Origin of the sequence: Frankia sp. AgB32 (assembly GCF_023243045.1) — a bacterium.
GTDB lineage: Bacteria > Actinomycetota > Actinomycetes > Frankiales > Frankiaceae > Frankia.
Genome location: NZ_JALKFX010000035.1, coordinates 1 through 57494 on the forward strand (window position 1 = coordinate 1; position 57494 = coordinate 57494).

The following is a 57494-nucleotide window of genomic DNA, read 5'->3' on the forward strand; positions in this document are numbered from 1 at the left end:
ATCGCCTTCGACGGCCGGCTCACCACCGGCCGCAAGTAGATCCACTAACCCAGTTACACCGTTATCTTGACAGTCCCGGAGGTAGTGGAGGCAAGGGCTGCGGTAATGGCAGTGCGGAGTTGGGTGCGGAGCCAGCGGTGGGGGGCGTCGGCATCGTTGCGGGGGTGCCAGGCGACCGAGATGGGCAGGGTCGGCAGGTTCAGCGGGTAGTCGAGGACGACCAGGCCGGCGGCGGTGAGGTCGGCGCGGCCGAGGCGGCGCGGGGCGATGCCGACGAGGTCGCTGCGGGCCACCAGGGACAGGGCGACAGTGTGGGAGGGGACGGCGGCGGCGACCGTGCGACGCAGGCCGTGGGACTCCAGCGCTTGGTCCAAAGGCCCGCGGAACAGGCCGCGGCGGGAGGCGGTGACGTGACGGGCTGCGGCGAGACGGTCCGGTGTCACGGGACCCTCCGTGAGGGGGTGGCCGGCGCGGACGACGAGGACGGCGTCGTCCTCGCCGAGGTGCTCGGCGCGGATCTCCGGAGCGGTGGAGTCGATCTGGCCGATCTCCACGTCGGCTGTGCCGTCGCGTAGGGGGTCGGCGGACGGGGTCGGCTCGGGCAGGAACCGGATTCGGACCGCGGGGGCTTCGATGGCGAGGCGGCCGAGGAGGTCACCGCCGATGGAGGCGATGAGCATGTCGCTGCTGAGGATCGTGAACGTCCGGTCGAGGCTGGCGGGGTCGGGCATCCCCACGGGGGCGAACACGCCGTGGGCGCGGCGGACCAGGTCGTAGACCTCCGCCTGGATCGCCAGGGCTCGCGGGGTCGGGACCATCTTGTGGCCGCTGCGGACGAGGATCTGGTCGCCGGTGGCGCGGCGGATGCGGCCCAGGGCGCGGCTCATCGCCGGTTCGGTGAGGTGCAGGCGACGGGCGGCGGCACTCACGCTGCGTTCGGTGAGCAGCGCATCGAGGGCGACGAGCAGGTTCAGGTCGATGCCCGACACTGGCCTCGAGTCCTTGCCGGCATCGGCTTCCACAACATGCATGGCGCTCATTCTCGCTGTGCATGACTTTCATTTGAAGACAGATCGCAGGCTTCCTAGGCTTCCATCAGCGACCTGAGGCGAAAGCACCGCGCGCGGGCCGCTCGCCCGACGATCACCGATGCCTAGCCCAGGTGGACCCCATGACTCCCGACCCCGCCGCTGTACCTGCCGAACGTCTCAGGCCGACCCGGCGCAGGCTGCGCGCCCTGCCGAACGGCGCCGAGGCCCGCGCCGTGTTCGAGTGCGACGCGCCCGAGGACGAGCTGCCGACCCCCGCTGGCCATGCCATGACCTGGACGCATCGCCGCGGCGCGTCGGCCGCTTCGTCACCGTTGCTACCGAAAACGGTCGCGGCGCTCGACCTGCCCGCCGGGCCGGGCATCGCCTATGTCGCCGGCGAGGCCCGGACCGTCCAGGCCGTCCGCGACCACCTGGTGCGGGACCGCGGCTGGCCCCGACGCCAGGTCATCACCCAGCCGTTCTGGACGCCTGGCCGCCGCGGCATGGACTGAACGCCGAGCGTCCGGCGTCCACCGCCCCCTTCACCGCACATCCCGCGGCCGCTTTTCCCTCGGCCGTGCTACCTCCGACCGCCCGACCGCCCACCGGGCGTCCTCGGGCATGCCACGAAAGGTGATTTATACCTTATGTCTACTACGCTGCGCGACGATGCCACCCGCGCCGTCCTCGACCGCCTGTTCTCCGCCGCCGAGCGGGACAACGGTGCCTTCACCGAACTGGGGTCCCAGCTCGGCTCCCGGGACGTCAGCACGATCCCCACCAAGGAGCTCGTCGACCTCACCACCGAGATCTACATGCCCGTCGCCCGGGAGGTCGGCGACCTTCTCTACCTGCTCACACGGGCCCGCCGGCCCTCGTTGGTGGTCGAGTTCGGCACGTCGTTCGGGATCTCCGCCATCCATCTCGCTGCCGCGGTCCGCGACAACGGCGGTGGGCAGGTCATCACCACCGAACTCGCCGCGAACAAGGCGAAGGCCGCCGCGGAGAACCTGACCGAGGCCGGTCTCGCCGACCTCGTCGACGTCCGCCTCGGCGATGCCTTCGAGACGCTGCAGGACCTGCCCGGACCGATCGACCTGCTGCTCCTGGACGGCTGGAACCAGCTCTACCTGCCGCTCCTGCGCGCCCTCGAACCGCGGCTGCGGCCGGGTGCGCTGGTCGTGGCTGACGACGTCATCACCTTCGCCGACCAGACCCGCGACTACCTCGACCATGTCCACGACCCGGCGAACGGCTACGTCAGCGTCCACGTCCCGCTCGACGACGGCCTGGACGTCGCCGTGCGGGCGTGAGGGAAGATCGCCCGGCCGAGTGGTCGGGTGCGGACTGGCAGGTGGGCTGGCCGTCGGTAGCCTGCGGGCATGGCTACCGAGACCGCGACGTCCGATCCCGTGCTGGACCTCGCCGAATGGGATCTTGACCAGCTCCTCGACGGCGAGGGCGAGTCGCACATCGACGCGCAGCTCGCGGAAGCCGGGACGCAGGCCGCGGCTTTCGCCGAGCAGTACGCCGGGAAGGTCGTCGATCTCGACGGTCCCGGGCTGGTCGCGGCGGTGGCGGAGCTGGCGGCGATCTACGAGCTGGTCGGGAAGGTCGGCGGCTACGCGTCGCTGCGGTTCTCCACCGACACCGCGGACCCGGCGCGAGGTGCGCTGCTACAGAGGGTGCGGGAACACAGCACCGCGATCCAGACAAAGCTGTTGTTCTTCGGCCTGGAATGGGCGGCGCTCGACGACGACACCGCAGAACGCCTGCTCGCCGCCGACGGTCTGGACCAGGCGCGTCATTACCTGCGGATGGAACGCCGCTATCGGTCGCATCTTCTCAGCGAGCCCGAGGAGAAACTGCTGACCGAGAAGTCCGTGACCGGACGGTCGGCGTGGAGCCGGTTGTTCTCCGAGCAGGTCTCGGCGATCCAGGTCGACGGCCAGGCGCTCGACGTCGCGCTGAGCCGCCTCGCCGCCAGCGACCGGAACGTGCGCCAGCGCACCGCCGAGGCGGTCACCGAGGCGCTCGCGCCGGGCCTGCGCACCCGGGCGTACATCTTCAACACGCTGATCCACGACAAGGCCGTGAACGACCGGCTCCGTGGCTATCCGACCTGGCTGTCCAGCCGTAATCTGGCCAACGAGGTCTCCGACGAGTCGGTGCAGGCGCTCATCGCCGCGGTGCGCGGCCGGTACGACATCCCACAGCGCTGGTACCGGCTGAAGGCGCAGATCCTCGGCCTGCCGAAGCTTGCCGACCACGATCGGATGGCGGCCGTCACGACCGCCGACGAGCACTACGGCTGGGAGCAGTCCCGGGATCTCGTGCTGAGCTCCTTCGGCGCCTTCTCACCCGAGATGGAACAGGCCGCCCGCCGCTTCTTCGACGACCAGCGGATCGACGCTCCGGTGCGGCCCGGAAAGCGCGGCGGGGCGTTCGCGAGTTCGGTCGTGCCGTCGGTGCATCCGTACGTGATGCTGAACTTCACGTCCCGACGCCGCGATGTGCTGACGCTCGCGCACGAGCTGGGCCATGGCATTCACTTCGTTCTCGCCGCGAAACAGGGAATCCTCCAGCAGAACACGCCGCTTACCGTCGCCGAGACGGCGTCCGTGTTCGGCGAGACGATTGTCTTCAACCGGCTGCTGGCCGAGACGACCGACCCCGAGTCACGGCTCGCGCTGCTGGCGGAGTCGATCGAGGGCGCGATCGCGACCGTGTTCCGTCAGACCGCGATGAACCAGTTCGAGGAGACGGTGCACGTTGCCCGCCGCACCGAAGGCGAGCTGTCGGTCGAGCACTTCAACGAGGCGTGGGCGGCCAGCCAGCGGGAACTGCTCGGTGACTCCGTCGAGCTGACCGACGGCTACCGCACCTGGTGGAGCTACGTCCCCCACTTCATCGGCACCCCCGGCTACGTCTACGCCTACGCCTACGGCCAGCTCCTGGCGCTGTCGGTGTACCAGCGCTACCTCGACGAGGGTCCGTCGTTCGTGCCGTCCTACCTGGAGATGCTCGGCGCCGGCGGCTCCCGTCTCCCCGAGGACCTTGGCAGGATCGTGGGCATCGACCTCACCGACCCCGGTTTCTGGGCTGCCGGCCTCGACCTCGTCGAGAACCAACTCCGCGCGGCCGAGGCGGCCGCGCGCGAGGCCGGGCGGATCGACTAGCCAGGGCGCGATCGCCGCCCGGCGCCTGGTCCGGTCGATCGACGGCCGGTCGGCGGATCAGGACACGGCGACGCCCCGTTTCTCCCGCCTCGAGGGGCGGAGAAACGGGGCGTACGTGCCTCGGCCGCGGTGTGCGGCCGACGTCGGAAGATCAGAAGTCGGACGATCCGTCTCCCTCGCCGCCCGTCACTCCCACGGTTTCCGCGGGAAGCCCATCCGGGAATCCGGCATCGCCCGAGGCGACAGCCTCGCCGTCTCGCTGGCCGCGAGCCAGCCAGCCGTCCCGCCAGCCGCGTTCGTAGCCCGGCTGTTCCGGAGCGAAGGAGGACGGGGTGGACTTCGAATACGCGCTCGTCGCGGCCTCTACGTCCGATCCGGTCGCCGTCGCAGCCGTTTCGTCGGGCACCTCGGATCCCGTGGCGAGTCCCGTGGCGGCTGGGAAATCCGTGGCGGCACAGGCTGGCAGGAGCGTTGCGGTAGACGTCGTCGGGGCGAGAGTGCCGCCGGCGCCGTTGATGGTGGTACCGCTGTTGTTGACGGTGTTACCGGTTCCGCCGACCGTGGTACCGCCGGCAGTATTTCCACCAAATCCGGCTGTGGTGCCGCCGGCGGTGTTTGCGGTGCCGCCGACGATCCCGGTACCGCCGATGGTCGGACCGCCAATGCCGATCGTGACACTACCGATGATCACGTCGTCGAAACGGCGGTCCTTGTCGCCGAACCAGTTGTCGTCCTTGTCGTCGTTTTGGAACCACTCGTCCAGGCTGTCGGACTCATCAGTCCGCGACGCGAGCGGCCGACCGGGGCTCTGCAGGGTGCACGGCGAGACGAACGACGGCCGCCAGGTCGTGGCCGCAGGATCGTACCGGTAACTCAGCTCATAACAGGTCGTCGGGCCACTGGGGGCCGCCGCGACTGGATCCTCTGGGTACTGAATTCCAAGATTTACCGGAACAGTTCCACCGGGCCGGTAGCAGACCGGCACGGTGGCGGAAACAAGGCTCTTCTGACCAGCATTCTGCGTCACGGCACCCGTGTCCGTACCAGGTGTCGCAGCCGACGCCGGCGACGACAGAAGGACCGCTGCGACGGAAAGTCCACCCGTGAGCAAAAGTCCGGTCGAACATCTCCTGATATCCATATGACTCCTTGTGCGCGGAAGCTCGTCAGACCAACTCCGCGGAATCGTAGCCAGCGGCGACGCCCACAAGGCCGTTCCGCCGCGCCGCGTGTCCATCTCCGGCGACGGATGACAGAGTTCCGGAAAAACGGATAGGAAATTCCATGGCCAACCACAGCCGAACGACAAAGGAGTCAGATTTGTGCGGTAACACCAAGCCGGAGATGGCCGACGCTGCGCACGACGACGGCCCTCGTCCCGGTATGGCACATGACGTTCCATGTGGCCACGCCCGGGCAGAGGGCCGTCTCTTTCGAACTTGCTGGATACTACCTCGCTGGATTAACCGACAGACGTGCCACCGGCAGAGTTCCCGCCGCCACCGCCTCCGACCGTCGTACCACCGGCAGTGTTCCCGCCACCACCACCGACCGTCGTACCACCAGCAGTGTTCCCACCACCAGGCCCACCACCAACAGTCGTACCACCAGCGGTATTACCGCCACCAGGCCCACCACCAACAGTCGTACCACCGGCAGTGTTACCGCCACCACCACCGACCGTCGTACCACCAGCAGTGTTCCCACCACCAGGCCCACCACCAACAGTCGTACCACCGGCAGTGTTACCGCCACCAGGCCCACCACCAACAGTCGTACCACCAGCGGTATTACCACCACCAGGCCCACCACCAACAGTCGTACCACCAGCAGTGTTACCGCCACCACCACCGACCGTCGTACCACCAGCAGTGTTACCCCGACCACCACCGACCGTCGTACCACCAGCAGTGTTACCCCGACCACCGCCGACCGTCGTACCACCAGCAGTGTTACCTATGAAGAAGGGAGTGCCAATTCGGCGGATGGTGGTCCGTCGAGTAGTGGAACGACTGATCGCGGTACCGCCAGCGGTGTTTGTACGAAATCCACCGACCGTCGTACCGCCGGCAGTATTACCACGCCCACCGCCAACAGTCGTTCCTCCAGCAGTATTCCCACGGCCACCACCGACCGTCGTACCACCGGCAGTATTACCACCGCCACCGCCGACCGTGGTTCCTCCAGCGGTGTTCCCGCCACCGCCACCGCCGCCGACCGTCGTACCACCGGCAGTATTACCACCGCCACCGCCGACCGTGGTTCCTCCAGCGGTGTTCCCGCCACCGCCACCGCCGCCGACCGTCGTACCACCAGCGGTATTACCACCGCCACCGCCGACCGTGGTTCCTCCAGCGGTGTTCCCGCCACCGCCACCGCCACCCCCCGACCGTCGTACCACCAGCGGTATTACCACCACCAGGACCACCGCCACCACCGACCGTCGTACCACCAGCGGTATTACCACCACCAGGACCACCGCCGCCGCCGACCGTCGTACCACCTGCGGTGTTTCCACCAAAGGGGCTGCCGCCGACCGTGGTGCCGCCGGCGCTGTTGCCGTCCGCGGCTAGTGCCGGCGGCGCGACAGCGATGGCAATACTTGCCGGGATAGCAGCCAGCGCTACACAGGCCCGCTTGTTCAGAGTCATGACGCGCCTCTTCTCGCTATCGCGTTGCTGCGGACTTCTCCATACGCACTCCGCAAGGCAACACATGGCAGAGGGCCGGACGGCCCTCGGCTTGTCATCCCCGGACCGATGAGGAGATGCGAGGGATACAGGAGTCGATCCACCAGGAATAGCCGGCCGCGCATCCCCGGGTTCCCCTGGGGTCGGATCTAACCCCCCAGAATCCCCAGGTATTGAGCGCTTTTTCGCCAGCTATGTCCGCGGAATGACCCCTAGGTCGCCCGGGGATTGCCGCGAAAGGTCGTCCGGTTTCCTGATAAATCGGTCACGGGGAGGCCGACGCTGATCGTGGAAAACAGGGATCACGCCGACGATGGCAGGCCGTTGCGCGCGCCATTCCGTGGGCGCGTGGTCAGGCGTCATCACGGGACCTGCCCGATCAGACGGCTCAGACCTGCTGGCAGCGCACGCGCGCTGCCGGTGGGCGGCCAGTCAGCTTGCTGACGCGGCCGTGAGATCTGCGGGCATCACAGTCGCCAGTTCACGGCGCGACCGCAGTCCGAGCTTCGCGTAGACGTTGCCCAGGTGGTATTCGATGGTCTTGACACTGAGCACCAGCTCGCGGGCGACTCCGGCATTGGACTGCCCGGCGGCGACGAGCCTCGCGACCCGGATCTCCTGCGGAGTGAGCGCGTCCAACCCGCTGTCGTGACGCCGCGGGGAGAGCCGGCCGCAGCTCGCCAGCTGCGTGTCACAGCGGGTGACATAGGGCTCGGCGGCGAGCACCGCGAACCGGTTTCGGGCAGTCTCCAGCAGATCGGCAGCGGCGGGGGTCGGTCCGCCCCGCGTCAGGAAGACCCCACCGGCGTACTCGATCAGGGCGCGCTCGAACGGCAACGGAAGCTCGGCCGCCAGCCGCAGGCCCGCGCGATATGTCATACGGGCCTGCTTGACGCGGCCGGACGCGACCTCGACCGCTGCTCGGGCGCGTAGCAGGGTCACATGGTCCGAGCGTCGAGCGCAGCGCCGAACGGCCCGCTCGAACGGGCGGAGGATCGCCGCTGCCTCCCCCGGGCGCCCCACCTGCGCGAGCGCCTCCGCGTAGAGCGGGCGCCAGCGCATCCACCTCGGCTCTGCCGGCTCTGTCCGGTCGGCGGGGCGATACCGCTCCAGGGCAGCCACGGATGCCTCGGCGTCCCCGCTGGCGTGCGCGCTCCAGACGAGCGCCCGCATGATCGCAGTCTCGGCATGCGGAACGGCGGAACTGGGGAGCCGCATGGCGTCTTCGATGTGCGCCTGGGCCGCCGGTTGGCCCCTGGCCGCCAGCGGGATGGCCGCGGCAGCGTGACAAGCCGGCAGCAGCCAGTTCTGACCGGCCGCGGCCAGCGACACTGCGGCATCGGCATGCGCGATGGCGTCGTCCCAGCACCCGAGCAGATACTCGGCGTCGGCGAGCTGGGCGAGGGCGAACAGGCCGGACGGAACGGTCCATTCCTGACCGTCGCTGACCGCCATCGCCTGGAGAAACGCCTCTCGGGCGGCCCGCACGTCGTCGTTGGCGAGTCGGACGATTCCCCGACCGACCAGCCCGTCTGGCGGGAACCCGCCAGGTTCGACACCAGCACCAGTAGCACCAGCACCGATCGCCGCCGCCGGGTCGCCATCGGGTACGGGGACCTCGGCGGCAAGCCGGACTGCCTCGTTCCGCTCGCCGACGTCGGACAGGGAGGTGATCAGGATGTCCCGAAGATGGGTGGGATCACCGGGTGGCGGCGAGCCCAGCGACAGTGCGCGACGTCCCCACCGAGCCGCGGCCGCCACGTCGGCCGACAGGTAGTGACACAGGGCCAGCTGCTCGCCGATCGCCCGGGCCAGCATCGGGCGGACCTCGGGATCCACTCCGCGCCAGGCCTGCCCGAGGTGCGCGGTTGCCTCTGGCAGAGACCCCTGCAGCATGGCCAGGCGGCCCCGGAGGTAGCCACCCCGGGTCTCGTCCAGCACGTCGGACAGGTCCGTCAGCAGGCTGCTCGCCTGCACGAGGTCTCCGCCCCAGAGCAAAAAGTCGAGCGCGTCGGTGAATCGTTGCTCACGGGCGACTCGGTAGGGACTGAGCCGGGCAGCCGCGAGGAGGTGGTCCGCGGCCGGGCGCCAACGTCCGCTTCTGGCGAAGCGCCGGGCGGCGGACTCGACCTCCATCGCCAGGCCCTCGTCCGGGACGACCGCCGCGAGCACCCGGTGCCACAGCCGACCCCTGACGTTCTCGATCTGCTGGGCGGCCCGCAGGTGCAGCTCGGACCGTTGCGCCGGCCCGATGTGGTGGTAGACCGCCGAGCGCAGGAGCGGATGGGTGAAGGCAACCAGCCGGTCGACGGCGGTGGTCTTCTCGGTGAGCAGCGTGACCGCGACCGCGCCCTCCAACGCGAGCGCCGGATCGTCCACCTCGGCAATGCCGGCGGCGTCCGCCAGTCGGCAGGTCAGGCCGAGCACCGCGGCCGCGTCGACGAGTCGTCGTACCTCGTCGGCGCAGGCGGCCAGCCGCGCCATGACCTCCTGGCCGAACGCTGCCGGTACCGGCAGCGGATCGGTGTCACGATCGAGAGCCTGCGGTGGCAGTTCCTCGAGCAGCGCCCGAGCCTGCAGGACGTTTCCGCCGGTGAGCTCGTGCAACCGCACCGCCGCCCAGGACGAGATGGGCGCGGCCGACATCTGACCGGCAAGGTCGCGCAGTTCGTTCGGGTCGAGCCCGGCGACGCGCAGCGTGCTGGCGAGCTCGGTGACCAGATGGCGGAGCCCGTCGGACAGTTCGGACGGCGCCCCCGACATCGCCAGGATGCACAGCACCGGGGCGCTGCGCAGCCGGCGGAGCGCGAAGGACAGTGCCTGCTGCGACGCCGCGTCGATCCACTGGGCGTCGTCGACGAGCAGGACCACCGCGTCACGCTCGCCAGCCAGCAGCCGCCGGACCAACCGCAGGACGGACGCCCCCACCGCGGTGGGGGACTCGCCGCAACCGCCGGCTGCCGTGCCGCCGGTCGGCACGGCCGGTTCGCCGGCCGAGGCCATGAACTGGGAGACGACGCCGAACGGAACGTCCTCCTCGACCCGGTCCGCGCTGGCCGTGAGGATGTGCGCGTCCGACAGTCCGTCGAGGAAGACGCGCAACAACGTCGTCTTGCCCACACCTGGCTCGCCGTGGACGACGACGATGCGCAGGCGCCCGGCCCGTGCCTGAGTCACCCGCTCCGCGAGGAACCGCAGATGCGAGGACCTGCCCACCAGTTCCATGTCCATGCCGGCGCCCTCCCACCGCACGCCTTCACGTCCATGTCCCCCGATCTGGCCGACAACCGGGAAGCCGTCGGAAGGGGTGTACCCCGTGGGCACCTGATCCCTCGGCTCTCGCCGGACGGGCTCAGGCGTGGGGCACCGTGCCACAGGCGGACATCGAGGCGCCGCGGTAGCCGGTGAGGAAGGAGTCGCGGCGCTGCTGGGCGGAGCCGTGGGTCCAGGTCTCGGGGTTGACCTCGCCGGCGCGGGCCTGGATGCGGTCGTCGCCGACGGCCTGGGCGGCGCCGAGAGCCTCGTCGAGTTCGGCCTCGCCGATGGTGACGTTGCCACCGGTGTTCGCCAGGGTGCTCCAGACGCCGGCGTAGCAGTCGGCCTGGAGTTCGAGCTGGACGCTCAGCTCGTTCTCGCGGGACGGGTCGGCCTGCTGGGCCTGGCGCAGGCGGGTCTCGGTGCCGGTGAGTGTCTGCAGGTGGTGGCCGACCTCGTGGGCGACGATGTACGCCTGCGCGTAGCGGCCCTGGGCGCCATAGTCGCGCTGGAGCTGGTCGAGGAAGCCAAGGTCGATGTAGACCTTGCGGTCCGGCGGGCAGTAGAACGGGCCGACCTGCGCGGACGCGGCACCGCAACCCGTGCGCACGGCCTGGGAGAAGTAGACCAGTCGGGGCTTGGTGTACGTCTTGCCGCTGCGGCCGAACTGGGCCGTCCAGACCTCGTTGACCTCGTTGAACGCCTTGAGGACGAAGCAGTCGTCGTACTTGTCGATGGCGCCGGCGGTGTTGCAGCGCTGGGCCACGTCGCTGGACGCTCCACTCCCGGGCTGCGACAGCGCCGGCCCGGCGGAGTCGGACCCGCCGCCCAGCACGGTCACGAGCAGGTAGATGACCAGGCCGAGGATGCCCGCGCCACCGCCGCCGACCGCGACCCCCCGGCCGAGACCGCCGCCGCCCCCGCCGCTGCCGCGTTGGTCGTCCAGTTCGGACGCGTCCACCGACTGGTCGTCGAAACGCATGTCCCGCCCTTCACCGAGTCCCGGATCCATCCGTTCTGCCGGGTATCGGAAGGGAGTATGTCCCGGACGATCAGCCGCCGAACATCTGCCCGCCCACGGGACGACCTGGCGGGTCGACAGGGCCTGGTCGTAGGGGAGCCGGTTCCACGACCTGATCATGACCCTGAGCAGCGAAGTGCCTGTGCTGCACCCAGAATCCCCGGCGAGACTGGCAGTCTGTGTACCACGTGCATGGACTGCGACAAGATCCCACTGACGCCGATCATGGCTGTGGCGCAGGCGTTTAGGGCATCAGCTGCCGAGCTAGACGGGCCTGGTCGTAGTAGAGCCGATTCTCGGTGACCAGGCCGTCCTGCACCCGGTAGACCTCGACGACACGCAGGGTGACGCGCCGCCCGGTCGGGGGATGCTCGGTGCCCTCGGGGTCCCGCAGGACGCCGGTGTGGGTCGCGGTCAGGGTGTACTCCTCGACGACGAGCTCGCCCTGTTCGGCGAGGAGGTGCGTGTCCACGTCCACGTCGTCGAACGCGGCGAGGATCGCGGCGCTGTAGCCCGCGCCGGCCTCCCGTCCCTCCAGACGCACGCCGCCCGGCGCCTCGACGACGAGGTCCTCGTGGAGCAACGCCAGGACGGCGGCCTCGTCGTCCGCGTCGAACGCGTCCAGCACCCGCTGGACCGTCTCCAGTGCCTCCCCCATCCGGGCCTCCCCATCCATCGCCGGCAACCGTCGAGCGGAGATCGTCCCATCGCGGCACCCTGCGCCGCAGGCGAATGACGGGCCCGTCAGGCGCCGGTGGTGGAGCCGGGCCGGACGATCATCAGGACGGTGACGGCGACCCAGAGCAGGTTGAAGACGCCGACGCTCATCGCCAGCCGCCGGCTGCGGGCCAGCGCGACCGACACGGCGCCGGCGGGCAGCGTGCCGGCGGGCAGCGTGCCGGCCGGCCTCCCCTCGGCTGCCGGGTCCGCGGTGGGCGCCCCGGCCGCGGTGATCTCGTCGATGAGGTCGCGCTGCGTCGGCAGAACGGCGAGGGCGAGCACCAGAGCGGCCAGGCCGGTCAGGGCGATCGCCGCGATCAGCCAGCCCTGGCCGAGAACGCCGAGGCTCTGCGCGGTGAAGAAGCCGAACACGACCGCGACCAGACCGAGTGCCGAGTAGACGCCGCAGATCCGGTACAGCACCCGGGCGATCCCGGCGGCCTGCCCGTCGCCGGGCGCGGCCAGGGCCGCGCGGGCGGCCGGCGGGAACATGCTGGCCGCGACCGCGACCGGGCCGATCGACACGATCGCGGCGAGAACGTGCACGCTGAGCAGAAGCTTGGTCACCGGCTCGCCTCTCGCGGCGACGGGCCGGACGGCGGGGGGAACGGCGGGCGGTTCACGCGGGGCACCTCGACAGCACTGGGACCGCCCGTACGCGCGGGCGGGCGAGGGCGCCGGCGCGGCCGAGGCGGCGGACGGACGGTTCATCCCCGACGCTACGGGCCAACCGTCGGACCAATGCCCACCAGTCGCCCTCGATGTGGTCCCGTGGCGTATATCACCCGTCCCAGGACAGTTCCGGCGTCGCGCCAGCCCTTCGGCGTCGACACCGATGGGCGATTCGGGTCGACGCGCCGCCCGACGCGGCGCCAGGAGGGGACCGCGTCGGCGAGTCGTCCATCGATCTGATGGAAGATGCTCTCAGCGGGTGACCTGCCCGGTGCCGTACGTCTCGTACGTCTCGTACGTCTGCGGAAGGATGTCGGTATGTCATCGCGGGGCACTGTTCGACTCGATGTCCGACTGCTGTTGCGCATCGACAACCGGGTGCTGCTCGCCCGACCGCCGGACGACGTCTGGCACGTGCTGCCCGGCGGGCCGGTCGAGGGCGGCGAGACCACCGATGACGCGCTGGAGCGGCAGGTGGGGCGCCTCGCGGGCCCGCGGGTCGTGTCCCGGCAGTTCGTCGGGGCGGTCGAGCACGACGGCAGCGTCAGCGGTACCTCGCCCCGGGAGGCCGAGGACCATGTCCTGAGCGTGCTGTTCGCCGGGGTGTGGCCGACGGACATCCCGACGCCGTCCCGGTGGGGGGATCACGCTCTCGTCCCGGTGCACGTCGACGTCCTGCTGGCCACCCGGTTGCGGCCGTTGTCCATGGCCGAGGTGGTCCGGCGCTGGCTGGCCGAGGGCTGGCCGCTGTGGCGGGGGCTCGAACCGCTCGGCAGCAACCGGCGGCTGCCGTCGCTCGCCTCGCTGCGGGCTCAGCTGTTCGCGCGGCGGGAGGAACTGCGGACGCTGGAGTTCCGCGACGCGGCGATCGCGATGTGCGCACTCGTCACGGTCGCGGACGGGCGGATCGACCCGACGGAGCGCGACGGCCTGCGGACGTTCGCGGCGACTGATCCGGTGCTGTCCCAGTTCGGTGAGGACGACACGGTGCGGTTGTTCGAGGAGCATCTGACCCGGCTGAGCGCCGACCTGGAGGCCGGTCGACACAAGGCGCTCGCGGAGATCGCGAAGGTGCGCGGCAGGGCGGCGCAGGCGGCGGCGGTCGTGCGGATGGGCCAGGTCATCGGCCTGGTCGACGGTGAGTTCGTGGCCAGCGAACGGGCCGTCGTCCGCGATGTCGCGCTCACCCTCGGACTGGACCCGGCCGAGTTCGCCCTCTGAGCCGCGCCGGCGGCCGTCAGCCGGCGTCGTCCGGGGCGTCGTCCACCACCTGGACGACGCCGACCGAGCGCCAGTTGACCTCCAGGACCTTGCCGCCGGCGAGGGTGACCCGGTCGAGGCCGACGTTGCCGGTCCGGCCGCTCATCACGTCGGCGGCGCGGCGCCGCAGCGCGGCCGCGTCCGTCCCGGCGGGCAGGTCGTACGTCTGGTCGTCGAGTACCAGCCGTGCCATCCAGCCTCCCGATGCGGGCGCCCGCGCAGGTCGGCGCGCAGCGTCCGAGCACCGCCACCCCCAGGGGACGGTAGTACGATCAGCACACTGAGTGCTCGACCAGCGCGAGCGGCGCGGGCTCGGGAGCAGATCAGTCCTCCTGGTTGATCCCGAACCAGGTCATGACCTTGGCGCCGAACTTCATGTCACCGTCGATCTTGATCTTCCTGGTGAGGAAGAGCTTGGCGCCGCTGACCTGGCCGGTGAGCACCCGGACAAAGCGGACCCGGTCGGTGCTGATCGTCAGCGCCCGGTCGGCGGGGACGTCGGCGGCGTCGGCCGGCGCATTGGTCCCGAGGGTGCACGCTCCCTCGATGATCCGCAGATCGTAGGTGCGCGTGGAACCACCCGGGCCGCCACCGAGGGCGAAACGGACCAGGGCATTCTCACCGCCAGCCTGCTCAGGCCGGAACGTGTCGCGCATCTGCCGGAAGATCTCGTCGAGGACGCCTTCTCCGGCTGGCCCGGTAAGCAGGTCAGAAATCTCACGCTCCGACATGTCGGCCAAGATGCTGACAAGCTTCGCGGGGTCGGCCGTGGGGTCGACGGCAAGGTCGGACATGTGTCCACTCCATTCGTTCGACAGGCTGCTCAGATATACGGGCGGTTCGTCCGTCGCCCTCGCGGTCAGCCCGCCGACGGTGGTGAACCCAGGACAGCACGCTAGCGAATGGGATGTGGCGTTCGTCGCCCGGTAGGCCCTCGATCGACCGCGTGGCGCGCGATCGCTATCGTGAGCCGGTGGCCGATCCCACATCGTGGTACGTCGAGGTCGACGGGCAGCCCGCCGCCCTCGGGGCCCCGCTGCCGGCGGCCCTGCTCCCCCACGGCCACTTCACCGTCATGCAGGTCCGTGCCGGCCGCGTCCGCGGCCTCGACCTGCATCTGCGCCGCCTCGAGGACGCCCATCGCGAGCTGTACGACGCGGCGTTACCCGGCGATCTGGTCCGGGCCCGGATCCGGCAGGCGCTGGCCGCCGCGCGCCAGGACGCCACCGTCCGGGTCGTCGCCGCGCAGGACCTCGACGCCGGGCCGCAACCGGCGCGGCTCATCGTCGCGGTCGGCCCGCCCAGCGAGCCGCCGAGCACCGCCCAGCGACTCATGTCGGTGCTCTACACCAGGCCGTTTGCGCATATCAAGCACCTGGGGACCTTCGGGCAGGCGCAGTATCGGCGCCTCGCTCGCCGCTGCGGCTTCGACGAGGCGCTGCTGACCGGCCCCGACGGAACCATCGCCGAGGGTGCCACGACCAACGTCGGTTTCCGGGCCGGGAACACGACGGTCTGGCCGGCCGCGCCGGCGTTGCACGGCGTGACGATGGCTCTGCTGGAACGATCGACGAGCCACACGCGGGCGCCGGTACGACTTGCCGATCTGGCCAGGTTCGACGCGGCCGTGGTGACGAACTCGCGCGGCATCGCACCCGTCGCCGCCATCGACGGGCACCAGTTCGCCGGTTCGGCGTCGTTCGCGGCGGATCTTCACCGCCACTACGAAGCCGTCCCGTTCGACGTCATCTGACGGCCGCCCGCCCGAGCACGACGCGCTCCCCCGGCCGCCGGGCCGGCCGCGCTGGCCTGGCCGGTGTCGGCACCGCCTCGACCACCGGGCGGCGCACGGTCCACTTTTCTAGCAGAGCTTAATTGTGTATAGATATTTTCCCTCGACGACTATTGCGTCGACAACAGCCATTTCCTAGAGATACGCAGGATGCCACGAAAAGTGAGCGTGGATCGGGTCGAACCCATTTCCTCATGACGGAATACTGGGTACCGTCGTAAGCCCGCAGGGAATTCTCGCCAGGTCCGAGGTGTAGGACCACCCGCTTTCCGCGCCGCTCGCGAAGGAACACGTCCGATGCCGCTTTCCTCAGCCCGGCTCCTCATCGCGCTCCTCATGCACGAACAACACCGTGTCGAGCCTGCCTGGGTGCCTGTGCGGTACCCGATCCCGCCGGCCGGCGAGCGGCATCTCGTCCGGGCGGCCGTCGCCCTCGCCGCCGGGCGGCCCAAGGGCGCGCTGCGCGAGTTGCGCCACAGCGAACACGACCGTGCCGACGCCGACCAGGCCGCCGCGCACGAAGCGCTGTTCCTGGCGGCACTCGCGCTCGACCTGAACTGGGCCCCGGACGATGCGGGCCTCGCCCGCCCCTGGCCCGGCGGCTCCACCGGAGCGGGAGAGACCCCACTGACCGCCTGGACGGCGCGCGCGGTGCATCGACAACGAGCGGATCTCCTCGAACCCACCACGGCGGTCATCTGCGTCCTGGCAGCCGAGGTCATCCCCTGCGTGCGGATGGCCCGGGCGCGGTTGCTCGACGATCCGCCGCCCCACGGTCGGATGGCTCGGCTGGCCCCGCGTGAGCTGCCCGCAGGCCGCGCGGCCGGGCCCCCTCGTCCCGCGCTGCCGGTCCCGGCCGCCGGCCCGGACGCCGCCGCCCGCACGTCACCCGCCGCGATGGCCGTCTGGACCGCTGTCGGACCCGCCGCCGAAGCCAAGGACCGCCGGCCCGATCACGGCGTGGCCCACCGCGCCGACCGTCCGCCGCGCACGGCGGCCCGGCACGCGCGGGTCGCGTCACCCCGCGCGGTCGCCGAAACCCCGGCTGCGGCCCTCGTCGCCGACCCGAGCCGGCCGTGGGCGGCGACCATGCCGATCCTGTTCGGCTGGACCGGTGCCGCCGGCCTCGTCCGGCATGCCGGCGGCGGGCATGGTTCACTGCGTGCGGGCCTGCGTGCTCGTCCGCGCGGCGGTCTCCTGCCGATCGACCAGCACGCCCCGGTGCAGCCACCGGCACCGGCCGCGCCGACGGCGTCGGTGCGGCCCGCCGTGCCGGAACCATCCACCACACCCGTCGAGCCCGCGACGCCGGGCAGACCAGCCGAGACTGTCGAGCCAGCGGAACCTGCGGAGGAGACGGCTACAGGCGGCCGCATGCCGTCGGTGCTGGTGCCGGCCGTTGCTGCCGGGGCAGGCGCCGCTGCGGCCAGCGCGTCGACGACCGGCGCGGCGTTCGTCTCCGGGTCAGGCAACGTCGTGGTCGTCGCCAGTCAGCCTGATGTCGGCTCCGCGGTGGCGATCGTGGACGGGACGGCGGACCCGAGCATCCCGCGAGCCGAGGACCGCCTGCTACACAGCCCGGAGGCGACCGGCGACGCGCTCGCGGTGGCGGACGCGTTCGTCGCCAGGCTCGCGGAACTTCCCGTCCGACAGGCCAGCGCCTATGCCCAGATCCTCCGGGCGGACCTGCTGTTCCGCGCGGGCCAGGAGGCCGGGGCCGGGCGAGCTCTGGACACGGTGGAATCAGCGGGAGACGCCGACGACGCCACGCTGGCACACGCCGCGCTGGTGCGGGGTGACTGGGCCGGTTTCCCGGACGGCGGGGCGCTGACACTGGGGCGCCGCTGGGACGGCATGCTGATTCCCGCCCTCCGGCCAGCCTATCGAGACCGAGCCGAAGAGCTGTGGCGACGATCGCTGGCCGCCTACAGCCGCATCAGGTCCGACGCCGGGCGGGCTGCCGGGCTCATCCGCCTCGCCGAGGCTCCCACGGCGACCGACCGCCCGATGCTGCGGCGCGCCCGGGTCGACGAGGCGGCGCGGCGCGCGCTGGCCGCCGGCAACGACGCGCTCGCCTGGACCGCGCGCCTACACAGCCTGATCGAGCGGGCGCGCACCGGCGAGGCGTCGGCGACCGAGGTGAGCACCCTGATGGCCGCCCTCACGGAATGGAGCCGCTTCGATGGCAGCACCAGCTACGGCCGAGGGCTGCGGCACCTGCTGGCGCACGCGTCCGGTAGCGCACAGCACCTCGGTAGCGCACAGCACCTCGGTAGCGCACAGCACCTCGGTAGCGCACAGCACCTCGGCGCACGCTGACCGGTCGATGGGCCCTCAGGCCGGGCGCAGCACCGGACCGTCAGGATTCGCGGCCGGGAAACGGCGGCGCCTCACCGGAGCCGGGAGCGGACTCGCGCTCACCGTCCACGGGCGGGTACGCCGAATGCCCAGGCAGGGACACCCAGGCACTGCCGGAGAACTTGGTGCCGACCGTCAGCGTGAGCTCGCGGAAGTGGCTGGGTTCCAGATCGCGGAGATGTTCGGCGACAGTGGCCCGGTAGAACTCCGGGGACAGTGCCAGCACGAGATCCGCATTCGGGTAGCGCTCCAGGAGTTCGCGCACCGGCTCCGCATCGATGAGGCGGGCGGCGACCACCACGGCGTCCCCCGCCGCGCCGTCCCCGTCAGGGATCACGTCGCCCTGGTGCAGCGACATTCGCAGCCGCAGCCGCGCGTTCTGGCGAGCCGCGTTGAACTCCCGCTGGGCGATCCGCAGCTCGCGGACGAAATCGCTGGCGAGCCGGGCCTTCTCCACCGTCCCGTCGACGGCGACCAGACAGCCGTCGCCGTGGTCCTGGCGCAGCAGAACCAGGTCATCGACCAGTCCGACGCTCTGCATCGCATGATCCACGATGCCCCGCAGACCGTTGCGCCAGTCGATCTGAGCAAGCATGCCGTTCTTGCTGTAGCCACGGGCGTCGAGGCAGAACAGGCTCGCATGGCGCGGCTGGCCAGCCGGTGCCCATCCGCCCACCCGGACAGAGCGGGCGGCGACGCGCGAATCCAGCTCCGTTCGCTGCGCCGGACCGGCCGCGGTGAACACCGCATTGGCGGGATATCGCTTCGCCGCGGCGGCAAGGATCCGAACCCGGCCCTCGAGGAGCAGACCCTCGTTGAGTTCGGCGGAAACCTCGGACCAGAACTCGTCGGGCGAGCCGGTGAACACCGGCGCCCGGCCCCGGGACAGCCCGGCCTGCTCCAACAACTGGATGGCGCTGGTCCGCGTGCAGAAGGTGCGCGACAGCGCCTCGATCTCCCGCTCGCTCAGCCTCTGCGTCACGAGTTCCCCCGAACCGGTGTGCGGTCTCCGACCGAACCCGGCCTTGGCCGTGACACAGCCGGGACGGTGACCGGGGATCATTCTAAACCCGGGGTGGGAGGGCCGGCCCGGGACTTCCCGAGAGCCGGTCGAGGAGTGCTCGCCCGCGCGAGCGGGACCGCCGCGGCGACATTGCGCCGCCGCGGCTGTCGAGTCAGCTCAGATCAGGCCGAGCGCGCGGACGGCTTCCCGCTCCTCGGCAAGCTCACGCACCGAGGCATCGATCTTCTCGTGGGAGAACGCGTCGAGCTCAAGGCCCTGGACGATCTCGAACCGGCCGCCGGCGGCGGTGACCGGGAACGAGGAGATGAGACCCTCGGGCACGCCGTAGGAACCGTCGGACGGCAGCGCCGCGGAGGTCCAGTCCCCCTCGGGGGTGCCGTTCACCCAGGTGTAGACGTGGTCGATGGCCGCGGAGGCCGCCGAGGCCGCCGAGGACGCACCCCGCACCTCGATGATCTCGGCGCCGCGCTTGGCGACCCGCGGGATGAACTCCTCGGCGAGCCACTTCTGGTCGCCGACGGCCTCGGCACCGCTGCGGCCACCCACCTGGGCGTGGAAGATGTCGGGGTACTGGCTGGCCGAGTGGTTACCCCAGATCGTGATCTTCTTGATCTCGGTGTTGGGGACGCCGAGCTTCTTCGCAAGCTGCGCGATCGCCCGGTTGTGGTCGAGGCGGGTCATCGCGGTGAACCGCTCCGCCGGCACGTCGGGCGCGTGCGTCTGGGCGATGAGGGCGTTCGTGTTCGCGGGGTTGCCGACGACGAGGACCTTGATGTCCTCGGCGGCGCCGCTGTTGATCGCCTCGCCCTGCGGCTTGAAGATTCCGCCGTTGGCCGAGAGCAGGTCGCCGCGCTCCATACCCTTCGACCGGGGCCGGGCGCCGACGAGCAGAGCGACGTTCGTGCCCTCGAAGGCGCGCTTGGCGTCGTCGAACACGTCCACCCCAGCGAGCAGCGGGAAGGCGCTGTCCTCAAGTTCGAGCGCGGTGCCCTCGGCCGCCCGGACTGCCTGCGGGATCTCCAGCAGCCGCAGCTTGACCGGCGTGTCCGCGCCCAGCAACTGGCCCGACGCGATACGGAACAGCAGCGCGTAGCCAATCTGACCGGCAGCACCGGTGACGGTGACGTTGACAGGCGTAGAACTCACTGGCATCTCCTGGTACGGGTCATCCGTGGGATCGGGCGGCAAGCCGAGCCGGGACGACCGCCGGGCGATCGTGGACCAGCCCACCGAGCTGCACTGTTTTCGGTCGCGTCCGCGATGCTAGTCCGACAGCCCTCCGCAAGGGGTGCTGTGTGAGGCCGGAGCCGCTCACAGATTCCAGCTCGCCGCCGCGCGGGCCCGTCCACGTGCGCGAATCCCCTCATCGGCGCTGGCGAACGCCCATCCGAGCCGGTCCGGCTCCCCCGGCGGTGCCGGTTCTACTGGCTGATCTCGGTGCCGCAGCGGGGCGCCGGCCGGATCAGGTCGAAGCCCTTCGCGTCCGCGTTGACCCGGAGGAAGGTGTAGCAGCGGTTGACCTTGCCGCCGTCCGACGAGAAATCGATCGGGGCGGGCAGCAGCCCGTCCGCGTCGTAGCCCTTCGTCGCGCGCAGAAGCCGGACGACCGCCGCCCGACTCGGGCACGGCCCGGCGGCGGCGAGGCCGGTCAGGAACAGGTCCGTCGAGATCCAGCCCGCCAGCGCGGACTGCTGGGCCGGCGGCGAGATCTCCGGCGCGTAGGTGCGCATGGCGGCGAGAAAACGCTGGTGCGCCGGAGTGTCCACCTCGAACGGCTGGTAATCGACAAACGTGTAGAGACCGGCAAGCACCGGGCCGAAGAGCCGCAGCAGCCGCTGGTCGTAGCTGACCGGCGAAAGGATGACCTTCAGGTTCGCCCGGGCGGCCCGGGCACCGACCACCACCTGGCCGAAAGCCGCGCCGGTCACCGTGCCCACCAGGACATCCGCTCCGCTGGCGAGCACCTTCCGGCCGATCCCCGCCACATCGATCGGTCCGGTCGCGTCGACCCGGCCCACCACCGGGATCCCGGCCGCCTGCAGGCTCACCGCCAGCTTGTCGGCCAGCGCCATCGAGGTCGCCGAGAACCCCGACTGCGCGATCACCGCACGGTGGCCACCGCGCTCGGCGACAAAGTCACCCCAGACAGTCACCGAGGGACCGTCGGACACCAGGTTCGAATAGCTGAACATGTTGTCGTTTTGCGTCCAGACGGCTTCCAGCGCCGGGCCGACGACCGGCACCCCCACGGAGTGCAGGAAGGCCGCGGAGCCGCTGGCCACCGCGGAGGACTCGAGGAGGCCGAAGTCCCGGTCGTCGTTGACGAGAGTGCGCGCGGCGGCGTCATTGCCGGCGGGGCTGGAGGCGTCGTCGCGCCAGGTGTAACGGATCTGGCGGCCGTTCACGCCCCCCGCAGCGTTGGCTACGCCAAGCCGGGCGTCGACGCCGGCCCGGAACGGCAGGAACAGCGAGGCCGAGTTCCCGGTGTCCGGGTAGAGCAGGCCGAGGCGGATCGCATCCGCATTCACCCCCGGTTCGGCGCAGGTGGGCGCCGCCGACCGGCCATCGCTGGACACGCGGCAACCCACGAGGGCCACGGCCATCGCCACAGACGCCAGTCCGGCCAGTGCGGCCCTGGCGCCACGCCGTCGGCGCGATCCGGCGTGCGAGGCCATGACGCTCCCCACGGGGACCACGCTAGGCACCCGATCAGCCGCGATGGCGGTAATCGGTAGATTTTGTGAGATTGCCGCGCAGCGGGCAACGCACGGGCCCGTCTCGTCGTCGCCGTCGCCCTACGACGAGACGAGGGGGCCACCCCAACCCTGGGGACGAGGTCGGGGCCGGCCCGCTGACCGGTGGCGCGGGAGGTTCGTCGCGGTCAGAACGCGGCAGCCGCCGCCCGGGCGATCGCCTCGTCGTGGGGAGTGGGGCCGCCGCTGACCCCGACCGCACCGACGATCAGCCCGTCGCGCCGCAACGGCACCGCACCGGTGAGGCCGGAGCCGGGTTGGGCTGGCACGACGTCCCACTCCCCGTCACCGGGGCCGCCGCCGGCGTGGTTCACCAGGCGGGCCGGCAGGGCGGCGACCCGCGCCGCGCAGGCCCGCTCGACCGAGATGTCGGCAGTCCGCAGCCGGGCATTGTCCATGCGGACGTGCGCCACCAGAATTCCGGCGTGATCGACGACAGCGATGTTAACCGGTTGACCGAGGTGAATCGCATACCTTTCCCCGGCGGCGATGATCCGACGGGCATCCTCGAGCGATACGGTCATCCGCGACTCTCCCCATAAAGCGGCGTTCCGGTGCGCCTGACCATAGGCCCACAACGACTGTCTGGTGGTGTTAGGCGCGCCGCAGACCAACCGTCGCGCATGCCGGTTCCCCGTGGGGGCGGCAGCACACACAAGGACACATGAAGCCCAGACCCGGGGCCGCGCTGGCACCCTTGGCTCACCGCCACGGCCCCCCGCCGAGGGCGGCGGGCGCAGCCCGGAAAGACCCACCCGGTGGCCGAGGCGCCAGGTCGCGGCGTCCCGCGGGGTCCTCCGGGCTGCGCCGAAGCGGCCGCGGCGGCGACCGCCGGCCGCCGCCGTGCCGCCGTCCCGCGCCGGGGCCACGCCGACGGCGGGTGGACACCTCGACCGACCCGCGACGCTGCGGGGCGGCCGAGGTGGGATCCAGCGCCGGCCGGCCCGTTCAGGCCGCGGCGGCCAGCGGGAGCACCACCCTCGGGAAGCGGTGGACCAGGCGGGTGGTCAGCGGCCCGCCGTCGAGCATGTCGGTCAGCACCCCGGCTAGGCGCTGGTCCAACCGGCCCAGCCGCTGCAGCCCGCGCAGCCGGAGCAGGCCCGGCAGGTGCGCTTCGATGGCCCGCTGGTCAGGGCGCGCCGCGCCGTCCAGCCAGCTGTCGAACTGGTCGATGGTCATGATCTCCCAGACGACCGTGTCGGCGACCGCGCCCGTGCCGTCCGTGATGGTGACCAGATGGGGGATCCGGACCAGGTCGGCGAAGCCCCGCAGATCCGGGCGCAGGCCAGCCGTCACCACGTTGTTGCCGATCCTGGTGTCGACCCCGGCGGCCGGCCGCCGCAGGACGTTGCGCAGGTGCGACGCGAAAGCCAGCGCGAGCGCGCTACGCCCGGGCGGGCTGGCATGAGCGTGCAGCACGATCGCGTCCACCCCCGGCGCGCGCACCCGCTCGGCGGCGGCCCGGACCAGCCAGGCCGGCTCCACCAGCACGAACCCGACCTGGGCCCGCCGTCGTTCCGCGCTCGCGTCGCCGCTGGCGGCGGGCGCCGGCACACCTGGGTTCTCGCGGGTCCACTGACAGGTGATCAGTCCATCGGCGCCGGGCAGGGAGAGCAGGGGGAGATCCCCGGAGCTGAAGATCCGTTCCGCAGGGGGGGAGGTCATGGTGTCTCCGGTCCGGGGGGCCGACGAACACGCGAAGGTGACCGCTGACCGCTGGGGCAGGCTGGTACGGGAGGCGACCGAGCGGTCGCCGTCGTGCCGCGTGTCCATCCGATCCGGCAGCCCGAGGGCGACGGGGACGGCGTCGGTTCGCGGGGCGGCGGCCTTCGCGGTCACCGAGGGGGCCCGCGAGGAGGAAATGACCGGAGTCAGCATGACCATGTCTAGGGATGGCTACTGCAGGAGGTTGTCGAAGTCGCCGTCTTTGGCGCCGAGTATCAGCGCCTCGATCTCGGCCCGGGTGTAGACGAGGGCGGGTCCGTTGGGGTGTCGGGAGTTGCGCACGGCGACCTCGTCGCCCGGGAGCTTCGCCATCTCGACGCAGTTGCCCTGGGAGTTGCTCCGCCGGCTCTTCTGCCAGGTCACCCGTTCCAGCGCCGTCGCCGGCATGCCGCTGTAAATCTTGCCCATGCGCTCTCCCGAAGCCCGAGGGGCCGCGCCGCGACAGCCCTCATCCCACGCAGCCCGCCTGTCGCACCGCCGCGCTGCGATGGACACCTCGTCGATCATCTCGGAGTGATCCCCGACATCCCGCCCGAAGATGACCGCGTGTGCGCCTGCACGAACTTCGGCTCACGATACAGCACGGTCAGGTGCACGTGCATCAAGCGGGTCGCATGTGCGTGCCACAACCTCACGTGCGATTGTCGACGGCGATCGGACATCCCACCTGGCCGCGGCCTACCTGCCGGTACCGTCGCGGACCGCACACCCACGGGGGGCGCATGCCGACGGATGGCAACCGCCACGCGGGCGGGCCCGACAGGCGAGCGGGCATGCCACGCGGGCACGACAGGCGGGCACCGAACGCGGGCCCGGCGTCCGGGCGCCGCGCGGACGGGGGTCGGACCGCGCCCGAGCGCCCCCGGCCCGGGCATGCACCCGGGGCGCCGTCCGCGCGGCGCCAGCCTGTGGACGGCGGTCGGGTTGGACGGCGCGCTGCCGGGCCTCCCCCTCCCCGACCGAATGGCACTCTTCGGGGCCCGCAAGACGGTCATGTAGCCCAAAGAGGTGGTAATTCACCATATTCATTCGGCTCAAGTGGGATGAAACACGACGTTGATGGCCAACTCCCCGCGCCGGGTGTCTTGGACAAAGACGGCGGATAGGGCGTCAAAGTGCGCGAATAGGCCGCGGTCACCCCCGGAAACGCGCCCTCCCCGGTACCCGCGGGTCGACCGTTCGGGGGGACCCGTAAGGTGCAAAACTCACAGGCGCGGGCAGGCCGGGTCTCCCGCCACAGGGGCGGCGCAGGCCGTCTCGAGGAGGAGTGGAGACAGCGCGGGGAAAAGCAACGGAGGCCCATCGTCGGGCCACAGATGGCGCGTTCGCACCACGTAGCCTCTCGACGGCGGCACCCCACGACCACGGATCGGACGCGAGTTCCACTCGAGGCGCCCGCGACCCGTGTGCAGACCTGGCGGCGGACCGGCCGCACCGACCATCGGCACCCCGCCGCCGACGGCCACGCGAACCGGTCGCATTCACCCAAGTGGGCGTTCCGGCGCCGCTCCTCGCCGGCCGCGTCGGGTGAAATCAGACCGACGCACGCGGACTGCGGTCGAGCGCCACCGCGCACGCCTGCGCGGTGGACCCACCCGGGGTGGTCGACCCGAGACGGCGCAGAAAAATCAACATCGACACGCTGACCGCGACCAGCACGTCGGCCACCGGCGGTGGGCAGTGGGCGAGCACGTCGCCTCGTGGGCGGCGGGTCGCGCGGCAACGAGACGGATGGGCGACGGCAACGCGGGCGCGATGGCAACGCAGGCGCGATGGCACGGAGGGAGGGCGAGAGAGGTGAGGACGTACGGAAGGGAACTGCCGCGCGGGCCGCGGACCGGACGGAGTTCCGTTCACGCTCGCCTGGATCGATCGACTTCCGCGCCATCGGAAACAGAACGGAAGTCTTGCATCACACCGAGCCACGACCAGACCTCGGTCGCCCAGACTGGATGTCTAACCGGGCCAGTAAGTGGACACCCGCTTCCCGCACTCTCCGTGAGCGAGTATATAAATAACCCTTACCGCGCTAAAGAAGCGACACCCACTCGGACATGAGAACCAGAGACGTAACCGGATCCAGAAGATCAGATGTCATACTCTTGCGTTGACCGATGGCGAGGGGGCCGACCGTGACGACAGCTCAGCCGGGAAGTGGACCGACCGTGCGTCGGATCCTCCTCGGCTCCCAGCTACGTCGACTACGCGAGGAGAAGGGCATCACCCGGGAGACCGCGGGTTACCACATCCGCGCCTCGGAGTCGAAGATCAGCCGGATGGAGCTGGGGCGGGTCAGCTTCAAAGAGCGTGATGTAGCAGACCTTCTGACCTTCTATCAGGTCACGGAGGAAGGTGAGCGGGCACCTTTGCTGGCGCTCGTCCGGGAAGCGAACACCGCCGGCTGGTGGCAGAACTTCAATGATGTCCTGCCCACCTGGTTCCAGCCATACGTCGGGCTGGAGGAGTCGGCTCAACTAATCCGGACCTACGAGGTGCAGTTCATTCCAGGACTGCTCCAGTCCGAGGAGTATGCCCGGGCGATCATCACGCAGGGTGGCAGCGGACTGTCGTCCGAGACCATCGAGCGACGCGTCAGCGTCCGGATCAATCGGCAGAAGCTGCTGTACCGCGCCAACGCTCCGCGACTGTGGGTAGTCGTCGATGAGGCTGCTCTGCGTCGTCCGATCGGCGGGCCGAAGGTGATGCGCGCGCAGATCGAGCATCTGGTCGCCCTCTCCGAGATGCCCAATCTCACCCTCCAGGTGATGCCGTTCGCCTTCGGCGGCCACGCGGCGGAGGGCGGCGCGTTCACGATCCTGCGTTTTCCGGAGATGGACCTGCCCGACGTGGTCTACCTGGAGCAGCTCACGAGCTCGAGCTACCTCGACAAGCGCGAGGAGGTCGACCGCTACATGGAGGTCTACAACCGGCTCAGCGTGGACAGCACGACGCCGGCGGAGACCCCCGATCTCCTGCGGCGGATCGTCAACGAGCTGTAGGACCCGGGGCCGGTGTCGCCGGCCGATCATCCGGCGCGCGCCGGCCGCCGGGCACGACCGGCAGCAACGATGGCCAGCTCAGGACGATGGCCAGCTCAGGACGATGGCCAGCTCAGTTCGAGGCTCAGCAGACCGTCGTCGACCGCGAGGTCAACGCCGAGGCCCGGTTCGACTCCCTTCCCACTGTCGCTGCGGAGGGTCAGCGGCGGCGACTCCGGGGGCCAGGGCATGGTGACGAAGACGCTGCCGCCGTCCGGCGACCAGAGCACCGTGACGATCGCCCGGCCACCCGGTGCCGCGGCGAGCACCTCGCCGACCCGGTCGGCCAGCGCGGCACGGACCGCGCGTGGGGCGCACCGCAGGTCGCCGTCCCGCTGGACCTCCACGCCGACGCCCGCCCCAGCGGCATCCCCGAGTACCGCGTCCAGTTCGGCCAGCGCCGAGGAGGGCCCACCGCCGGTCAGCGCCCGGCGGATCGCCGCGGCCTGGCCGACGCACCGGCTGCGCACCGCGGGTGCGTTCGGATCCAGCCGTCCCTCGGCCACGCCGGCCAGCAGCGGCAGCACGTCCCGTTCGACGGTTCCCAGCCAGGCGACCCGCTCCCGGCGGATCATCGGCGTGGAGTCGGCGTGGGCGGCGAGTTCCGCCTCGGCGGCGAGCCGACGGGCCGTCGAGTCCGCCGTTCCGCGCAGCAGCGGGCCGAGCATCGCCGTGATGATCTGAACGACGCAGCATCCGTAGACGACCGAACCCAGCCGGGCAGTCACCAGGTCCTCACCGGTATGCCGGCCGAGCACGAGTCCGCCGAACAGCAGGACCGTCACCACCAGCGCCGCGGCCCACTCCCGCTTCGGTCGGGACGCGGTCACGAACGCCAGGAGCAGCGGGACGACCAGCAGCGGCCAGTCGACGATCCTTACGATGTCCCCGCCGGTGGTGTTCGCGGTGGCGGCAATCGTGATCCCGAGTGTTGCGACCAGTAGCACGAGGGCCTCGCCGCGGGTCAGCGCGCCGCGGCGGACCCGCGCCGCGGCCGCGGCGATCAACCCGGCCAACGCCAACCACAGCAGCCCCGCCACCGGGCGCACCCGTACCCACCCCAGGGTGGCGACCAGCGGCACAATCATGATCACGAGCCAGGCTCCGGCCACGTTCCCGACCGCCCGGCGCAGCCCGGCGGCGTAGGCGGTGCCCAGATCGGCGGCGATGGCCGCGACACGGCGACGATCCGGGACGAATCCGCCGCGCATCCCGCCCGGTCCGACCCCGGAATCGCCCGCGCCACCAGCGCCGCGCCGCCGGCCCGTGGCGCCATCCCCGCCGCCGATGAGAAGGACCCCGACGCGGCGGCTGAGCGCGCTGATCCGGCCGCCGCGTCGGCCGGGTTCGGCCGCCCGCACGTCATCGGTGACTTCGGGGACACGCCACTGCAGCCGCACGGTCGTGCCGCACCCGGGCGCCGAGGTGACCGCCACCGTGCCCGCGACGTCCTCGATCCGGCCGACGACGGATCGTCTCAGGCCCAGCCGGTTCGGACTGGCCTGGTCCGGGTCGAATCCCCGGCCCGCGTCGGACACCTGGACGGTGACCACGCCGGGGCCACCGTCGATGTGGATCCGCGCGTGCTGGGTGCCGGCGTGCCGCTCGACGTTCGCGAGCGTCTCGCGGACGGCGCCGGCGAACGCGGTGACCACCACGGCGGGCAGTTCGACCGGCACCTCGCCGCGGCCGGCGACGCGCAGCCGGTTGTCCACGTCGACCCGCAGGCCGCGCCCGACCGCCTCGTCCGCGATCTCGGCGAGACGCTCGTCGATGGCCGGTCCGCCGGGCCCGTCCGGGTCCAACAGGTCCTGCACCGCGGCGAGGCTGCTGGCACAGCGGCGGCGGGCCAGCACGACGTCGCGTCCGCCGCCCCAGGCGATCCCGGTCAGCGTGTTGAGCACCGTGTCATGGATGATCCGCTCGCGTTCCCGCCGGTCACGGGCGACGGCGAGCACGACCGCCTCGCCGCGGTAGCGGGCCTCCACGTTCGCCCATCGCCGGTCCGCGACCTGGGCGGCCTCCCGCAGTCGCCCGATCGACAGCCCCAGCAGCCCAGGCGCGAGCACCAGGAGTGCGGCCTGGACGACCGCCTGCGGGAAGTGTCCCCAACCGCCGACGAGCGCACCGGCGCCGAGCAGCAGCACCAGGGGCCCGGCGGCAGCCGCCGGAAACGCCCAGATGACCGCCACCGCACCGTTGACCGCGGCGAGGAAGACGAAGTTGCCGCTGTCGCCCAGTGACTCGGGCGGCAGCCAGCGGTCCGCGGTCAGGAGGAGAACCAGCGCGATCGCGGCGCTCGCCGCCGCCAGCGGGCGCCCGACGCCGCGCCGCCGGGCCACCGCGCAGAACACCACGTCCCAGGCGACGGTCGTCACGGCGGCGACCGTCGCCGCCGGCTGGCCGTCGTACCAGTGCCACAGCAGGAGGTAGCCGACGCTCAGCACGATGGCAACGGCGTGCAGCGCGATGAGCACGCCGGCCATCACCCGCGCGAGCGCCCGGTGGGCCCGACCGAGCTCGGCCGACGCCCGTCCGAGTTCCAGCGCGGCGGCGCCGAACGCGGTGTCCGTCACAGCCGGACCGAGGGACCCGGCGGCGGCGCCCGGCGCCAGGCACCGGGATGCGGTTTCGTCCACCGTCAGTTCGCTCGCACGCACACCGCTCACCCGAGGGCGGCCGAACTGCGCATAGTCACGTGAGTATCGCCACGTTCCGTAACTTCCAGGCGGGAGTGCGTCGCTCCCGGTGAACTGGAGGCAGGGTACCGGCCTGCCGCCGACGGTGGGCGACAAAGGGCGCAACGAGGGCCTGGCGGGCAGATCGGTACGGGCCGGCGCACGGCATGGCGGGCGGCGCCCGGGTGGTGGGCGACGCTCGCCGGGCGGACCCGCGTCGCCGGTGTCCTAGGCTGGAGGGTGTGTGGAAGGACAGCGCGTGAGCTCTCGGCCGTCCACGTCGCCACCTGACTCCCCCGCCGCGCAACCGGCGCCGGACCCGCCGACGCCCGCCACCGGCCACAGCGGTGCTCCGCCGCAGGCCGCCAGCCCTCGGACCAACCGCCGGCGCAGAGAAGGCCCGCGCTCCGCCGAGGGTCGGCCCGCCGACGGAGAGCAGGCAGCCGACGGGCAGAAAGCCCCGGACCGGGAGAAGGCCGCAGGCGGGGAAAAGGCCGCGGGCGGTGCGCCGCCCGCGTCTGACGGCGCCGAGGACGCTGGCGAGCAGCGGGCGGTACGGATCGGTGAACTGACCGCGCTGCTGGCGGAGCTGGCGCCCCGTGACGCGCACCGCCTGGGCCGGCGCCTCGCCGACAGCCGGCGCACCCGGGAGCCCGCGGCCCGCCAGCGCGCCCTGCGGGCGATCGCGGCCGATGCCGACCGCGCGGCCGAACGGGTGCGGCGGCGGCAGGCCAGGGTGCCGGCGATCACCTATCCCGACGAGCTGCCGGTCGCGGGGCGCCGGGACGAGATCCTCGCCACGATCCGCGACCACCAGGTCGTCATCGTCGCCGGCGAGACCGGTTCGGGGAAGACCACCCAGCTCCCGAAGATCTGCCTGGAACTCGGCCGCGGCGTGCGCGGGATGATCGGACACACCCAGCCACGCCGGATCGCCGCGCGGACGGTCGCCGACCGCATCGCCGAGGAGCTGGGCACCCCGGCGCCGCAGACCGGCGGTGGCGTCGTCGGCTACCAGACCCGGTTCACCGACCAGGTCCACGACGACACTCTGGTCAAGCTCATGACCGACGGCATCCTGCTCGCCGAGATCTCCTCGGACCGGGCGCTGCGCCGCTACGACACCCTCATCATCGACGAGGCGCACGAGCGCAGCCTGAACATCGACTTCATCCTCGGCTACCTGCGGTCGCTGCTGCCGCGGCGCCCCGATCTGAAGGTCGTCATCACCTCGGCGACGATCGAGACGGCCCGGTTCTCGGCGCATTTCGGCGACGCCCCCGTCATCGAGGTCTCTGGCCGTACCTTCCCGGTCGAGGTTCGCTACCGGCCGCTCGTCGCGAGCAACGACGACGAGGACGAGGACGTCGATGCCGACACCGACGCCGACACCGACGCCGACACCGACACCGGCGGCGGCGGCAAGGCCGGTCGTGGTTCGGGCAGTGGCGAGGCTGGTCGGGGCGGCGGCAGCAGTGGTACGCAGGGTCGGCGTGGGCGGCGCGGTGAGGCCGAGCGGCGTGGGGGCGAACGCCGGGAGGTCGAGCGTGATCAGACGCAGGCGATCAGCGAGGCCGTCGACGAGCTGTGCGCCGAGGGGCCGGGCGACATCCTGGTGTTCCTCAGCGGCGAGCGGGAGATCCGCGACACCGCCGAGGCGCTTGCCCGCGAGCAGCGGCCGCACACCGAGATCGTGCCGCTCTACGCGCGGCTGTCCGCGGGCGAGCAGCACCGGGTGTTCGAACCGCACACCGGCCGGCGGGTGGTGCTGGCGACCAACGTCGCCGAGACCTCGCTGACCGTCCCCGGCATCCGCTACGTCGTCGACCCGGGCACCGCGCGCATCTCCCGGTACAGCCACCGGACGAAGGTGCAGCGGCTGCCGATCGAACCGGTCTCGCAGGCGTCGGCGAACCAGCGCAAGGGCCGCTGCGGTCGTACCTCCGACGGCATCTGCATCCGGCTGTACAGCGAGGCGGACTTCACCGGCCGCCCGGAGTTCACCGACCCGGAGATCCTGCGGACGAACCTCGCGTCGGTGCTGCTGCGGATGGCCGACCTGGGGCTCGGCGAGGTCGCCGACTTCGGTTTCCTCGACCCGCCCGACCCCCGCCAGATCAACGATGGCGAACTCCTGCTCACCGAGCTGGGCGCGTTCGACTTCGACACCGTCACCCCGGAGCCGGCCGGCGACGGTGCGCCGACGGGGCGGGGGCGGCAACCCACCGGCGGGCGGCGGCTCAGCTCGATCGGGCGGCGCCTCGCGCAGATCCCGGTGGACCCGCGGCTGGCCCGGATGGTGCTCGCCGGGGACGAGCAGGGCTGCCTGCGGGAGGTGCTCGTCATCGCGTCCGCCCTGGCCATCCAGGACCCACGGGACCGGCCGGTGGAACACCAGCAGGCCGCCGACGAGCGCCACGCCCGGTTCGCCGATCCGACGTCGGACTTCCTCGCCTACCTGAATCTGTGGAACTACCTGCGCGATGCCCGCGGGGAGCTGTCCGCCAACCAGTTCCGGCGGATGTGTCGCACCGAGTTCCTCAACTACCTGCGGGTACGGGAGTGGCAGGACGTCCACGGCCAGCTGATGGCCGTCGCCCGCGGTCTCAAGCTCGCTCTCGGCGACGCGGACGGCCCGGCAGCCGACCCGCACACGGTGCACCGGGCGCTGCTCACCGGCCTGCTCTCGCACCTCGGCCGCTTCGACACCGAACGGCGGGAGTATTCCGGGGCGCGCGGCGGCCGGTTCGCGCTGTGGCCCGGGTCGGCGCTGGCGCGGCGCGGCGCGCGGGCCGCCGAGGCCGCGGCCGTGGCGGCGGCGGACCCGGCGAACCGCCAGGCTGGCGGCGAGGACGCCCCGAAGCAGCGGCCGTCCGGCCCGCCGCCCTGGGTGATGGCCGCCGAGCTCGTCGAGACCTCGCGGCTGTGGGGGCGCACCGCCGCGCGCGTCGACCCGGACTGGATCGAGCCGTTGGCCGGGCACCTGGTGCACCGCGCCTACAGCGAGCCGCGCTGGTCCCGCCGGCAGGGCGCGGTGCTCGCCGACGAGCGGGTGACGCTGTTCGGGCTGCCGATCGTCGTCGGCCGCCCCGTGCAGTACAGCCGGATCGATCCGGCGCTGTGCCGGGAGCTGTTCCTGCGCCACGCCCTCGTGGAGGGTGACTGGCAGACCCGCCACGAGTTCTTCCACCACAACCAGCGGCTACTCGCCGACGCCGAGGAACTGGAGCACCGGGCGCGGCGCCGCGACATCGTCGTCGACGACGAGACGCTGTTCGCCTTCTACGACGAGCGGGTACCCGCCGACATCGTCTCCGTGCGCCATTTCGACGCCTGGTGGCGCCGGGCCCGCCCGGAGAACGCCAAGCTGCTGGACTTCACCCCGTCCCTGCTGGTGTCCGCCGGTGCCGGCGGGGTCACCGAGGCCGACTATCCCGACGCCTGGCAGGTGGGCGCGCTGGCGTTGCCGCTGACCTACCAGTTCGAGCCCGGCGCGGCCGCCGACGGCGTGACCGTCCACATCCCGCTCGCCGTGCTCAACCAGGTCGACGCCGACGGCTTCGAGTGGCAGGTCCCCGGGCTGCGCGAGGAGCTGGTCACGGCGCTGATCCGGGGGCTGCCGAAGGCGGTGCGGCGCAGCTTCGTGCCGGCGCCGAACTACGCCCGCACGGTGCTGGGGACGATCTCCCCCGGCGGCGCGCCGCTGCTGGTCGCCGTCGAGAACGAACTACGCCGGATGGGCGGGCCGGCGATGCCGCGCGATGCGCTCACCCTGACGGGCGTCCCCGACCATCTGCGGATGACCTTCCGGGTCGAGGGGACCCGCGGCGAGGTGCTCGCCGAGGGCAAGGACCTGGCCGCGATCAAGCAGCGGCTGCAGCCGAAGACCCGGGCCGCCGTCGCCGCCGCGGCCGACGGCGTGGAACGTCGCGGACTGCGCGCCTGGGACGGCCTCGGCACCCTGCCGAAGGTCGTCGAGCTGCGCCGCGGTGGGCATGTCGTGCGCGGTTTCCCGACGCTGGTCGACGAGGGCGACACCGTCGCGGTGCGCGCCGTCGACACCGAGGCGGAACAGCGCCGGCTCATGTGGGCCGGCACCCGCCGGCTGGTGCTGCTCGGGGTGCCCTCGCCGATCCGCGGCCTCAACGGCCGACTGTCCAACGCGGCGAAACTCGCCCTGAGCCACAACCCGCACCGCGACGCCGCCGACCTGCTCGACGACTGCATCCGCGCGGCCGCCGACCAGCTGATCGCCGCCGCCGGCGGGCCGGCCTGGGACGGCGCGGCGTTCGAGGCTCTGCTGGCCGCGGTGCGAGCCGAGCTGCCCGAGGCGTCGTTCGCGGTGGTCCGCGAGGTCCAGCAGATCCTCGCCCTTGCCCACCCCGTCGAGGGAACGCTGCGGGAGCTACGCTCGCCGGCGCTCGCCGCGTCGGTCGCGGACGCCCGCGCCCACCTCGACGGGCTGATCCACCGCGGGTTCGTCACCGACACGGGCGCCGACCGGCTGGCCGACCTCGCGCGCTACCTCACCGCGCTGCAACGACGCCTGGAACGGCTGCCACGCGACCCGGCCCGGGACCGGATCAACACCGCGACGGTGGGTCGGGCCACCGAGGCGTACCGCGAGCTGCTCGCGACCGTCCCGGCTGGCCGGGAACCCGGCGAGGAGATCCGCCGCGTCCGCTGGATGATCGAGGAACTGCGGGTCAGCCTGTTCGCGCAGAACCTGCGCACCCCGTACCCGATCTCCGAGGAACGCGTCTACCGCGCCATCGACTCGCTGCTCGCCTGAGCGCACGCCGCCCGCCGGGCGCCGCCGACTGCCGACTCCCGGTGGCTATGGAGCGCAGCCTCCCGGTGGCTACGGAGCGCAGCGCCCTGCGCCGGGTCCGGGCGCTTGTGGGTCCTTCTGGGCGATAATCCGGACGCGAGCCCAACCAGAGGGACCCACATGGTCTCTCTCCCACGCACCGTTCGGCGAATCCGTCGCCCTGGGTGACTGGCGAGCCGTCAGGCTCCGGCCGCGGCGCCCACGTCCATCGCGCGGGCGAGCGCCCTCAGGGCAGGTCATCTGTGGCGGCGGGGGTGCCGACGGACTCCTGCACGGCCGCGGCCGCCGCGGGACTGGCAGCCCCGACGGCGGCCGGAGCCGTCCCGGCGGCGAGCGCCGCCCCCGAGGTCGGTGTTGTCCCGGAGGGCTCCGCCTCCGGCCCCGAAACGGGCGTCGCCCCTGCAACGGGTCCGGCCACGGACGCGGTGGTCGCCACGGAGGCGACGGAGGTCGCCCGGGAGGCGGGGACGGAGAAGTCCCAGAGGGCTCCGACGCCCCACCAGGGCCAGGTGTGGCCGCCTTCCCAGAGGGTGTGGCGGATATCGGAGCCGGGCGCGAAGTGGGTCGCCTCGGTCTCGCCGTCGGGCAGGTTCATCGACAGGTAGTCCGACCAGCCGCCGCGCCACGGGACGGTCGCGTCCGCGGTGCCGTGGATGTGCAGCATCCGCACGGGCACGGTCGGGCAGGAGACCAGCGCCTGGCCGCCGACCATCCCGACGGCCGCGACGAGGTCCGGGGCGTCGCACGCGATCCGGGCGGCCAGCATCCCCCCGTTGGAGAAGCCCCAGACGTACACCCGGTCCCGGTCGACGGGGGTGTAGCGGGCGACGTCGGCGACGATCTGGCGGACGTAGGCCACGTCGTCGGTGGCGGCGCCGCCGCAGCAGCCGCCGGCGTTCCACGCCTCGTGCACGCCGATCCCGTAGGCGACCGCGAAGCCGTGCCCGTCGGCGAAGGCGTCCGCCCCGGTGGCCTGACGCAGGGTCTCGGCGGTGTTGCGCAGGCCGTGCAGCATGATCACCAGGGGGCGGGCGGTGCCCCGGAACTGCGGCGAGAGGCGCACCTCGGTGTGCAGTTCGTAGGTGCGCCCCGAAGGCAGCCGCAGGACGGGATCCGCGGCCGGGCTCGCCGCTGCGGCCCTGTCCGCGGGAACGGTCATCTCCGCGGGAGTAGGCGTGCCCGCGGGAGCCGTGGTGCCCGTAGGAGCCATGCTGCCCGCGGGAGCGGTCGTGCTCGGCGTCGCTGTGCCCGCTCCGACAGGGCCGATTCCGGCGCCGGTCACCTCCGCGCGATCAGTCTGCGTGGGTGAGCCTGGCGGGGACGGGACGGCGGTCCCGGGGGCGCCGGACGCGGTGCCGTCGCCGGTCGCCGTAGCGGCGAGGACCGACGCGGCGGAGACCGCTGCGGGGTTCGGCGACGCGGAGGACGTCGACGGCACGGCCGCCACGACGAGTCCCACCAGGGCAGTGACGGCCACGAGGGCGGCGATCGCCGGACCGCGCCGGAGGCGCCGGCGTGGCAGCTGCCCGAGCCGCAGCCGTCCCAGCACGGACAAAGGCCTCTCAACTCCCCGACTCCAGCCGATCAGAGCGGTCATAGTAAACCGCTTCACGTCAAGAACTCCTATACGGGCCTAGAACAGCACAAGGAACGGCCGTTCGCGGCGACGGAGCGCGCAGGGCACCCGACCGAACGTGCCCGTGCGTGCCGTGCCTGCCCCGCAGGTGGGCACCCGGGGGTGCGCCGGCCGGCGCCGTCGGCCGCGGTCAGCGGCTCGTCGGAAACAGTCAGATGTTCATCGGAAGCGGGACGGTGGCCGCGCACGGCGGCAGGGTCTCCGCGCCGTCCCAGGACGCCGTCATCACCGTGCGCAGGCGGGCGGCGGCGTTCTCCGGCGTGAGTTCGCGCTGTGCCTCGGCGAACATCTCGTAGCCGACGACGTTCCTGCGGACGGCCGGCGAGCGCAGCAGCGGCGAGTAGAAGTGCGCGTGCAGTTGCCAGACCTCTTCCGGCGCCCGGTTCCCGCGGGTCGAGGTGAGCGGGATGGGATGCGGGCCCGGCGCGCCGTGCCAGCCCATCGAGTAGGGGAACGGGTGCGCGAACAGGCTGTCGTACCCGGCGAGCAGCCGGCCCAGCACGTGGGCCAGGCTGTCCCGCTGGACGTCGTCGAGCCGGGCCAGGCGCTGCACCGGTCGCCGCGGGAGCAGCAGCGTCTCGTACGGCCAGGAGGCCCAGTACGGCACGACGACGAGCCAGTCCTCCTCGGCGAGGACGACGCGTTCCCGGGCGGCGGTCTCGGTCCGGGCGTAGTCGAGCAGCAGGGAGCTGCCCGCCCGGGCGAAGTGCTCGCGCTGGTGGGTGTCCTCGGCGGCGGGCTCGGCGGGCAGCGCGTCGCAGGCCCAGACCTGGCCGTGCGGATGGGAGCTCGAGGCGCCCATCGACGCGCCCCGGTTCTCGAAGACCTGCACCCACCGCCAGCGTTCGGCGAGCTCGGCGTCCTGGGCCGCCCAGGTGTCCACGACGGCCCGCGCCTCGGGGCGGGTCATGTCGACCAGGCCGCGGTCGTGCTCGGGTCCGTAGGAGATCACCCGGCATGTCCCGTGCACCGGGACGCGGCGCAGCAGGCCGGCGCGCGCGCCACCCGGCCGCGGCGCCACGGCCGGCACCCAGCCGGACCCGGCCTGGGCCGGGTCCGCGAACGCGGGCGGGTCGGCGGCGGCGGGGTCCCGGCCCGGCGCACCGGTGTCGCCGTGGTCGGATCGTGGGAGCGGCAGGGCCGGGGAGTCGTTGCCGAACACGTACGTGCCGCGGTAGCGGGGAGTGGCGGCGCCGCCGGCCCGGTGGTTGCCCGGGCACAGCTCACAGGTCGGGTCGAAGGCGGCGGCCGGGGGCGGCGCCGGCACCGGCGGGCCGTTGTTCCCGGGGCGGTGCACGCGGTCAGGCGAGACCAGGACCCAACGGCCCGTCAGGGGGTTGAACCGGCGGTGCGTGGTGTCGTCCATCGCTACGAAAGCCTGCCACGGCAGCTCGCGGACCCGACCCCGTCCGGGCCACCCCGCATGGTCCCGCGGGACGGCGGAAAGCGGCGATCCGCCGCCCGGACCGCGCCCCGAAAATCTCATGTTGACTTCAACTAGGAGGATCTAGAATCACGGTCATGCTCCCCTCCGACCTGATGACCGTCGGCGAGCTGTCGCGGCGCAGCGGCTTCGCCCCGTCGGCGCTTCGGTTCTACGAGCGCCAGGGCCTGCTCGCTGCCACCCGCACGAGCGGGGGGCAGCGCCGCTACGAGCGGCATGTACTGCGCCGGCTGGCGTTCATCCGGGCGGCCACCGCCGTGGGGCTCAGCCTGGACGACGTGGCGCAGGCACTGGCCTCCCTGCCGGACGCACGCACTCCCACGAAGGCCGACTGGAGCGTCATCTCCCGGCGCTGGCGTTCCCGCCTCGACGAGGAGATCGCGGCGCTGGTGGCGCTGCGGGACGGCCTGGAGTCGTGCATCGGCTGCGGCTGTCTGTCGCTGCGGCGCTGTCGGATCTCCAACCCGCACGACCGCATCGGCGCGCTCGGCCCCGGCGCCCGCGCGCTGCCCGCGGCGCTGCGCCGCACCGGCCGGGCACATCACGGCGGTCACCGCCCGCCCCCTCCCAGCAACGACGAACACCCAACCGATCACACAACTGACGGTTGCCACCCGGGCACATGTCAGTTTGCGGACAACCCGGTCGATACACCGGCTGACGAGTTCGGATAGGACAGACCTGGCGGCGCGCGACCGGGCCGCCCGGAGGCCGGCAGGCGGCCGCCGACGTGGTCCGGGGAGGGATCGTGGGGGATCATCTGTTCAGTGCGTCGCGCTTCGGCGGGGCGTCGGGCGAGCCGCCTGGTGACCGCGGGCCGCAGTCGGGTTCCGAACCGATCACCTCCCTGCCGAGCCGGACGGCGCGCCGGGTAGTGGAGACACCGCCCCGGGGCGCGGTGCCGGTGCGGTCCCAGCGACGGCGGCCGATGATCGTCGGCCTCGGCGGCACCACCCGCCCGGACTGCGTCGCCTACCGGTCGCTGGCGACGTCGCTCGCGACGATGGCCCAGGCGGGGGCGGAGACCATGCTGTTCGGCGCCGGCGAACTCGACCTGCCGATGTACGCCCCGGACCGCCCGGAACGCACCTCGGCGGCGCTGCGGCTGCTCGCCGCCGTGGAACGGTCCGATGCGGTCGTGATCGCCACTCCGGCCTGGCATGGTGGAGTCTCCGGCCTGGTCAAGAACGCCCTGGACTACCTCGAGGACCTGCGTGGCGCGCCGCGGCCGTATCTCGACGGGCGAGCCGTCGGCCTGATCGTCTCCGCCTCGGACCCGCAGGCGGCCGGCACGACACTCGCCGCGCTGCGGGCGAGCGTGCACCAGCTGCGCGGCTGGCCCACGCCGCTGGGCGTGACACTCGCCGCCGCGGAGGCGACCTTCGACCCGCACGGTCGGCTGCGCGATCCGGCGACCGCGGACAAGCTGGAGACGCTCGCTGATCAGATCATGGGATTCACCTACGCCTGGTCGCAGGTGATCTGACCAGCTCGCCCCGCCCGGGCCCGGCCGCCTCGCGGGCGTTCGTCGGACAGTGGCGCCCTGGCACCTCCGAGCGACCCGGAAGCACCTGATGCGCCTCCTGTGTCGCAGGAGCGTTAGCGTGTCGGAACCCTGGCGCCGACGCCGATCCATCACCCGTCGCGAGCACCTGTCGCGAGCGTCGACGGCACGGGGACGACGGCACGGGCGATGGACGGGACGAGGAGGCGTCAGGGTGCGAGGACGTTGGGCGCTGGGCAGGCTCGCCGGGGCGGGCTTGGCGGCCGTGCTCGCGGTGACGCTCGCCGGGTGCGGGGGCAGCTCGGGCAGCGGCGGTCAGGCGGGCGGCTCGGCGGCGAAGGGCGCGCCGGTCAAGCTCATGATCATCGCGCCGACCGGCACCGCGGGAACGAACTATCCCGAGATGGTCGGCGCCGCCCGGGCAGCCGTGCGCGCGGTCAACGCCCGCGGCGGGATCGGCGGCCATCCCGTGGTGCTCGAGCACTGCAACGAGAAGAACGACGCCGCCACCGCGAAGAGGTGCGCGCAGCAGGCCGTGGACGACCACGTGCTCGCGGTCGTCGGCGAGGTCAGCGGCTCCGGCGGGATCATGCCGATCCTGCAGAACGCCGGCATCCCGTCGATCGGCTCGGCGGGTGTCTCCGCCGACGGTTCCGAACTCAGCTCGCCGATCAGTTTCGTCGTCAGCCCGTTGACATTCTACCCGGCGGTGTGCCCGTCGCTGCTGGTGAAGGCGGGTGCGCGCAAGATCGGCCTGGTCGGCTACGACCTCAGTGCCAGCGACCGGCTGATCACCATGGCCGAAGGCGGCGGCAAGGCCACCGGCCACCCGATCGACCCGAAGCTGCGCGTTCCGATCACGACGAGCGACTTCACTCCGACGGTCTCCCAGCTCACCAGGTCCGGTGCGGACGGCGCCGTCCTCGTCGTGTTCGACCAGGCGGCCTACGCGGTGATCTCGAGGGCCGGCCAGCAGGTCCGCACCTGCCACGCGGCGGGCACCCTGTCACCGACGTTCCTGGCCACGCTCGGCCCGGCGGCGGACAAGGTGGTCGTCGCGACCGCGTTCCCTGAGCTCAGCCAGGCCGCGCAGTTCCCGGAGGTGGCCAGGATGGTCCACGAGCTGGACGCCGAGCAGGCCGCCGGTGACGCCGACGCGGCCCCGGCGGTGCGCACATCGACAAGCACCACGAACGCATGGCTGTCCGTGCAGATCGCCGAGAAGGTCGGCAACCAGGTCTCCGGCGACCTGACGGCGAAGAACCTGCTCGCCCAGCTCAACCGGACCCACCACCTGGACCTCGGCACCATCGTCCCGCCGCTGGATCTCACCACGCCGACGCCGATCCCCGGCGCGGAACGCATCTTCAACGCGACGATGCGGGGAGCCCGCTGGGACAGCGCGTCGAAGTCGTTCGTGCCGCTCGACACGGAGTCCTACAACGGCCTGGACATCCTGCGCCGGGCCGCGTCCTGACCTGACGCGACCATCAGGTAGCAAGGTCACCGAAACGTAACGGCCCAGGTGGCCGTTACGTCCGGTTTCTGGGCGACAGAGGGGCCACCATGGTTCCTCTGTACGGTTCCCGTCTGGTTTGTGCGTACAGAGCGACCACGGCGACGCTCAGACATGAGCGACCAAGCCGGCGTCGACCACGCACGGTCATCCCAACCGCCCGGCGGTGGTCCGCGCACCCGCGCACCCGCGCACCAGTCGGCGGCGGTGGACCGGCGCGCCGGCGCGGGTCAGCCGAGCGGCAGGTAGGCGCCGAGCAGGTGGTCGCGGTCAGCCGCCGCCTGCTCGGCCGTGCCCGACCAGGCGCACGCGCCGTGGCGCAGCACGTGGACCCGGTCGGCGATCGCGAGGGCGCTGCGGACGTGCTGCTCGACCAGGACCACGGCCAGGCCCCCGTCCGCAGCCTCCCGCACCGCACCGAGCAGGCGGCGCACGACCTGCGGGGCGAGACCGAGGGACAGCTCGTCGGCGAGCAGGACGGTGGGCCGCCGGGCCAGCGCCCGCGCGAGCGCCACCATCTGCTGCTGACCGCCGGAGAGCAGGCCGGCGCGGCGGTCGAGGTGCTCGGCGAGTTCCGGGAACACGGCGAGCGCGTGCCCGGGGTCGCAGCGACCGACCCGCAGGTTGTCCCGCACGGTCAGGCTCATCACCACCGACCGTTCCGCCGGCACGAGGCTCAGGCCGCGGCGGGCGCGTTCGTGCAGCGGCGCGCCCGCCGGCAGGCCGGCGAAGCGCACCTCGCCGGCCATCGGGACGAGTGCCCCCGCGAGCGCCAACAACGTGGTGGTCTTGCCCGCGCCGTTCGGCCCGAGCAGGGTGACGACCTCACCCGGGTGGACGTCCAGATCGAGGCCTCGCACGACCGGCGCGTTGCCGTAGCCCGCTGCCAGTCCCCGCGCTGACAGCGCCGGCCCACCCGCCGTCCGCGCCGGGCCGGTGCCGGGCTGGCCCGGGCCGGGCCGCCCGGGGGCGGCCGATCCTGGCGTTCCGGGGGTGCGCGGTTCCGCGGTGCCCGGTTCGGACTCCGTGGCCGCCGGGCGGCCGGCCCGGCGCCGGGCCCGGGCATCCCGCAACCGCAGGGCGCCGGCGACCCCGGCCAGCCCCGCAAGGCCGAGCAGACCGATCCCGCTGGCCCCGTCGGCCACCGCGGCGTCACCGCCCGGCTGTGCCGAGTCGTCCGCCGCCATCAGGGCCGCTCCTCGGTCGACCCGGTGACGAGGCGCGCGCTGCCGACGCGACTGCCAGCGAGCAGCGCGGTGGCAGCCGGCACCCGGCCGACCCGGGCAGTGGCGGTGGCGGTGACGGACGCGGTGGTCGCCGCCGAGGCGGACGCCGGCGGTGTCGGGACCGCCGGGGAGGTGGCCGCGCCGGCGGGACCACCTCGGCGGGCGGGGGTGGCGTTCGGGCTCGGCGTTTCCGCTTCGCCGAGGTAGGCAGCCTGGACCCGGGGATCGGCCGCGACCTGCCCGGGGGGACCCTCGGCGATGACCTCGCCGGCGTCGAGCACGACGACCCGGTCGCACACTCCCATGATCACATCCATGTCGTGCTCGTTGAGCAGGATCCCCAGGCCCCATTCCGCGGCGAGCCGGCGCAGCAGTGCCGCGACCTCGGCGCTCTCGGACTCGTCGAGGCCGGCGCACGGCTCGTCCAGCAGCAGCACGCCCGGGCTGGCCGCGACGGCCCGGGCGATCGCCAGCAGCCGACGGCGGCCGTAGGGCAGGTCGGAGACGGTGCGCAGCAGATCGGCGCGCAGACCGAAGGCCTCGACGGCGGCGAGCGCGGCCGGGGGCAGCGGCCGTGACCGCGGGAACACGAGATCCGTGACATAGGCCAGGGGGTCCCGGCGATCGCTGGCCGCCTGAATGTTCTCCAGCACGGTGAGGTCCTCGAACAGTTCCAGGTTCTGGAACGACCGGCTGATGCCGGCGCGGGCACGCCCGTGCGCGGGCAGGCCGTCGAGCCGGACACCGCCGAGGGTCATCGAGCTCACGGAGGCCGGCGTGTATCCGGTGATCGCGTCGATGACCGTCGTCTTGCCCGCCCCGTTCGGGCCGATCATCCCGACCACCTGGCCGGGCTCGACCCGAAGGTCGACGCCGCGCACCACGGTCACCGCGCCGAAGCGCACTGTCAGCCCCCACACCGACAGGGTCGCCGGGCGCACGCCGCGCGCCGCCAGGCCGGCAGCCGGGACGAGACCGAGGACGCGGTCGAGACGGACGGTGTCCGCCCGGCGCCGGCGGTCCGCCGCGCGGGGGACGAACCGGTCGTAGAGCTGGCCGGCGGTGCGCGCGTTCTCCGGGGCCATCCCCCCGCCCGAACGGGACAGCACGACGACGAGCACCACCCCGCCGATCAGCGGCACATACCGGTCGAGGTTGGCGAGCCAGTGCCGCAGCCCACCGCCGAACACGGCCGCGAGCACGGCGGCGACCGCCGCGACGACCCAGGGCAGCCAGCGCGCCGCGAGCGCTCCGCGCCGCCCGGCGGGGCGAAGACCGCTGGCCGCGGGGACGCCGTTCACCAGTGCCGTGGCGCCGGCGAGGCCTAGCAGGCCGGCGACGGCCGCCGCGACCAGCCGCAGCAGCACGCCGAGCCGGCCGAGCCACCCCCCGACGGCGGCGCCGAGGCGGGTGGTCAGCGCCCCGGCGGCCATCGTCGCGCCGGCGAAGGCGCCGCTGACCCAGCCGACGCCGCCGACCACCCCGTAGGCGATGAGCAGGATCGAGGAGAACGGCGCGAACGTCCCGTCGCCGTAGTCGATGTTGCCGCGCCCGCCGTAGAGGTAGAAGGCGTAGAGCACGCCGCCGAAGCCGGCGATGGCCGCCGACAGCGCGAACGCGTACAGCTTCGCGCCGACCACGCTGATGCCGAGGGCGGCGGCGGCCCGCTCGTTGGTCCGCACGGCGATGAGCCGGCGCCCGGCCCGACCGCGGCGCAGGTTCGCCACGGCGAGCGCGACGAGGACGAACGCCAGCACGGAGACGGTGGCGAAACCCCGCGGGTCGGTGACGGTGTCCATCGAGACGCCGAGGAAATGCTGGCGGCCGACGACCGTGCCCTCCGGGGAGGCCAGGTCCCCGAACAGTTTCCCGAGGGAGCCGGCGCTGGCGGGCGGCGGCGAGTGGTAGCCGCGTTGGAACAGCAGCGCGTCGACGGCGGCGCCGAGTCCGAGGGTGACGACGGCGAGCTGCAGTCCGCGGGTTCGCAGCGCGGGCAGCGCGAACAGCAGCCCGACGGCGGCGGTGCCGGCGACGCCGAGCGCCATCGCGGCCTCCAGCGGCCAGCCGTGCACGGCGACGAGACGCCCGGCGATCAGCGCGGCGATCCCGGAGAAGGCGAGCTGCGCCAGGGAGAGCTGGCCGGTGAACCCGACCAGCACCACCACCGACAGGATGATCAGCGCCCACAGCGCGTTGGCGTCGAGCGCGTCGACCCAGTCGTGCGGCAGCACCCACCAGATCGCCGCCAGGGTCGCCGCGACGGTGATGACCAGCGCACGGGGATGCACCCGGCCGGAGCCGAGCACGGGATGACGCTCGGTGAGGTGTCCGCGCTCGGGCAGACCGCGGCCGCGGATCGCCAGGTAGAACACGATGACCGCGAGCGGCACGGCCCGGTCGATCCCGCGCCAGAACGGGTGCTGGGCGACCAGTTCGGACTGCGTCTCCACCTCGATGATCCCGAGGACCAGTCCGCCGAGCAGCACCCCGGGCAACGAGTGGAACCGCGCCACCAGCGCCACCGCCAGCCCGGGGACGATGAGCAGCAGCAGGTTCGCCGCGGACAGCGGGTTCTGCAGCGGGGCGAGCAGCACGCCGCCGAGGCCGGCGAGCCCGGCGCCGGCCCCCCAGGCGGTCGTGGCCACCGCGTCGACGGACCAGCCGAACGTCTGCGCCGCGCGCGGGTTCTCGGTCGCCGCCGTCGCGGCCAGCCCCAGGGTGGTGAGGCGCAGCACCGCCCACAGCCCGGCGACCAGCACGGCGACGGCGCCGAGGCGGACGAAGACGTCGACACCGACGGGCTCGCCGAACAGCTCGACGGTGCCGGTCGGCAGCACTGTCGGGGAGGTCCGGACCGCACCGGCGAACATCAGCGTCAGCGCGGACTGGAGGATGATCAGCAGCCCGAGAGTGGCCATCAGCCGCAGCAGCGCGGTGGCCTCCCGCAGCGGGCGCATCACCAGGAAGTGGAACAGCACGCCGATCGCGACGGTCGACGCGACCGCGAGCACCGCAGCCGGTCCGAGCGGCAGGCCCCACGGCCCGTGCAGCCCGTGGAAGGCGTAGGCCGACCAGGCCACCATCGCGCCCTGGGCCATGTTGAGCACCCCGGCGCCCCGCGCGATCACCACGACACCGGCGGCGACCAGCGCGTACAGGGCGCCTGATCCGAGGCTGAGCAGGGCGAAGCCCATGACGTCGTTCACGGCTTGTCCACCCTGGTCCGAGCGCCGCCAGCTGACGGCGCCTGCATGCTTCCCCGTAACGGTCCACTGGTGACCACTGGCACTCCCAAGCGGGCTTGTCCGGCCAGGGCCCCCGTGGCGACCCGGTTACCGCATCCGTTGATCACGGCAACCGACGCGACGGTAAGGCCGCCGCCTCAGGTGTGGCAAGCAAACAACCCACAACACCACTACGGGTGGTGAAGCGCCCCACCCACGAACTCAGCCTTTCAGCCATGGTGATGTCGCGCGTCACCCGGTACACCTAGAAAGGACGGACACGTCGCCGACGTGCACCGCGACAGCCGGCACCGACAACAGCCACGGGAGTGGGACGGATGACAGAGCTGGTGCCCGGCGCGAACGCGCCCCTGCCCGGGGGTCCCGTGCAGGTTCGCCTCGCCGGGCCGTTCGACCTGTGCGCGCTGATCGTCTCGGCGCACGGCAAGGTCGACGGGGACGACGACTTCGTGTTCTTCAATCAGCCGCGGACCAGTGGGGTGACGCTGGGCGGCCGCGAGGTCACCATCATCCCGACCGCGCTGCGCCACGGTGCCGAGCGAGTGGTGATCGCGGCCAGCCCGGAGGACGGCACGACGCCGTTCGGGCAGCTGCCGCCACCCGTCGTCACCCTGCACAACGAGCGGGGCAACGTCCTCGCCCACTTCGCCCCGCCGCCGCTGACCAGCGAGACCGTGCTCACCCTGGTCGAGATCTACCGCCGCGGCCCCGGTTGGAAGGTCCGCGCGGTCGGGCAGGGCTACGCCGACCCGCCGCCCGCGCCGGCAGCACCGCCGGCTGGGTCCTCCCCATCGGCGGCGCCGGACCAGCCACCGGCCGCACTGCCGGCGCCGAGGCCCGCACCGCCCGCTCGCACCCCGTCGGCACCGGTGGTCGGAGCGATGCGGGCGGCCGCCCCGGCGCCCGCGGGACCTCTCGACGACGGCACCGGGTCGACGCCGATGCTCGCCCAGGTGGTCGCACTCACGAACGCCGAACGGGAACGGGTGGGCCTGCATCCGCTCAGCGTCGATCCGACCCTCGCCGCCGCCGCCGACGCGCACAGCCGGGACATGGCGGCCCGCGGCTTCTTCGCCCACACGAGTCCCGACGGCCGGTCGGTCTCCGACCGGGTGGTCGCGCTGGGCTACCGCTACTCCCGGGTCGCGGAGAACATCGCCGCGGGCCAGACCTCGGCGGAGGAGGTGGTGACCGGCTGGATGAACAGCCCCGGCCACCGCGCGAACATCCTCATCCCCCAGCTGCGGCAGATCGGCGTCGGCTACGCCACCGGCGGTGAGTTCGGCACCTACTGGACCCAGGTGTTCGGCACCCTGCTCTGAGCCGCGCGGCACCCATCTGACCAGCACCGTTCTGACCAGCACCGTTCTGACCAGCGCGTAATCGGTGGGCCACTCGGGCCTTCGGCGGGTTGGATGGCACGCATGGACGCTGCGCCCGGCCCACGGAACCGGCGGTGGGTCCACGAGGCCATCGCGCGCGTCGAGGCCGACACGAACCGGTCCGCCGACACGCATCTGCTCCCGCTCGCGTTGTGGCCGGCGCAGCGGGGTGTGGACGTCTATCTGAAGGACGAGTCGACGCATCCGACCGGCTCGTTGAAGCACCGGCTCGCCCGCTCGCTGTTCCTCTACGGGCTGTGCAACGGGTGGATCGGCGAGGGCACGACGATCGTCGAGGCGTCGTCGGGCTCGACGGCGATCTCGGAGGCGTACTTCGCACGGATGCTCGGCCTGCCGTTCGTCGCGGTGATGCCGGCGTCGACGAGTATCGGCAAGATCGCGCTGATCGAGCGGGAAGGCGGCCGCTGCCATCTGGTCGACGACGCGACCACCGTCTACGCCGAGGCCCAGCGCCTGGCGGAGGCGACCGGCGGCCACTACATGGACCAGTTCACCCATGCGGAGCGGGCGACGGACTGGCGCGGCAACAACAACATCGCCGAGTCGATCTTCGATCAGATGGCGTTGGAGCGCCATCCGGTGCCCACCTGGATCGTCGTCGGCGCCGGCACCGGCGGTACCAGCGCGACGATCGGCCGGTATCTGCGTTATCGCCGGCACGACACGTCCCTGTGTGTCGTCGACCCGGATGGCTCGGCGTTCTACCGCTCGTGGACGACCGGTGACCGGCAGGCCACCGGTCGCAGCTCCCGCGTCGAGGGCATCGGCCGGGCCCGCGTCGAACCCAGCTTCCTGCCCGACGTCGTCGACCGCATGCTCAGCGTGCCGGACGCGGCCTCCGTTGCCGCAATGCGGTTTCTGCAGACCACCTCGGGTCGGCGCGCGGGCCCGTCGACCGGCACGAACCTGTGGGGTGCTGTCCGGCTCGCCTGCGAACTGGCTGCCGCCGGCCGCGAGGGCAGCGTCGTCACCCTGTTGTGCGACGGCGGCGACCGCTATGCCGACAGCTACTACTCTCCCGCCTGGCTCACCGCCAACGGCCTGGACCCGCACCCGTACGCGGAGGTCCTGCGGCACGCCGCCGACACCGCGAGCTGGCCGCCGGACTGACCGCCGGCCGGGCGATCAGGGTGCGACCGGGCGGCCGCGCAGCACGATCAGCCTGGGGTCGGCGAGGACGCCGAGGTCGACGCGCGGATCGGACGGGTAGACGACGAGGTCGGCGGGGGCGCCTTCGACGAGGGCCGGGTGGCCGAGCCAGTCGCGGGCGGACCAGGTGGCGGCGGCGAGCGCCGTCTGCGTGGACAGCCCGGCGCGGCGCAGTTCGGCGACCTCGGCGGCGACGAGCCCATGGGGCAGGCTGCCGCCGGCGTCGGTGCCGACGTAGATCGGGATGCCGGCGTCGTGCGCGGCGCCGATCGTGTCGTACCGGCGCGCCTGCAGGTCACGCATGTGCGCCGCGTACGCGGGGAACTTGGCCTCGGCGTTGCGGGCGATGTTCTCGAACGTGGCGATGTTGACGAGAGTCGGGACGATCGCGACGCCGCGTTCGGCGAACAGCGGGATCGTGTCCTCGGTCAGGCCGCAGGCGTGCTCGATGCAGTCGATGCCGGCTTCGACGAGGTCGGTGAGGGAGCTCTCGGCGAAGCAGTGCGCGGTGACCCGCGCGCCGGCGGCGTGCGCGGCATCGATCGCGGCTTTCGCGGCATCCGCTGGCCAGCAGGGCGCGAGGTCGCCGAGTTCCCGGTCGATCCAGTCGCCGACGATCTTCACCCAGCCGTCGCCTCGCCCGGCCTGGGTGATGATCTCGCCGACGAGGTCCTCGGGTTCGACCTCGACGGCGTAGTTGCGCAGGTAGCGGCGGGTGCGGGCGACGTGCCGGCCGGCCCGGATGAGCCGGGGCAGGTCGTCCCGGTCGTCGACCCACCGGGTGTCGGCCGGTGAGCCGGCATCGCGCAGGAGCAGCGCACCCGCCGCCCGGTCCGTGGTGATCTGTTCCTCGGCGGTGGGTTGGTCGACGGCGCCGTGCGAGGCCAGGCCGACGTGGCAGTGGGCGTCGACCAGGCCGGGCAGCGCCCAACCGGAGACCGTCTGCACGTCCCGGGCGGCCTCGCCGGTCGGGGCGGTGAAGCTGACCTGTCCGTCGACGACCCACAGCTCGTCCCGGACCTCCTCGGGGCCGACGAGCACCGCCCCCCGGATCCGCAGTGTCGGCGCGCCCGTCATGAAGCCACCGCCCCGACCACCAGGCCGAACCTCGCCACGCTGGTCGCCGTCGACCCAGCCGCTACCGTCATGCCGCCTCCCAGCTCAGTCGGAACCAGTCTGCTCCATTTCGGGGCAGCCGGAACCGCGTGCGTGGCTGGAGGTGGCGAGAGACGCGCGCCGGGGTCAGACGTCGAGCTGCGACTCGATGCCACGCAGTCGGTGCCGGGCCAGGGCAAGGTTCGCCCGGTTCTTGTCGAGGACCAGGTAGAGGAAAAGGCCACGGCCGGAATGACTCTGCAGCAGCCGGATGAGGTGGTACTGACGACCCAGGGTGATCAGAATGTCCTCGATCGTGTCCTGCAGACCAAGGCTCTCCATGGTGCGCAGCTTCGCCCGGATCACCTCGGTGTTCCCGGCCGCCGCGATGTCGAGATCCAGCGCGTGGGCACTTCCGGCCGTGCCCAGGGTCATACCGCTGGTGAAGTCGACGAGGGCGGCTCCGAGCGCACCCCCGATCTCCAGCGACTCCTTCAACGCAATATCGACACTGTTCATATCGCTCCCCGTTTTCTTGGAGTGGACGGATCCCGCGACGCCGCCCTCGCCGTCCACGGACACCAGTTCACGCGAACCGCGCGACGATGAACGCCCTCGCATACAGCCCCTCGCAGACATCGACCGTGAAGGCTTCGACCGAGCAGACGTCGACCGAGGATGCCTCGATCGCGCAGGCTTCAAACCGCCCGTTCTACGACTGCTCGGGAAAAGCGTAGCCAACAACGGCAGGTCCGAACAGGGGCGGACGAAGAAGATTTTGGCGGGGACACGAAGACAACACCGTCATACACCCACTCGTCGACGGCGCGACCCAACCAAACATTCAGACGACCCAAACGGCGATGCGCGCCAAATAAAGAAGATAAAACCAGATTACTGATACAACCTCGCCATGGATATTCCGAGTCGGGTAGACGTCGGCGACCCGGCCCAGCCGGCCGCGCCCGGCGGCGGACCGTCCATCGCGGCACCGGCGCTCCGCCCCAAACCGAAACCAGACGTCATGATCCGTCGGATCGCGGGTGGAAGCGCCTCCATGGTTGATCACCGCAAGCCGGGAGCGGGTGGACCGCGCGCGAACGGAATCGACCAGCCGCCGACGCGCAGGCCAGTCCATCCAGGTCCAGGTCCAGGTCCAGGTCCAGGTCCCGAGCGTCACCGGCGGGTCCGGCGCCGTCTCGCCACGCTCCTGACGGCGCTGGCCGTGCTGATCCTCTGGGCGGGTTGCGGCGACGGTTCCGGCGGGGACGCCCACGCACCGATCCCGGCGGCCCAGCGGGAGCCGACCAGCGCCGCGAACGGCGCCCGCACACCGGCGGCGGCACCCTCCCCGCCGGCCGCGGCCGCACACGCGCCCGACGGTCGCCACGCGGATGATCCCGGCGGCGCGGCAGGCGGCCAGGCCCGCGACCCGCAGCTACCGATGGGTGGGCGTTCGCTGCTGCCCACGTACCGGATCGTGGCGCACTACGGCTCGGTCGGCGGCGGCGCGCTCGGCATCCTCGGGCAGGGCACACCCGAGCAGGCCGCGCAGCGGGTGCTCGCCGCCGCGGCGCCGTTCGGCGCGGGCGACCGGCCGGTGCAGCCGGCGATGGAGCTGATCACGACCGTCGCGTCGGCCTCACCCGGAGCCGACGGGCTGTACAGCACCGCGCTGACCGACGCCGCCGTCGCGCCCTACCTCGCCGCCGCCCGCACCCACCGGATGCTGCTCATCCTCGATCTGCAGCCGGGCCGCGGCCGCTTCCTCGACCAGGCCCGCCGGTACGAACGTTTCCTGCGCGAACCGGACGTCGGCCTCGCCCTGGACCCGGAGTGGAAGATGGGTCCGGACCAGGTACCCGGCAAGCAGATCGGCAGCAGCGACGCGGCCGACCTGAACGAGGTGTCCGGCTGGCTCGCCGGCGTCGTCCGGGCACACCATCTGCCGCAGAAACTGTTCATCATTCACCAGTTCACCCAGTCGATGCTGCCCGACCGGGCGGCGATCCAGGCCCGGCCGGAACTCGCCACCGTCTTCCACATCGACGGTTTCGGCGCCCGCACGGACAAGGTCGAGAAATACGCGCTCCTCCACGCCCGGCCGCCGTTCTTCACCGGCTTCAAGCTGTTCCTGACCCAGGACACCAACATCTTCAGCCCGGCGGAGACGTTGACGCTCACGCCCCCGCCGGATCTGATCACGTACCAGTGAGCCGGCCGGGTCAGTCCGACAGCCGCTGGCCGCAGTAGCTGGGATTCCCATACCCGACAGACCTGGTCGCCACCGTAATCCAATACATACAACACCCGCGTCTGATCCGCCCACCGACCGTCACCGAACCGAGCCGCTGCCAGCACAAATGCCGCGAACATCCGTCGCCCTCGGCGCCGGGTCGGGGGCTCGGGGGCTCCGTGGTCCTTCGGTGTGGACAAATCAGACACGACACGCACTAGATCGACCACGGTCCCTCTGCCACGCAGCCATCAGACAAATCAGACGCCGCAACCGACCCGGATGGTGGCCAATGCGGTCGCCGCACCCTCCGCCGCGAAAACGTATAGGTGGGGCGTCCCTGCCTCGGGCGCACGTACGAGGCAGGTTTCTCGTCCCGCCACTGGTCGCGCCCCGCGAGCTGACACCGCTGGTCAGCCGCCTTCTACATCGACCTGGCCGGCTACGGCGAACAGGAGGCGGAGGCAAACGGCCTGGAGGGACTGATCGGCCCGCTCGCCACTCCCGCAGCGGCGGAAGGGCACGCCCGAGACAGGTGCCTTGGGGATGGCTTGTGGCCCCGATGCCGTGCGTCAGCCCACAGTGACTTGACCGGCAGGTAGGTGGGCGCTCCCGACCTCGATCAACGATCAGGACGGCGGCAAGCCCGGTCAGGGTGTGGAAAGGCCCGATGCGGGTTGCTCGGAGGTGCCGATGTCGAGCAGGTCGGTGATGGCTGTCGGATCCAGTGCACTCGGCGTGGCGGCGACCAACCCCGGGGGGCATTCGTCGTCCGCGCCTGGCACTTCGGGGGCGATGGGGCCGCGCAGGAGGCGGGTGCCGACGGGGAGGTTGCCGGCGGCGGCGGTGTCGCGGAGGTACTCCCACAGGGCGCGTTGGAGTTCGACGGCGGCGCGGGTGGGTTCGACGTCGCGGCGGCGCGCGAGGCCGATGGTGCGTTGCAGGCCGGGGGGCACGAACGGGGTGACGCGCATGCCGAGGCGGCGGGCGACCATGCTCGGGATGACGGCAGAGCCCAGGCCGGCGGCGACGAAGCCGAGGACGGCGTCCATTTCGCCGCCTTCGATGGCGAACGTCGGGTCGAAGCCGGCTTCGCGGCAGGCGGCGACGGTGGCGTCGCGCAGTTCGTAGCCGCGGCGGAACATCACCAGCGGGTGGCTGCGCAGGTCGCTGACTTCCAGCTGGCGGCCGGTGACGATGGGCGGTTCGTCCCGGGAGGAGACGAGCACCAGACTCTCCCGCAGCAACGGGGACGTGGCGAGTGCCGGGTCGGAGCTCTGTAGCGGCAGGATGATCAGGGCCAGGTCGAGGCCGCCGGCGGCCAGGTCGCGGACGAGGTCGCGGGAGCCGCCCTCCTCGACGAGCAGGCGGATGCCGGGGTAGCGCTGGTGGAACAGGCGCAGCACGTCGGGCAGGAAGCCGGTCAGCATGCTGGGCGTGGCGCCCAGGCGGACGGTGCCGTGGCGCAGGTCGAGCAGCTCGGTGACGCGCTGGCGAGCCGTCTCCGTGTCGGCGAGGATACGGCGAGCGAGCGGCAGCAGGGTCTCGCCGGCGGCGGTCAGGCTGATGTTGCCGCGGGCGCGGTTGAACAGTGGTGCTCCCAACTCCTGTTCGAGCGCCCGGACCTGCTGGGACAATGAGGGTTGCGCCACATGCATCCGCTGCGCGGCCCGGGTGAAATGCCGGGTCTCCGCGACAGCGACGAAATAGGCGAGCTGGTGGAGCTGCACCTGGCCTAGCGTAGACCTCCATAGCGCTGGACTATGGAGTCAAGCTTTATCATGTCTTGGACCACTGCACGGCGCGGCTCTAGGGTGCGGGCGTGGCTGTATCAACCCCGACGCGATCGGCTCCCGCCAAACGGCCTCCGCGGCCCGTGCGGTCCTCCTTCGCCCCGTTGAACTTCTGGCGTTCGACGATCGGCAAGAAGACCGTGATGGCCGTCACTGGTCTGCTCATGTTGCTGTTCCTGATCGTTCACATGCTCGGGAACCTGAAGATCTTCTACGGCCGAACCGAGTTCGATCACTATGCCGGCTGGCTGCGCACGATCGGGGAACCGGTCCTGCACGGAGCATGGTATTTGTGGATCCAGCGGTTCGTCCTGGTGCTCGCGGTGGTACTCCACGCGACCTCGGCGTACCAGGTCAGCCGGCGTGGTCTGAAGGCCCGGCCGACGAAGTACTCCCACCACCAACGGGCCAAGGCCGGTTACGCCACGCATGTCATGCGTTACGGCGGCATCACGCTGGCGCTGTTCATCATTTACCACATCCTTGACTTCACGACCCTCACACTGAACCGCCACGGAGTCGAGGGCGCCGCCTACGACAATGTCGTGTCGAGTTTCAGCGTGTGGTGGGTCACAGCGATCTACATCGTCGCCATGATCTGTCTGGGACTGCACATCCAGCACGGTTTCTGGAGCGCCGCCCAGACTCTCGGGGCGAACCGGCCAAGCCGTGACCGTCTCTTCCGAGGCATCGCGACGGGGCTGGCCGTGTTTCTCACGGCGGGATTCCTGGTCGTTCCGATCGCTGTCCTCGCCGGGCTCGTGGACTGAGGACGAAGAAGGCTGACATGACGTTCTACAAGCTCGGCGACGATATCGCCGACACCACCGCGCCGGACGTCCCGATCGAGCAGCGCTGGGACAAGCGCCGCTTCGACGCGAAGCTCGTCAACCCGGCGAACCGCCGCCGCCATTCCGTCATCGTCGTCGGCACGGGGCTCGCCGGCGGGGCGGCCGGCGCGACGCTGGCCGAGCAGGGCTACCGCGTCATCCAGTTCTGCTACCAGGACTCGCCGCGGCGCGCGCACTCCATCGCCGCGCAGGGCGGCATCAACGCGGCGAAGAACTACCGCAACGACGGCGACTCGGTCTACCGGTTGTTCTATGACACGGTGAAGGGCGGTGACTTCCGCGCCCGGGAGTCCAACGTCTACCGGCTGGCGCAGACCTCCACGCAGATCATCGACCAGTGCGTCGCGCAGGGCGTCCCGTTCGCCCGCGAGTACGGCGGCCTGCTCGACACCCGCTCGTTCGGCGGCGTGCAGGTCGCCCGGACGTTCTACGCCCGCGGTCAGACGGGCCAGCAGCTGCTGATCGGCGCCTACCAGGCGCTGTCGCGCCAGATCGACGCCGGCAACGTCGAGATGCACGAGCGCACCGAGATGCTCGACCTGATCGTGATCGACGGCCGCGCCCGCGGCATCGTCGCCCGCGACCTGGTCACCGGCCAGATCTCGACGTACATCGCCGACGCGGTCGTGCTCGCCACCGGCGGCTACGGCAACGTGTTCTACCTGTCGACGAACGCGAAGAACTCCAACGCGAGCGCGATCTGGCGGGCCCACCGGCGCGGCGCGTACTTCGCCAATCCGTGCTACACGCAGATTCACCCCACGTGTATCCCGCGGTCCGGCGACTACCAGTCGAAGCTCACCCTGATGAGTGAGTCGCTGCGTAACGACGGCCGGATCTGGGTGCCGAAGAACGCCGGCGACACGCGCTCCCCGGACCAGATTCCCGAGGCTGAGCGCGACTACTACCTCGAGCGCATCTACCCGGGCTTCGGCAACCTGGTGCCCCGCGACATCGCCTCGCGTGCCGCGAAGAACCAGTGTGACCTGGGCCGCGGTGTCGGCCCCGGCGGCCTGGGCGTCTACCTCGACTTCGCCGACGCCATCCGGCGTCTCGGTGAGGACCAGGTCCGTGAGAAGTACGGCAACCTGTTCGAGATGTACGACCGGATCACCGGCGAGGACCCCTACAAGGTCCCGATGCGGATCTACCCCGCCGTCCATTACACGATGGGCGGCCTGTGGGTGGACTACGACCTGCAGAGCACCATTCCGGGCTGCTTCGTCGTCGGCGAGGCGAACTTCTCCGACCACGGCGCGAACCGGCTCGGCGCGAGCGCGCTCATGCAGGGCCTGGCCGACGGCTACTTCGTGCTGCCGCCGATGCTCGGCAACTACATCGCCACGAACAAGTTCGAGACGATCGACGAGAGCCACCCGGCGGTCGTCGACACCGTCAACGAGGCGACCGGCCGGCTGACCAAGCTCCTGTCGATCAACGGCGACCGCACCGTGGACTCGTTCCACCGCGAGCTCGGCGAGATCATGTGGGACGAGTGCGGCATGGCCCGCAGCGAGGACGGCCTGCGCAAGGCGCTCGGCCGGCTGCCAGAGCTGCGCGAGGAGTTCTGGCGCTCGGTGAAGGTGCCCGGCAGCGGTGCCAACGTCAACCAGAGCCTCGAGCGGGCGAACCGGGTCTCGGACTTCCTCGAGCTCGGCGAGCTGATGTGCGTCGACGCGCTGCACCGCGAGGAGTCCTGCGGCGGCCACTTCCGGGTCGAGAGCCAGACCCCGGACGGCGAGGCCCGCCGCGACGACGACCGGTTCGCCTACGCCGGCGCCTGGGAGTTCGGCGGCACCGACGAGGCGCCGATCCTGCACCGCGAGCCGCTGGAGTTCGACTACGTCCACCTCGCCCAGCGCAACTACGCCTGAGGCGGGAGCAGTACACATGATCAGTCCAGCTCTATCCGACCGCGACAGCGCAAGGAGCGGAACGTGAAGCTCACCCTGCGGATCTGGCGCCAGGCCGGCCCGGCCGAACCCGGCCGCATGGTGGCCTACGAGGTGCCCGACGCCAACCCGGACATGTCGTTCCTGGAACTGCTCGACGTGCTCAACGAGCGGCTCACCCTCGAGGGCGACGACCCGGTGACGTTCGACCACGACTGTCGGGAGGGCATCTGCGGTGCCTGCGGCGTGGTCATCAACGGCCAGGCCCACGGCCCGCGCGAGCGGACCACGACCTGCCAGCTGCACGTCCGCTCGTTCGCCGACGGCGACGTCATCGACGTCGAGCCGTGGCGCTCGGTCGCCTTCGGGGTCGTCAAGGACCTGATGGTCGACCGCTCCGGCCTCGACCGGATCATCCAGGCCGGCGGGTACATCAGCGCGCCGACCGGAAGCGCCCCCGAGGCGCACTCCACGCCGGTGCCGAAGCCGGTCGCGGACACGGCGTTCGACAACGCCACCTGCATCGGCTGCGGGGCCTGCGTCGCGGCCTGCCCGAACGGCTCCGCGATGCTGTTCACCTCGGCGAAGGTGACGCACCTCAACCTGCTGCCGCAGGGTGGGCCCGAGCGGGCCGAGCGGGTGCTCAACCTCGTCGAGGCGATGGACGCCGAGGGCTTCGGCGGCTGCACGAACACCGGCGAGTGCACAGTGGCCTGCCCCAAGGGCATCCCGCTGGACAGCATCGCCACGCTCAACCGCGAGTACCTGCGCGCCTCCCTCGGGCGCAAGTAGTCGCCGTCCGCCTCGGCGCGGGCGCGGGCGGCCGTAGCCAGCCGCGCCGGCCCGGTGGAGTCTCGCTCGCCGAGGCCCACCGGGCCGGCGCGGACGCCGTCGGCCGGGCCACACCCCGGCGAAGGCCCGGCGACCCGGCCCTGACGGGCGCACAATGACATGGGTGGACGGGCAGACGCGGGGTAATCCCGACCAGGTGGCACCTGACCAGGTGGCCGTGGTCGGCGGCGGCATGGTCGGCCTGTCCGTCGCCTGGTTCCTGCAGGAGCACGGTGTCTCGGTGACCGTGTTCGACCGGGATCGGCTGACCGCCGGACCGGCCCCGGCGGGCGCGGCCTCCTCTTGGGGGAACGCCGGCTGGCTCACCCCCGGTCTCGCCACCCCGCTGCCCGAGCCGGCCGTGCTGCGTTACGGGCTGCGAGTCCTCTGGCGGCCCGACTCGCCGGTTTACGTCCCGCCCGTCGCCGACACGCAGCTCGCGCGGTTCGTCGCCGGCTTCGTCCGGCACAGCACCCACCGGCACTGGCAGCACGCCATGCGGGCCCTCGCCCCGCTCACCCGCGCGTCCCTCGCCGCCTTCGACGAGCTCGCCGCCGGCGGAGTGGCCGCCGCCCCCACGCCCGCCGCGCCGTTCCTCGCCGGCTACCAGCACCGCGCCGACCTCGACACCCTGCTCACCGAACTCGACGGCGTGCGGGCGGCCGGCCAGCCCGTCGAGGCCGACGTCCTCGACGCGGACGCCGCCCGGCGCGCGGAACCGCTGCTCAGTGAACGGGTCCGGCACGTCCTGTCCGTTCGCGACCAGCGCTTCTGCGATCCCGGGCGGCTCGTCGCCGCGCTCGCCGACGCCGTGCGGGACCGCGGCGGGATCGTCCACGAGTCCGCCCCGGTCGACGGCCTGCGGCCGGTGGCCGACCGGGTGGAGGTGCTCGGCCGAGTCCCCGCCGGCGAGGACTACGCGGCGGTGGTGATCGCCACCGGGGCGTGGCTGCCGCGGCTGGCCCGGCAGTTCGGAGTCCGCCTGCCCGTGCAGGCCGGCCGCGGTTACAGCTTCCGGGTCGCGACTCCCCGTCCGCCGGGCGGCCCGATCTACTTTCCCGCGTCGCGGGTGGCGTGCACGCCACTCGCCGGCGGGATGCGTGTTGCCGGGATGATGGAGTTCCGCCGGCCCGACGCCCCGCCGGACCCGCGCCGCATCCGGGCCGTGGTCGAGGCGACCCGCGGCCTGCTGCAAGACGTCGACCTCGACACCCGCACGGACGAGTGGGTGGGACCGCGGCCCTGCACGCCGGACGGCCTGCCGTTGATCGGTCGGACCACGTCGGAGCGGGTGTTCGTCGCCGGCGGCCACGGCATGTGGGGCATCACCCTGGGACCGGTCACCGGGCGGCTGCTCGCCGATGCCGTCGTCACCGGCGCCGTGCGTCCCGAGCTCGCGCCGTTCGATCCGCTGCGCTGAGTCCCGTCACGGCCGGCCGCGGACCGGCCGGACGCAGCAAGGCCGCCCCCACACGGGATGGGGACGGCCGCCGCGGTCATCGCGTCGCCAGACGTACCTGGCGCGATCACCGCGGTGCTGGTGTGGCTGGTGGTGGTGTGGCTGGTGGTGGTGTGGCTGGTGGTGGTGTGGCTGGTGGTGGGGGGGGGGGGCCGGGGCGGGGGCGGCGGCCGCGCGCCCCGCGCCG

42 protein-coding genes are annotated in these 57494 nt (G+C 72.0%); 18 read left to right on the top strand and 24 right to left on the bottom strand.

Annotated features, from left to right (window positions below; translation table 11 throughout):
* Positions 1-53: 53 nt before the first annotated feature.
* Positions 54-1031, bottom strand: a complete 978-nt coding sequence (locus tag MXD60_RS13030) for a LysR family transcriptional regulator (RefSeq protein ID WP_248819305.1) — start codon at positions 1029-1031, stop codon at positions 54-56.
* Positions 1032-1171: 140 nt separating this feature from the next.
* Between MXD60_RS13030 and MXD60_RS13035 the strand changes: the two genes are divergently transcribed.
* From MXD60_RS13035 to MXD60_RS13045, 3 genes are all read left to right on the top strand, one after another.
* The gene (locus MXD60_RS13035) at positions 1172-1543 is read left to right on the top strand and encodes a siderophore-interacting protein (protein WP_283098278.1); all 372 of its coding nucleotides are present in this window, start codon (positions 1172-1174) and stop codon (positions 1541-1543) included.
* Between the two features lie 135 nt (positions 1544-1678).
* Positions 1679-2344, top strand: a complete 666-nt coding sequence (locus MXD60_RS13040; protein WP_248819306.1) for an O-methyltransferase — start codon at positions 1679-1681, stop codon at positions 2342-2344.
* Between the two features lie 69 nt (positions 2345-2413).
* Positions 2414-4210: a M3 family oligoendopeptidase gene (locus MXD60_RS13045; RefSeq protein WP_248819307.1), complete on the top strand. Its 1797-nt coding sequence runs from the start codon at positions 2414-2416 to the stop codon at positions 4208-4210.
* Positions 4211-4361: 151 nt separating this feature from the next.
* Here the strand turns inward: MXD60_RS13045 and MXD60_RS13050 are convergent, their stop codons facing one another.
* The 6 genes from MXD60_RS13050 to MXD60_RS13075 all read right to left on the bottom strand — a co-directional run bounded on the left by MXD60_RS13050 (position 4362) and on the right by MXD60_RS13075 (position 12463).
* A complete protein-coding gene (locus MXD60_RS13050; protein ID WP_248819308.1) occupies positions 4362-5351 on the bottom strand; it encodes a hypothetical protein in 990 nt (329 codons plus the stop codon).
* 308 nt (positions 5352-5659) lie between these two features.
* Positions 5660-6100: a hypothetical protein gene (locus tag MXD60_RS13055; protein ID WP_248819309.1), complete on the bottom strand. Its 441-nt coding sequence runs from the start codon at positions 6098-6100 to the stop codon at positions 5660-5662.
* Positions 6101-7332: 1232 nt separating this feature from the next.
* Complete coding sequence (locus MXD60_RS13060; protein WP_248819310.1) at positions 7333-10131, bottom strand: helix-turn-helix transcriptional regulator; 2799 nt, start codon at positions 10129-10131, stop codon at positions 7333-7335.
* Between the two features lie 121 nt (positions 10132-10252).
* Positions 10253-11137, bottom strand: a complete 885-nt coding sequence (gene ypfJ, locus MXD60_RS13065) for a KPN_02809 family neutral zinc metallopeptidase (protein WP_248819311.1) — start codon at positions 11135-11137, stop codon at positions 10253-10255.
* A 283-nt stretch (positions 11138-11420) separates the two neighbouring features.
* Positions 11421-11834 carry an ester cyclase gene (locus tag MXD60_RS13070; RefSeq protein ID WP_248819312.1) on the bottom strand — a complete coding sequence of 138 codons (414 nt, stop codon included), beginning with the start codon at positions 11832-11834 and terminating at the stop codon, positions 11421-11423.
* Positions 11835-11920: 86 nt separating this feature from the next.
* A complete protein-coding gene (locus MXD60_RS13075; protein ID WP_248819313.1) occupies positions 11921-12463 on the bottom strand; it encodes a protease in 543 nt (180 codons plus the stop codon).
* A gap of 423 nt (positions 12464-12886) precedes the next feature.
* On the opposite strand from MXD60_RS13075, the gene MXD60_RS13080 reads away from it, so the two are divergent.
* The gene (locus MXD60_RS13080) at positions 12887-13789 is read left to right on the top strand and encodes a TerB family tellurite resistance protein (RefSeq protein WP_248819314.1); all 903 of its coding nucleotides are present in this window, start codon (positions 12887-12889) and stop codon (positions 13787-13789) included.
* A 16-nt stretch (positions 13790-13805) separates the two neighbouring features.
* Here the strand turns inward: MXD60_RS13080 and MXD60_RS13085 are convergent, their stop codons facing one another.
* A complete protein-coding gene (locus MXD60_RS13085) occupies positions 13806-14021 on the bottom strand; it encodes a hypothetical protein (RefSeq protein WP_248819315.1) in 216 nt (71 codons plus the stop codon).
* 130 nt (positions 14022-14151) lie between these two features.
* Positions 14152-14622: an SCP2 sterol-binding domain-containing protein gene (locus MXD60_RS13090; RefSeq protein WP_248819316.1), complete on the bottom strand. Its 471-nt coding sequence runs from the start codon at positions 14620-14622 to the stop codon at positions 14152-14154.
* 179 nt (positions 14623-14801) lie between these two features.
* Here MXD60_RS13090 and MXD60_RS13095 point away from each other — a divergent pair, with 179 nt between their 5' ends.
* Positions 14802-15581 carry an aminotransferase class IV gene (locus MXD60_RS13095; protein ID WP_248819317.1) on the top strand — a complete coding sequence of 260 codons (780 nt, stop codon included), beginning with the start codon at positions 14802-14804 and terminating at the stop codon, positions 15579-15581.
* Between the two features lie 336 nt (positions 15582-15917).
* Positions 15918-17939, top strand: a complete 2022-nt coding sequence (locus MXD60_RS13100) for a hypothetical protein (protein WP_248819318.1) — start codon at positions 15918-15920, stop codon at positions 17937-17939.
* Positions 17940-17979: 40 nt separating this feature from the next.
* Here the strand turns inward: MXD60_RS13100 and MXD60_RS13105 are convergent, their stop codons facing one another.
* The 7 genes from MXD60_RS13105 to MXD60_RS13135 all read right to left on the bottom strand — a co-directional run bounded on the left by MXD60_RS13105 (position 17980) and on the right by MXD60_RS13135 (position 25172).
* The gene (locus MXD60_RS13105; protein ID WP_248819319.1) at positions 17980-18960 is read right to left on the bottom strand and encodes an effector-associated domain EAD1-containing protein; all 981 of its coding nucleotides are present in this window, start codon (positions 18958-18960) and stop codon (positions 17980-17982) included.
* Positions 18961-19158: 198 nt separating this feature from the next.
* Complete coding sequence (locus MXD60_RS13110) at positions 19159-20148, bottom strand: malate dehydrogenase (protein WP_248819320.1); 990 nt, start codon at positions 20146-20148, stop codon at positions 19159-19161.
* A gap of 275 nt (positions 20149-20423) precedes the next feature.
* Entirely contained in the window at positions 20424-21578 is a 1155-nt protein-coding gene (locus MXD60_RS13115) for an ABC transporter substrate-binding protein (protein WP_308222461.1), read from the bottom strand.
* A gap of 305 nt (positions 21579-21883) precedes the next feature.
* On the bottom strand, positions 21884-22279 hold the full coding sequence (locus tag MXD60_RS13120; RefSeq protein ID WP_248819321.1) for a GlcG/HbpS family heme-binding protein: 396 nt from the start codon (positions 22277-22279) through the stop codon (positions 21884-21886).
* A gap of 424 nt (positions 22280-22703) precedes the next feature.
* Positions 22704-23633, bottom strand: coding sequence for a hypothetical protein (locus MXD60_RS13125; RefSeq protein WP_248819322.1), 930 nt, complete (start codon positions 23631-23633; stop codon positions 22704-22706).
* Positions 23634-23651: 18 nt separating this feature from the next.
* Positions 23652-23888: a DUF397 domain-containing protein gene (locus MXD60_RS13130; protein ID WP_248819323.1), complete on the bottom strand. Its 237-nt coding sequence runs from the start codon at positions 23886-23888 to the stop codon at positions 23652-23654.
* A 1125-nt stretch (positions 23889-25013) separates the two neighbouring features.
* Complete coding sequence (locus tag MXD60_RS13135) at positions 25014-25172, bottom strand: hypothetical protein (protein ID WP_248819324.1); 159 nt, start codon at positions 25170-25172, stop codon at positions 25014-25016.
* Between the two features lie 440 nt (positions 25173-25612).
* Between MXD60_RS13135 and MXD60_RS13140 the strand changes: the two genes are divergently transcribed.
* Positions 25613-26479: a Sco1979 family transcriptional regulator gene (locus MXD60_RS13140; RefSeq protein ID WP_248819325.1), complete on the top strand. Its 867-nt coding sequence runs from the start codon at positions 25613-25615 to the stop codon at positions 26477-26479.
* Positions 26480-26574: 95 nt separating this feature from the next.
* On the opposite strand, the gene MXD60_RS13145 is transcribed toward MXD60_RS13140, so the two are convergent.
* Positions 26575-29157, bottom strand: coding sequence for an ATP-binding protein (locus tag MXD60_RS13145; RefSeq protein WP_248819326.1), 2583 nt, complete (start codon positions 29155-29157; stop codon positions 26575-26577).
* A gap of 628 nt (positions 29158-29785) precedes the next feature.
* Here MXD60_RS13145 and hrpA point away from each other — a divergent pair.
* Entirely contained in the window at positions 29786-33988 is a 4203-nt protein-coding gene (gene hrpA, locus MXD60_RS13150; RefSeq protein WP_248819342.1) for an ATP-dependent RNA helicase HrpA, read from the top strand.
* Between the two features lie 265 nt (positions 33989-34253).
* On the opposite strand, the gene MXD60_RS13155 is transcribed toward hrpA, so the two are convergent.
* Together MXD60_RS13155 and MXD60_RS13160 are read right to left on the bottom strand one after the other, a co-directional pair.
* Positions 34254-35576 (bottom strand): CE1 family esterase, encoded by a 1323-nt coding sequence (locus MXD60_RS13155; protein ID WP_248819343.1) that lies wholly within the window; start codon positions 35574-35576, stop codon positions 34254-34256.
* Positions 35577-35814: 238 nt separating this feature from the next.
* Positions 35815-37029 (bottom strand): UDP-glucose--hexose-1-phosphate uridylyltransferase, encoded by a 1215-nt coding sequence (locus MXD60_RS13160; protein ID WP_248819327.1) that lies wholly within the window; start codon positions 37027-37029, stop codon positions 35815-35817.
* A 155-nt stretch (positions 37030-37184) separates the two neighbouring features.
* Here MXD60_RS13160 and soxR point away from each other — a divergent pair, with 155 nt between their 5' ends.
* The 3 genes from soxR (at position 37185) to MXD60_RS13175 (ending at position 40088) form a co-directional block, all read left to right on the top strand.
* Positions 37185-37781 (top strand): redox-sensitive transcriptional activator SoxR, encoded by a 597-nt coding sequence (soxR, locus tag MXD60_RS13165; RefSeq protein ID WP_248819328.1) that lies wholly within the window; start codon positions 37185-37187, stop codon positions 37779-37781.
* A 74-nt stretch (positions 37782-37855) separates the two neighbouring features.
* Positions 37856-38593: an NADPH-dependent FMN reductase gene (locus tag MXD60_RS13170; protein WP_248819329.1), complete on the top strand. Its 738-nt coding sequence runs from the start codon at positions 37856-37858 to the stop codon at positions 38591-38593.
* A 232-nt stretch (positions 38594-38825) separates the two neighbouring features.
* Positions 38826-40088, top strand: coding sequence for an ABC transporter substrate-binding protein (locus MXD60_RS13175; RefSeq protein WP_248819330.1), 1263 nt, complete (start codon positions 38826-38828; stop codon positions 40086-40088).
* A 269-nt stretch (positions 40089-40357) separates the two neighbouring features.
* On the opposite strand, the gene MXD60_RS13180 is transcribed toward MXD60_RS13175, so the two are convergent.
* Positions 40358-41032 carry an ABC transporter ATP-binding protein gene (locus tag MXD60_RS13180; RefSeq protein WP_248819344.1) on the bottom strand — a complete coding sequence of 225 codons (675 nt, stop codon included), beginning with the start codon at positions 41030-41032 and terminating at the stop codon, positions 40358-40360.
* 281 nt (positions 41033-41313) lie between these two features.
* The gene (locus MXD60_RS13185) at positions 41314-44559 is read right to left on the bottom strand and encodes an ABC transporter permease subunit (RefSeq protein WP_248819331.1); all 3246 of its coding nucleotides are present in this window, start codon (positions 44557-44559) and stop codon (positions 41314-41316) included.
* 356 nt (positions 44560-44915) lie between these two features.
* On the opposite strand from MXD60_RS13185, the gene MXD60_RS13190 reads away from it, so the two are divergent.
* Both MXD60_RS13190 and cds1 read left to right on the top strand, forming a co-directional pair.
* On the top strand, positions 44916-45920 hold the full coding sequence (locus MXD60_RS13190) for a CAP domain-containing protein (protein WP_248819332.1): 1005 nt from the start codon (positions 44916-44918) through the stop codon (positions 45918-45920).
* A 102-nt stretch (positions 45921-46022) separates the two neighbouring features.
* Positions 46023-47111, top strand: a complete 1089-nt coding sequence (gene cds1 / locus MXD60_RS13195; protein WP_248819333.1) for an L-cysteine desulfhydrase Cds1 — start codon at positions 46023-46025, stop codon at positions 47109-47111.
* Between the two features lie 15 nt (positions 47112-47126).
* Here cds1 and MXD60_RS13200 read toward each other — a convergent pair whose 3' ends face one another.
* Together MXD60_RS13200 and MXD60_RS13205 are read right to left on the bottom strand one after the other, a co-directional pair.
* Positions 47127-48227, bottom strand: a complete 1101-nt coding sequence (locus tag MXD60_RS13200) for an amidohydrolase family protein (RefSeq protein WP_248819334.1) — start codon at positions 48225-48227, stop codon at positions 47127-47129.
* Between the two features lie 165 nt (positions 48228-48392).
* Positions 48393-48764 (bottom strand): hypothetical protein, encoded by a 372-nt coding sequence (locus MXD60_RS13205; RefSeq protein ID WP_248819335.1) that lies wholly within the window; start codon positions 48762-48764, stop codon positions 48393-48395.
* 706 nt (positions 48765-49470) lie between these two features.
* Between MXD60_RS13205 and MXD60_RS13210 the strand changes: the two genes are divergently transcribed.
* Entirely contained in the window at positions 49471-50460 is a 990-nt protein-coding gene (locus MXD60_RS13210; RefSeq protein WP_248819336.1) for a hypothetical protein, read from the top strand.
* A 671-nt stretch (positions 50461-51131) separates the two neighbouring features.
* On the opposite strand, the gene MXD60_RS13215 is transcribed toward MXD60_RS13210, so the two are convergent.
* Positions 51132-52211 (bottom strand): LysR family transcriptional regulator, encoded by a 1080-nt coding sequence (locus tag MXD60_RS13215; RefSeq protein WP_248819337.1) that lies wholly within the window; start codon positions 52209-52211, stop codon positions 51132-51134.
* 167 nt (positions 52212-52378) lie between these two features.
* On the opposite strand from MXD60_RS13215, the gene MXD60_RS13220 reads away from it, so the two are divergent.
* The 4 genes from MXD60_RS13220 (at position 52379) to MXD60_RS13235 (ending at position 57268) form a co-directional block, all read left to right on the top strand.
* On the top strand, positions 52379-53044 hold the full coding sequence (locus MXD60_RS13220; RefSeq protein WP_283098290.1) for a succinate dehydrogenase cytochrome b subunit: 666 nt from the start codon (positions 52379-52381) through the stop codon (positions 53042-53044).
* Between the two features lie 17 nt (positions 53045-53061).
* Positions 53062-54999, top strand: a complete 1938-nt coding sequence (locus tag MXD60_RS13225; RefSeq protein WP_248819339.1) for a fumarate reductase/succinate dehydrogenase flavoprotein subunit — start codon at positions 53062-53064, stop codon at positions 54997-54999.
* A 63-nt stretch (positions 55000-55062) separates the two neighbouring features.
* Positions 55063-55809, top strand: a complete 747-nt coding sequence (locus tag MXD60_RS13230) for a succinate dehydrogenase/fumarate reductase iron-sulfur subunit (protein ID WP_248819340.1) — start codon at positions 55063-55065, stop codon at positions 55807-55809.
* A gap of 154 nt (positions 55810-55963) precedes the next feature.
* Positions 55964-57268, top strand: a complete 1305-nt coding sequence (locus MXD60_RS13235) for an NAD(P)/FAD-dependent oxidoreductase (protein WP_518467883.1) — start codon at positions 55964-55966, stop codon at positions 57266-57268.
* Positions 57269-57494 lie beyond the last annotated feature (226 nt).

Coding starts and splice junctions, on each gene's coding strand:
- MXD60_RS13030 (WP_248819305.1), bottom strand. CDS start 1,031: ATGCATGTTGTGGAAGCCGATGCCGGCAAGGACTCGAGGCCAGTGTCG.
- MXD60_RS13035 (WP_283098278.1), top strand. CDS start 1,172: ATGACTCCCGACCCCGCCGCTGTACCTGCCGAACGTCTCAGGCCGACC.
- MXD60_RS13040 (WP_248819306.1), top strand. CDS start 1,679: ATGTCTACTACGCTGCGCGACGATGCCACCCGCGCCGTCCTCGACCGC.
- MXD60_RS13045 (WP_248819307.1), top strand. CDS start 2,414: ATGGCTACCGAGACCGCGACGTCCGATCCCGTGCTGGACCTCGCCGAA.
- MXD60_RS13050 (WP_248819308.1), bottom strand. CDS start 5,351: ATGGATATCAGGAGATGTTCGACCGGACTTTTGCTCACGGGTGGACTT.
- MXD60_RS13060 (WP_248819310.1), bottom strand. CDS start 10,131: ATGGACATGGAACTGGTGGGCAGGTCCTCGCATCTGCGGTTCCTCGCG.
- ypfJ (WP_248819311.1), bottom strand. CDS start 11,137: ATGCGTTTCGACGACCAGTCGGTGGACGCGTCCGAACTGGACGACCAA.
- MXD60_RS13070 (WP_248819312.1), bottom strand. CDS start 11,834: ATGGGGGAGGCACTGGAGACGGTCCAGCGGGTGCTGGACGCGTTCGAC.
- MXD60_RS13080 (WP_248819314.1), top strand. CDS start 12,887: ATGTCATCGCGGGGCACTGTTCGACTCGATGTCCGACTGCTGTTGCGC.
- MXD60_RS13085 (WP_248819315.1), bottom strand. CDS start 14,021: ATGGCACGGCTGGTACTCGACGACCAGACGTACGACCTGCCCGCCGGG.
- MXD60_RS13090 (WP_248819316.1), bottom strand. CDS start 14,622: ATGTCCGACCTTGCCGTCGACCCCACGGCCGACCCCGCGAAGCTTGTC.
- MXD60_RS13100 (WP_248819318.1), top strand. CDS start 15,918: ATGCCGCTTTCCTCAGCCCGGCTCCTCATCGCGCTCCTCATGCACGAA.
- MXD60_RS13120 (WP_248819321.1), bottom strand. CDS start 22,279: ATGACCGTATCGCTCGAGGATGCCCGTCGGATCATCGCCGCCGGGGAA.
- MXD60_RS13125 (WP_248819322.1), bottom strand. CDS start 23,633: ATGCTGACTCCGGTCATTTCCTCCTCGCGGGCCCCCTCGGTGACCGCG.
- MXD60_RS13130 (WP_248819323.1), bottom strand. CDS start 23,888: ATGGGCAAGATTTACAGCGGCATGCCGGCGACGGCGCTGGAACGGGTG.
- MXD60_RS13160 (WP_248819327.1), bottom strand. CDS start 37,029: ATGGACGACACCACGCACCGCCGGTTCAACCCCCTGACGGGCCGTTGG.
- soxR (WP_248819328.1), top strand. CDS start 37,185: ATGCTCCCCTCCGACCTGATGACCGTCGGCGAGCTGTCGCGGCGCAGC.
- MXD60_RS13190 (WP_248819332.1), top strand. CDS start 44,916: ATGACAGAGCTGGTGCCCGGCGCGAACGCGCCCCTGCCCGGGGGTCCC.
- cds1 (WP_248819333.1), top strand. CDS start 46,023: ATGGACGCTGCGCCCGGCCCACGGAACCGGCGGTGGGTCCACGAGGCC.
- MXD60_RS13200 (WP_248819334.1), bottom strand. CDS start 48,227: ATGACGGGCGCGCCGACACTGCGGATCCGGGGGGCGGTGCTCGTCGGC.
- MXD60_RS13205 (WP_248819335.1), bottom strand. CDS start 48,764: ATGAACAGTGTCGATATTGCGTTGAAGGAGTCGCTGGAGATCGGGGGT.
- MXD60_RS13225 (WP_248819339.1), top strand. CDS start 53,062: ATGACGTTCTACAAGCTCGGCGACGATATCGCCGACACCACCGCGCCG.
- MXD60_RS13235 (WP_518467883.1), top strand. CDS start 55,964: ATGACATGGGTGGACGGGCAGACGCGGGGTAATCCCGACCAGGTGGCA.